46 protein-coding genes and 3 pseudogenes (2 of these 49 cut by a window edge) are annotated in these 57,671 nt (G+C 42.5%); 19 read left to right on the top strand and 30 right to left on the bottom strand.

Annotation, left to right across the window (positions count from 1 at the left end; all coding sequences use genetic code 11):
* The 5 genes from MORIYA_RS02345 to MORIYA_RS20960 form a co-directional block, all read right to left on the bottom strand.
* Nucleotides 1–190 carry the start of an AMP-binding protein gene (locus tag MORIYA_RS02345; RefSeq protein WP_112712377.1) on the bottom strand. It extends 1,463 nt beyond the left edge of the window, so only the first 190 of its 1,653 coding nucleotides appear in the window; it begins with the start codon at nucleotides 188–190; its stop codon lies beyond the left edge, outside the window.
* A gap of 58 nt (nucleotides 191–248) precedes the next feature.
* Nucleotides 249–1,235 (bottom strand): acyltransferase family protein, encoded by a 987-nt coding sequence (locus tag MORIYA_RS02340; RefSeq protein ID WP_112712375.1) that lies wholly within the window; start codon nucleotides 1,233–1,235, stop codon nucleotides 249–251.
* A 258-nt stretch (nucleotides 1,236–1,493) separates the two neighbouring features.
* Nucleotides 1,494–3,011, bottom strand: a complete 1,518-nt coding sequence (locus MORIYA_RS02335; protein WP_197713344.1) for a TonB-dependent receptor domain-containing protein — start codon at nucleotides 3,009–3,011, stop codon at nucleotides 1,494–1,496.
* A gap of 18 nt (nucleotides 3,012–3,029) precedes the next feature.
* Entirely contained in the window at nucleotides 3,030–3,692 is a 663-nt protein-coding gene (locus MORIYA_RS20965) for a TonB-dependent receptor plug domain-containing protein (RefSeq protein ID WP_197713343.1), read from the bottom strand.
* 209 nt (nucleotides 3,693–3,901) lie between these two features.
* Nucleotides 3,902–4,204: a hypothetical protein gene (locus tag MORIYA_RS20960; RefSeq protein ID WP_232011477.1), complete on the bottom strand. Its 303-nt coding sequence runs from the start codon at nucleotides 4,202–4,204 to the stop codon at nucleotides 3,902–3,904.
* Nucleotides 4,205–4,353: 149 nt separating this feature from the next.
* Here MORIYA_RS20960 and MORIYA_RS02325 point away from each other — a divergent pair, with 149 nt between their 5' ends.
* The 4 genes from MORIYA_RS02325 (at nucleotide 4,354) to ugpC (ending at nucleotide 8,672) form a co-directional block, all read left to right on the top strand.
* On the top strand, nucleotides 4,354–5,646 hold the full coding sequence (locus tag MORIYA_RS02325; protein ID WP_112712373.1) for an extracellular solute-binding protein: 1,293 nt from the start codon (nucleotides 4,354–4,356) through the stop codon (nucleotides 5,644–5,646).
* Nucleotides 5,647–5,719: 73 nt separating this feature from the next.
* A complete protein-coding gene (locus tag MORIYA_RS02320; RefSeq protein WP_112712371.1) occupies nucleotides 5,720–6,601 on the top strand; it encodes an ABC transporter permease subunit in 882 nt (293 codons plus the stop codon).
* 57 nt (nucleotides 6,602–6,658) lie between these two features.
* The gene (ugpE, locus tag MORIYA_RS02315; protein WP_197713342.1) at nucleotides 6,659–7,504 is read left to right on the top strand and encodes a sn-glycerol-3-phosphate ABC transporter permease UgpE; all 846 of its coding nucleotides are present in this window, start codon (nucleotides 6,659–6,661) and stop codon (nucleotides 7,502–7,504) included.
* A 76-nt stretch (nucleotides 7,505–7,580) separates the two neighbouring features.
* On the top strand, nucleotides 7,581–8,672 hold the full coding sequence (gene ugpC / locus MORIYA_RS02310) for a sn-glycerol-3-phosphate ABC transporter ATP-binding protein UgpC (protein WP_112712369.1): 1,092 nt from the start codon (nucleotides 7,581–7,583) through the stop codon (nucleotides 8,670–8,672).
* Nucleotides 8,673–8,810: 138 nt separating this feature from the next.
* Here the strand turns inward: ugpC and MORIYA_RS02305 are convergent, their stop codons facing one another.
* Nucleotides 8,811–10,865: a methyl-accepting chemotaxis protein gene (locus MORIYA_RS02305; protein WP_162629216.1), complete on the bottom strand. Its 2,055-nt coding sequence runs from the start codon at nucleotides 10,863–10,865 to the stop codon at nucleotides 8,811–8,813.
* A 420-nt stretch (nucleotides 10,866–11,285) separates the two neighbouring features.
* Here MORIYA_RS02305 and MORIYA_RS02300 point away from each other — a divergent pair, with 420 nt between their 5' ends.
* The 6 genes from MORIYA_RS02300 (at nucleotide 11,286) to MORIYA_RS02275 (ending at nucleotide 20,308) form a co-directional block, all read left to right on the top strand.
* Complete coding sequence (locus MORIYA_RS02300; RefSeq protein ID WP_112712365.1) at nucleotides 11,286–12,458, top strand: isovaleryl-CoA dehydrogenase; 1,173 nt, start codon at nucleotides 11,286–11,288, stop codon at nucleotides 12,456–12,458.
* Between the two features lie 5 nt (nucleotides 12,459–12,463).
* Complete coding sequence (locus MORIYA_RS02295; RefSeq protein ID WP_112712363.1) at nucleotides 12,464–14,071, top strand: carboxyl transferase domain-containing protein; 1,608 nt, start codon at nucleotides 12,464–12,466, stop codon at nucleotides 14,069–14,071.
* Between the two features lie 103 nt (nucleotides 14,072–14,174).
* On the top strand, nucleotides 14,175–14,990 hold the full coding sequence (locus tag MORIYA_RS02290; protein ID WP_112712361.1) for an enoyl-CoA hydratase-related protein: 816 nt from the start codon (nucleotides 14,175–14,177) through the stop codon (nucleotides 14,988–14,990).
* Between the two features lie 5 nt (nucleotides 14,991–14,995).
* Entirely contained in the window at nucleotides 14,996–17,137 is a 2,142-nt protein-coding gene (locus MORIYA_RS02285; protein WP_112712359.1) for an acetyl/propionyl/methylcrotonyl-CoA carboxylase subunit alpha, read from the top strand.
* Nucleotides 17,137–18,105: a hydroxymethylglutaryl-CoA lyase gene (locus MORIYA_RS02280; RefSeq protein WP_112712357.1), complete on the top strand. Its 969-nt coding sequence runs from the start codon at nucleotides 17,137–17,139 to the stop codon at nucleotides 18,103–18,105. The genes MORIYA_RS02285 and MORIYA_RS02280 overlap by 1 nt, the downstream gene beginning before the upstream one ends.
* Before the next feature lie 7 nt (nucleotides 18,106–18,112).
* Complete coding sequence (locus tag MORIYA_RS02275; protein WP_112712355.1) at nucleotides 18,113–20,308, top strand: acetoacetate--CoA ligase; 2,196 nt, start codon at nucleotides 18,113–18,115, stop codon at nucleotides 20,306–20,308.
* A 228-nt stretch (nucleotides 20,309–20,536) separates the two neighbouring features.
* Here MORIYA_RS02275 and MORIYA_RS02270 read toward each other — a convergent pair.
* A pseudogene (locus MORIYA_RS02270) lies at nucleotides 20,537–20,682 on the bottom strand (catalase); the annotation flags it as partial.
* A 296-nt stretch (nucleotides 20,683–20,978) separates the two neighbouring features.
* On the opposite strand from MORIYA_RS02270, the gene glgC reads away from it, so the two are divergent.
* Complete coding sequence (gene glgC, locus MORIYA_RS02265; protein ID WP_112712353.1) at nucleotides 20,979–22,196, top strand: glucose-1-phosphate adenylyltransferase; 1,218 nt, start codon at nucleotides 20,979–20,981, stop codon at nucleotides 22,194–22,196.
* 109 nt (nucleotides 22,197–22,305) lie between these two features.
* Here glgC and MORIYA_RS02260 read toward each other — a convergent pair whose 3' ends face one another.
* Together MORIYA_RS02260 and MORIYA_RS02255 are read right to left on the bottom strand one after the other, a co-directional pair.
* Nucleotides 22,306–23,349: an electron transfer flavoprotein subunit alpha/FixB family protein gene (locus tag MORIYA_RS02260; protein ID WP_112712351.1), complete on the bottom strand. Its 1,044-nt coding sequence runs from the start codon at nucleotides 23,347–23,349 to the stop codon at nucleotides 22,306–22,308.
* A complete protein-coding gene (locus MORIYA_RS02255; RefSeq protein WP_112712349.1) occupies nucleotides 23,350–24,102 on the bottom strand; it encodes an electron transfer flavoprotein subunit beta/FixA family protein in 753 nt (250 codons plus the stop codon).
* Between the two features lie 219 nt (nucleotides 24,103–24,321).
* Here MORIYA_RS02255 and MORIYA_RS02250 point away from each other — a divergent pair, with 219 nt between their 5' ends.
* Nucleotides 24,322–24,570: a hypothetical protein gene (locus MORIYA_RS02250; RefSeq protein ID WP_112712347.1), complete on the top strand. Its 249-nt coding sequence runs from the start codon at nucleotides 24,322–24,324 to the stop codon at nucleotides 24,568–24,570.
* Nucleotides 24,571–24,670: 100 nt separating this feature from the next.
* On the opposite strand, the gene MORIYA_RS02245 is transcribed toward MORIYA_RS02250, so the two are convergent.
* Nucleotides 24,671–25,111: a pseudoazurin gene (locus MORIYA_RS02245; RefSeq protein ID WP_112712345.1), complete on the bottom strand. Its 441-nt coding sequence runs from the start codon at nucleotides 25,109–25,111 to the stop codon at nucleotides 24,671–24,673.
* Between the two features lie 198 nt (nucleotides 25,112–25,309).
* Here MORIYA_RS02245 and MORIYA_RS02240 point away from each other — a divergent pair, with 198 nt between their 5' ends.
* A complete protein-coding gene (locus MORIYA_RS02240) occupies nucleotides 25,310–25,720 on the top strand; it encodes a methylated-DNA--[protein]-cysteine S-methyltransferase (RefSeq protein ID WP_232011476.1) in 411 nt (136 codons plus the stop codon).
* Between the two features lie 8 nt (nucleotides 25,721–25,728).
* Here the strand turns inward: MORIYA_RS02240 and MORIYA_RS21185 are convergent.
* Nucleotides 25,729–25,833: pseudogene (locus tag MORIYA_RS21185) on the bottom strand (uracil-DNA glycosylase family protein); the annotation flags it as partial.
* A 217-nt stretch (nucleotides 25,834–26,050) separates the two neighbouring features.
* On the opposite strand from MORIYA_RS21185, the gene MORIYA_RS02230 reads away from it, so the two are divergent.
* Nucleotides 26,051–26,383 carry a YnfA family protein gene (locus tag MORIYA_RS02230; RefSeq protein WP_112712341.1) on the top strand — a complete coding sequence of 111 codons (333 nt, stop codon included), beginning with the start codon at nucleotides 26,051–26,053 and terminating at the stop codon, nucleotides 26,381–26,383.
* Here the strand turns inward: MORIYA_RS02230 and MORIYA_RS02225 are convergent.
* From MORIYA_RS02225 to MORIYA_RS02190, 8 genes and pseudogenes are all read right to left on the bottom strand, one after another.
* Nucleotides 26,358–27,089: a glutamine amidotransferase-related protein gene (locus MORIYA_RS02225; RefSeq protein ID WP_112712339.1), complete on the bottom strand. Its 732-nt coding sequence runs from the start codon at nucleotides 27,087–27,089 to the stop codon at nucleotides 26,358–26,360. The two genes, MORIYA_RS02230 and MORIYA_RS02225, sit on opposite strands and share 26 nt — an antisense overlap.
* A gap of 95 nt (nucleotides 27,090–27,184) precedes the next feature.
* A complete protein-coding gene (locus MORIYA_RS02220; protein WP_112712337.1) occupies nucleotides 27,185–28,354 on the bottom strand; it encodes an iron-containing alcohol dehydrogenase in 1,170 nt (389 codons plus the stop codon).
* 57 nt (nucleotides 28,355–28,411) lie between these two features.
* A complete protein-coding gene (locus MORIYA_RS02215; protein ID WP_112712335.1) occupies nucleotides 28,412–29,812 on the bottom strand; it encodes an aldehyde dehydrogenase family protein in 1,401 nt (466 codons plus the stop codon).
* A 13-nt stretch (nucleotides 29,813–29,825) separates the two neighbouring features.
* The gene (locus MORIYA_RS02210; protein ID WP_112712333.1) at nucleotides 29,826–31,196 is read right to left on the bottom strand and encodes a glutamine synthetase family protein; all 1,371 of its coding nucleotides are present in this window, start codon (nucleotides 31,194–31,196) and stop codon (nucleotides 29,826–29,828) included.
* Between the two features lie 339 nt (nucleotides 31,197–31,535).
* Complete coding sequence (locus MORIYA_RS02205; protein WP_006033491.1) at nucleotides 31,536–31,742, bottom strand: cold-shock protein; 207 nt, start codon at nucleotides 31,740–31,742, stop codon at nucleotides 31,536–31,538.
* A gap of 293 nt (nucleotides 31,743–32,035) precedes the next feature.
* Nucleotides 32,036–32,479, bottom strand: a pseudogene (locus tag MORIYA_RS02200) (helix-turn-helix domain-containing protein); the annotation flags it as partial.
* Between the two features lie 302 nt (nucleotides 32,480–32,781).
* A complete protein-coding gene (locus tag MORIYA_RS02195; protein ID WP_112712331.1) occupies nucleotides 32,782–33,816 on the bottom strand; it encodes an IS110 family RNA-guided transposase in 1,035 nt (344 codons plus the stop codon).
* A 52-nt stretch (nucleotides 33,817–33,868) separates the two neighbouring features.
* Entirely contained in the window at nucleotides 33,869–34,348 is a 480-nt protein-coding gene (locus MORIYA_RS02190; protein ID WP_232011475.1) for an AraC family transcriptional regulator, read from the bottom strand.
* Between the two features lie 151 nt (nucleotides 34,349–34,499).
* Here MORIYA_RS02190 and MORIYA_RS02185 point away from each other — a divergent pair, with 151 nt between their 5' ends.
* Nucleotides 34,500–35,648 carry an iron-containing alcohol dehydrogenase gene (locus MORIYA_RS02185; RefSeq protein ID WP_112712329.1) on the top strand — a complete coding sequence of 383 codons (1,149 nt, stop codon included), beginning with the start codon at nucleotides 34,500–34,502 and terminating at the stop codon, nucleotides 35,646–35,648.
* Nucleotides 35,649–36,107: 459 nt separating this feature from the next.
* On the top strand, nucleotides 36,108–39,206 hold the full coding sequence (locus tag MORIYA_RS02180) for an ABC transporter transmembrane domain-containing protein (protein ID WP_112712328.1): 3,099 nt from the start codon (nucleotides 36,108–36,110) through the stop codon (nucleotides 39,204–39,206).
* A gap of 148 nt (nucleotides 39,207–39,354) precedes the next feature.
* On the opposite strand, the gene MORIYA_RS02175 is transcribed toward MORIYA_RS02180, so the two are convergent.
* On the bottom strand, nucleotides 39,355–39,945 hold the full coding sequence (locus tag MORIYA_RS02175) for a glutathione S-transferase family protein (protein ID WP_112712326.1): 591 nt from the start codon (nucleotides 39,943–39,945) through the stop codon (nucleotides 39,355–39,357).
* 595 nt (nucleotides 39,946–40,540) lie between these two features.
* Here MORIYA_RS02175 and MORIYA_RS02170 point away from each other — a divergent pair.
* Complete coding sequence (locus MORIYA_RS02170) at nucleotides 40,541–40,885, top strand: SRPBCC family protein (protein WP_112712324.1); 345 nt, start codon at nucleotides 40,541–40,543, stop codon at nucleotides 40,883–40,885.
* A gap of 156 nt (nucleotides 40,886–41,041) precedes the next feature.
* On the opposite strand, the gene MORIYA_RS02165 is transcribed toward MORIYA_RS02170, so the two are convergent.
* Entirely contained in the window at nucleotides 41,042–41,251 is a 210-nt protein-coding gene (locus tag MORIYA_RS02165) for a type 2 periplasmic-binding domain-containing protein (RefSeq protein WP_232011474.1), read from the bottom strand.
* A 101-nt stretch (nucleotides 41,252–41,352) separates the two neighbouring features.
* Here MORIYA_RS02165 and MORIYA_RS02160 point away from each other — a divergent pair, with 101 nt between their 5' ends.
* The gene (locus MORIYA_RS02160; RefSeq protein ID WP_112718378.1) at nucleotides 41,353–43,071 is read left to right on the top strand and encodes an electron transfer flavoprotein-ubiquinone oxidoreductase; all 1,719 of its coding nucleotides are present in this window, start codon (nucleotides 41,353–41,355) and stop codon (nucleotides 43,069–43,071) included.
* A gap of 120 nt (nucleotides 43,072–43,191) precedes the next feature.
* Here the strand turns inward: MORIYA_RS02160 and glpD are convergent, their stop codons facing one another.
* The 6 genes from glpD to MORIYA_RS02130 all read right to left on the bottom strand — a co-directional run bounded on the left by glpD (nucleotide 43,192) and on the right by MORIYA_RS02130 (nucleotide 51,681).
* On the bottom strand, nucleotides 43,192–44,751 hold the full coding sequence (gene glpD, locus MORIYA_RS02155; protein WP_232011473.1) for a glycerol-3-phosphate dehydrogenase: 1,560 nt from the start codon (nucleotides 44,749–44,751) through the stop codon (nucleotides 43,192–43,194).
* Between the two features lie 346 nt (nucleotides 44,752–45,097).
* Nucleotides 45,098–46,630, bottom strand: a complete 1,533-nt coding sequence (gene glpK / locus MORIYA_RS02150) for a glycerol kinase GlpK (RefSeq protein WP_112712320.1) — start codon at nucleotides 46,628–46,630, stop codon at nucleotides 45,098–45,100.
* A gap of 208 nt (nucleotides 46,631–46,838) precedes the next feature.
* Nucleotides 46,839–47,696, bottom strand: a complete 858-nt coding sequence (locus MORIYA_RS02145) for an MIP/aquaporin family protein (RefSeq protein ID WP_112712318.1) — start codon at nucleotides 47,694–47,696, stop codon at nucleotides 46,839–46,841.
* Between the two features lie 346 nt (nucleotides 47,697–48,042).
* Nucleotides 48,043–49,518 (bottom strand): sensor domain-containing diguanylate cyclase, encoded by a 1,476-nt coding sequence (locus tag MORIYA_RS02140; RefSeq protein WP_112712316.1) that lies wholly within the window; start codon nucleotides 49,516–49,518, stop codon nucleotides 48,043–48,045.
* A 793-nt stretch (nucleotides 49,519–50,311) separates the two neighbouring features.
* A complete protein-coding gene (gene efpL / locus MORIYA_RS02135) occupies nucleotides 50,312–50,884 on the bottom strand; it encodes an elongation factor P-like protein EfpL (protein WP_006032209.1) in 573 nt (190 codons plus the stop codon).
* Nucleotides 50,885–51,084: 200 nt separating this feature from the next.
* Entirely contained in the window at nucleotides 51,085–51,681 is a 597-nt protein-coding gene (locus MORIYA_RS02130) for a GNAT family N-acetyltransferase (protein ID WP_112712314.1), read from the bottom strand.
* Nucleotides 51,682–51,977: 296 nt separating this feature from the next.
* On the opposite strand from MORIYA_RS02130, the gene MORIYA_RS20695 reads away from it, so the two are divergent.
* Nucleotides 51,978–52,133: a hypothetical protein gene (locus MORIYA_RS20695; RefSeq protein WP_162629215.1), complete on the top strand. Its 156-nt coding sequence runs from the start codon at nucleotides 51,978–51,980 to the stop codon at nucleotides 52,131–52,133.
* Here the strand turns inward: MORIYA_RS20695 and MORIYA_RS02125 are convergent.
* From MORIYA_RS02125 to MORIYA_RS02115, 3 genes are all read right to left on the bottom strand, one after another.
* Entirely contained in the window at nucleotides 52,130–52,330 is a 201-nt protein-coding gene (locus MORIYA_RS02125; RefSeq protein WP_232011472.1) for a hypothetical protein, read from the bottom strand. The genes MORIYA_RS20695 and MORIYA_RS02125 overlap by 4 nt on opposite strands.
* A 150-nt stretch (nucleotides 52,331–52,480) precedes the next feature.
* Entirely contained in the window at nucleotides 52,481–57,172 is a 4,692-nt protein-coding gene (locus MORIYA_RS02120; RefSeq protein WP_112712312.1) for a hemagglutinin repeat-containing protein, read from the bottom strand.
* Nucleotides 57,173–57,190: 18 nt separating this feature from the next.
* Nucleotides 57,191–57,671: the 3' portion of a ShlB/FhaC/HecB family hemolysin secretion/activation protein gene (locus tag MORIYA_RS02115; protein WP_197713341.1), read on the bottom strand. 1,193 nt of this gene lie beyond the right edge of the window; only the last 481 of its 1,674 coding nucleotides appear in the window; the start codon falls outside the window, past its right edge; it ends in the stop codon at nucleotides 57,191–57,193.

Genomic DNA, 57,671 nt, shown 5'->3' with positions numbered 1-57,671 from the left:
AAGCTAAGTAACAGACCACCGACATAATGGTATTTTTTGATTCAATAAATACCAATTCTTTATTATTACCAAGTTGCAGGGATAATATCTCTACTTGATGATTAAGATTAGTATAAGTGATCGTATCTCCACTAATTGCGTCAATTACCGCAATGTTATCTTTAAACCGGCTTAAATCATCAAAAAACATACACGCCCTCGACTTCTAAACAATATTATAAAATACTGGACTGGTAAAAATAATGAGCTCATAGTCCGATAAATATTTTTGATTTCTCCTTTAAAATTAATTTAATTATCACAAACGACGATAACGATAGGATCAGCGTTAGCGCAAAGCTTGCACAGGCTGCAAATAATCCTGTCACTTCAACACTCAGGTATTGGTTATACACTATTCGGATCGTTGAAATAAAATAGCCATGCACAAAATATAAATAAAAACTTAAACGGGCGAACATATTTAAACATTTGTTTTTCTTTGCTAAATAACGTTTTGTAACCGCAATTAAGATCACCGCCAACACCATTTTCCACAATAGATCTACCGATGAACTAAATGCTGAATCCCATGATAACCAAAGATAAACAACGATATAACCCACTAACAGTACGCCACTATACTTTGTCAGCGCTTCATAAATACGTGGCTGTTGCCAAAGTAACATCCCTAATACATAAGTAGGTAAAAAATACACAGTCCAAATTACGTTATTTATACTAAATTCAGGACGTCCAAACCACAATGCGGGTATTAAAGACAGTATAAAAAAAACACCTAACAACTGCTTATTTTTAATATAAAGAAAACTCGGACTGAAAAGATAAATTGGAATGATCATGGGAATAAACCACAGTGTCAAAAGATGTGCCCCTGATAGCATGAAATACACATATTGATAAACCAGACCTAAACTATTAAACCAATTCATATCAATCCAGAAATGGGTAGTTTTAAGCCCCGACAGATAAATAAAGATAGCCGGAAGTGACACGAAAAAATAAGGGATAATAATAATTTTAAATTTATGTTTTAAATACTTAAGATAATTAAAATTAGTCGATAATGATGAAAATAAATAACCTGCCACAACGACAAATAAAATAGTTGTATTATCAAGTAGCAAGCCAATACCATACAAGATCATCGAGTCATCATTATTAATCGTGCCGATTGCATGGATCAACATGATTAATAAAATTGCAATGCCTCTAAAATTATTTATAAATTGCATTGTATTCTTACCTTTAACCAACCAGTTATTAACCAGTTGTACCTCATCAATATCAGTCTAAAATCTATGTAACCTACACAAAATTAAATAGGTTTATCAAGGTTAATGACGAAATAATACTCAGTTGCTCCCTAGGGTATAATTATATGCCAATATCGAGTAAACGCCCAAAAGAGGCGATATTAATCCAATATAGATGCTCATTTTAGATTAATATCGCAGACACAAAATCTCTACAGATACTGTGTCACCCAACAACTAAAATTGATACGCCACATTAGCGCGGATCTCACGCCCAGCCGCGGCGACCCCGTTTGATAGGTAGGGTTTATAATAACGGTCAGTCAGATTCTTAACTGTTAATCTCATGGTCAGTTGTTCTTTATCAGCCAACGGTTGCCATTTCACATAGATATCTTGCAATGTATACGACTCGCTTGCATTGTTAACCACATAACTAGTCGTTGGTACATCATCTTGTTTATCATACCAACGTAAGTCCCAGCCTGTTGTTAATCCTCTAACCCATTCATAACCAAGTCCAAAGTTAATATTTAGCGGCGGAATTCCGGGTATATAATCATTTTCTCCAGTTGAATCCTTCCATGAACCATTATGCTTACCTTCCATTTTAACCAATGAGCTATTGGCATAGAAACCATTAATGCGATATTGCCCCATAAGTTCAATACCATAGGTTTTAAACCCATCAAGATTGACACGCCAACCTTGCTGGGTACCATCAATCCTTTTGGCCTTCATGCGCTGACCAATGTCGTTTTCGACTTCATTGTAAAAACCGGTAATTTGTCCTGCAAATTGATCGTTATGCGTAAAAACACCCACAGTATGATTGGTTAAACTGGTGCTAAAGGCGTGTACACGCTCAGCATCAATGTCTCGGCTTGTCGCTTTCGCACCACCTGCTTTTGCATATTGAACAGAATAAATATCATCAATCGTTGGCGCTTGAAACGCATAGGCATAAGCCATATTTAGACTGGTGTTATCGGTAATATAATAATCTAATTCAAGACGAGGGCTCCAGCCATCATGCGATACTGCGCTATAGTCATGTCCTACTGTTGGATCAGTATAATCGCTTGCTAAGTTACCTTTACCTTCGCTACGCACATAGTCATAACGAATTGATGGAGTGATTAATAAATAATCCGTGATTTGATAAGCATCGGCAATATAAGCTGAATAGGTTGATTGTGTACCCGATGGCTCATAATAAGGGGTATAAATCCCAAAATTTTTCGATGCCTTAGTCGCATAAGTGCGGTTATTGACCAATGAATCACGATCTTGGTACTGATATTGTAAGCCTGTCGTGATCGTATGATCGCCCAATTGCGCGGTATTATTCAAATCCGCAAAGTGACGCTTATAGTTTAAGTCCGAGGCATGCCCGTATGCACCAACACTCACATACATGTAACTTTTATTCTTGCTACCATCAGGATTGTACTTGTTCCAAGTAAAATCGGGGCGTTCCCAATGGCGTTTATTTTCCGAAACTGACAATGTTAAATCCACATCAACCAGCGCATTGATTGGGTTATAACGATAATTTGCCGTGGTGACATTATTGGAATATTTGTTATAAACAGTATAAGCCAGCTGCGCTCTTTCTACCGAGCCGTATTTATCGATATGACGATCCGTTATTTCTGGCATAGTACCGCGACGTGTCGCCCAGGGTTTACGCCCTTCATCAGAAAATTCACTGTGACTGAGTGCAAAACGATGTGCACCAACATCATAGCTCATTTTCGCTAACCAGTTTTTTTACTCTGAACCCGAAAATTTAACCGTATTCCCATTACCGTCGGCCATATCTCCGGTATTACGGGTGATGCCATTAACCAAGTATTGCAAACCACCTGTTTTACCATAAGCAGTGACACTGTAACGTTGATTATGATCACCACTGTTAAAACCAGCTTGTACGCGAACGCCAAAGCTTTCACCTTCCCGAAGTAGATCTTCAGCATCTTTAGTTTTAACGCGGATCGAACCGCCAGCACCACCGTTTCCGGTTTTATAATCATGTGCTCCTTTAGTCACTTCAACTTCCCCAATCATACTCGGGTCAAAGAAGAAACTGCCATAACGGTATTGCTGGAACCCAATTGGCGCACCATCAACATAAAAAGCAAGATCTTCAGTCGCAGAGAAACCACGAATATTGATACGTTCCCCACCTTGACGTGCACCGCCATCGATAGTGATCCCTGGAATAGTATCCAAGATTTCAGCAACGTTATTGGCTTGTTGCTCTTCAATCTCTTCCCTTGTAATTAACGATTTACCCGGCTGATCAACCGTAATTGCGCGTTCAGTGTTATTGGCAACTACCGTTGTGATATTTTGCTCTGATGCAGAAACGCTTAAGCTGGAAAAAATTGCCAAAACTAAAGTATTAAGTTTGAATATAGTGTTAATTCGCATTTTCATTTATCTGTAAGGTTGTAAATGCGCATTTTAAACAAATTCAAATGCAATTGATAATCATTATCAATTGATTTTTGTAAGCGTTTGTAAGTTTTTAGTCGGTTACAATGAGAGTGGCAATATTAATAGTGTTTAAATTCGGGGAAATCGTGGTTATTAGCGTTTAAAATGGAGGGCTGAAACACCCCCCATAATTGATGATGAGTCTAACTTTGTTTACTTAACGCTAATTTGATACCAAAAAATAGGAATAAAGCACCCGTGAACTTGGTCAGATAAGTAGTCAAACGTTGATTATGTTTAAGCTTGCCGCCAATGGATGAAGATAAATGACATCGCTTTATGTGGGTAATCCATCGCAATGAATTGTGGTACAACAGATAGATACAACCAATCACCTTAACCACTGTAAACGCCATAGCGGATAAACCAAACGCGGCGGCAAATACATGCACTAAAGTGCCTGCACCAATACCAAAGGCGCCTACAGAGCCCGCACAAATAACCACAGTTCTGTTACTCCAAACATATTACAACTCCATATTGATGACTTAACTTTAACTTTACCACAACAAAAGTGAAACATTACTGTCATCATCCGGCCCTATTATAAGCAGCACATTTACTGTGAATAACAACCAAATCATTAAGGATTGAGATGAAAAAGCAATTGATAACAGGTGTTCTTGCTTCACTACTATCAAGTACAACGATGGCTGCAACAGACATTACTTGGTGGCACGCGATGAGTGGCCAACTGGGTGAAACAGTCAATACTATTGCTCGTGATTTTAATGCTTCACAAGATGAATACAAAATTACACCGGTATTTAAAGGTTCATACGTTGAAACGCTGACAGCAGGTATTGCTGCCTACCGAGCCGATCAAGCACCAAACATACTACAAGTTGCCGACGTCGGTGCAGCAACGATAATTAATGCTCCCGGTGTCGCTAAACCGGTGCAAGATATCCTCGTTGAATCAGGTTATGCATTTAACAATCAAGACTATATTGCTGGCGTACGTGATTTTTATGCTGACAGTAACGGGAAAATGATTGGCATGCCTTTCAACAGTTCCACACCGGTTCTGTATTACAACAAAAACATTCTCGATAAAGTTGGTGTTGACGCACCTAAGACTTATGAAGACATGGAACAAGTCGCGAAGAAGCTAAAAGCACAAGGCTATGCAACTTTCTCACAATCGCTGACACCTTGGATCATGTTCGAAAACTTCAAGTCACGTCATAACTTACCGGTTGCCGATAAGAATAATGGCTTTGATGCACCAGCCACCAAGATCATGATCAATACGCCCGATATGAAGATGCACTTTAACAAGCTAAAAGACTGGTCTGACAAAGGTTATTACAAGTATTACGGTTCGGATTGGAACGCCAACCAAACACCATTTGAAAAAGAACAAGTAGCCATGTGGATGGGTTCATCAGGCTCATTTGGTGGTTTACGAAATCGCGTTGATTTTAATTTAGGCACAACCTACCTGCCGTACTGGAAATCAATAAATGAGAAAGCCGGTCGTACCTTTATTGGTGGTGCCGCCTTATTCGCCATTGATGGTAAACCGAAAAAAGAGCAGCAGGCTGTTGCCGCATTCTTTAGTTTCTTAACCAGTCCTGAAACACAAATGTTCTGGCATAAATCAACGGGTTACGTAACAGTAACCAAAGCCGCTTACCAGCTAACTAAGCAATCTGGTTACTACAAAGAACAACCTGATGCAGAAGTAGGTATCAAACAATTAAGCTTACCGGGTGGCGAATGGACGCGAGGTTATCGTTTAGGTTTCTACTCACAAATCCAAGAAGTCATGCATCGTGAGTTTGATAACATTTTTGCTAACCGCACGTCGGTAGAGGATGCGCTTAACAACATCGATAAGGAAAGTCAGGTTATCTTAAATCGTTACGCTCGAACTGTGCGATAGCCTATTACTGACTGTGGTTCACATGACGTGCGCCACAGCTAATTTATTACTTCAATTCATTAGGTTTTTTATTGTGGAACAACGCCAACAATTTACCCATTCAGCATTGCCTTATATTCTTTTAGTACCACAAATTGCAATTATCGCGGTGTTTTTTTTCTATCCAGCAGCGGAAGCCGTTTACCTCTCGTTTATGTTAGAAGACCCTTGGGGGCTGTCATCTACGTTTGTCGGATTAGAAAACTACAGCATCATTTTTAATTCCGCTGAATACTTAAAATCAGTGTTTTTCACTCTCGGTTTTGCAATAGTAGTATCGTTTTTATCTTTAGCCCTTGCCCTGCTGCTCGCCGTTAAAGCCAACAATATCTTACATGGTAAAAGTGCATATAAAATCACCTTAACTTGGGTTTATGCAATAGCACCCGCCGTGGCAGGCATTATGGGTGGTTTTATCTTTAATCCACATATCGGCGTATTCACCGAAATTTTCGCCAGCCTCGGTTGGGATTTTAGCTTATATACCAATCCTTTTGACGCGACGTTAGTGTTAGTTTTAGTCTCGGTATGGAAACAAATTTCAGTCAACTTCATCTACTTCTTAGCGGGTTTACAGTCAATTTCATTTGCGGTGAATGAAGCTGCAATGTTGGATTGCGAAAGTGATCACCGCCGATTCTGGACGATCACCTTCCCACTGCTTGCGCCAACGGGCTTTTTCTTATTAGTCATCAACTTGACCTATGCCTTTTTTGATACCTTCGGGGTTATCGATACCTTGACGTCTGGTGGACCTGGCGGCGGAACAACATCACTGGTGTATAAAATTTACCGTGATGGTTTTATTGGTACAGACTTGGGTGGCAGTGCGGCGCAATCAGTGGTGTTACTGGTTTTAGTATTGGCATTAACTTGGATGCAATTTAAGTTTATCGAAAAACGGGTGCACTATTAATCGCAGTCTGTGGTTACAACGTTAATCGCAGCCAATCATTACAACTTTGAGAATTTTATGATGAAAAAAAATCAATGGTTAGATCATGCGGTCCTGATTATCGGCGCACTCTTTATGATCATACCTATCTGGCTAATATTTGCCAGTTCGACACACAATCCAAATACCATCATCAGTGATGGATTACAGTGGTTACCGGGTGGTAACTTCACCACTGTTTACAGTGAAGTATGGAACAAGAGTCTCGGCTTTAGCAGCGATGTTAACGCAAAATCTATGATCATCAACTCGATGATCATGGGCCTTGGTTTTGCTATCGGCAAGATCATCATTTCAATGATGGCCGCTTACGCACTCGTTTACTTCCGCATGCCGTTTGCATCATTTTGGTTCTGGCTTATTTTTGTCACCCTACTACTGCCGCTTGAGGTTCGGATCATCCCCTCTTATGAAGTTGTCGCTAAATTGGGCATGTTAAACAGCTTTTCTGGATTAATCTTGCCATTAATTGCATCGGCAACGGCAACCTTCTTCTTCCGTCAGTTTTTCCGCACCATTCCGAATGAACTATTGGAAGCGGCACAACTCGATAATGCTGGCCCGGTCCGCTTCTTTATTGATATTTTATTACCGTTATCAAAAACCATGATCGCCGCTATTTTCATCATTATGTTTGTGGTCGGTTGGAATCAATATTTATGGCCAATGATGATGACCACAGATGAAAGCTATAACACCATCGTCATGGGTATTAAGCAACTACTGAGCGACATTAGCCAAAGCAGTCAACCACGTTATGATCAAGCGTTTGCGTTAGTTATCTTCGCCATGCTGCCACCTATTTTAGTCATCATCATTTTCCAACGTTGGTTTGTTCAAGGCCTTGTTGAAACAGAAAAGTAGTCATAGTTGTATATTGTGCTCATAAAAAATGCACAGTCAACAGTATCGCCACAGCAAATTTGTAAAGAGATAGAATATGTTAGTACTTAAAAATTTAGTTAAAACTTATGACAACGGCCACCAAGCAATAAAAGGGATTTCAGTCGATATTAAACAAGGTGAATTCATTGTATTAGTGGGCCCATCAGGGTGTGGTAAATCATCTATATTACGCTCTATCGCCGGTTTAGAATCAATCACAAGTGGCAAGATAGAGCTGAATAATCGTCGTATTGATACTGAAACACCAGCAAGCCGCGATATTGCCATGGTATTTCAAAACTACGCGCTATATCCGCACATGACGGTATATGAAAACTTAGCCTATGGTTTGAAGAACCGCGGTGTTGATAGAAATACCATCGAGTCAAAAATTGAAAAAGTCGCAGAAACACTGAAAATAACCGATTATTTAGATCGTAAACCCGCTCAATTATCTGGTGGTCAACGCCAGCGTGTGGCGATGGGTCGAGCGATTGTCCGCGAACCACAATTGTTCTTATTTGATGAGCCACTGTCGAACCTCGATGCGTCATTGCGTGCGCACATGCGTTTAGAAATCAAGAAACTACAACGTGAATTAGCGGTGACGAGTGTTTATGTTACCCACGACCAAGTTGAGGCCATGACATTAGCAGACCGTATTATTGTATTGAATCAAGGCGAAATTGAACAAGTAGGTACACCTGCAGAAGTCTATCACCAGCCTGCAAGTACCTTTGTCGCCAGTTTTATTGGCAGTCCCGCGATGAATTTTCATCCAGCTGAAATTGCTGATGGCGTGATAAATTTTGAACATCAACGCTTATTCCTCGCTGAGTATGCGCATTTACCTGCGCAGAAGATCCAGTTAGGTATTAGACCTGAACATGCGCTACTCGAGGTTTCAAATTCAGGCTTAAGTTTTTCATTAACGGTACAAGCGGTTGAGCCTTTAGGGCCTAATCAACTGGTGCATGGCTTAGTGAATGAAAAAATATTTACTGCGTTAACACCCGAGCGGCACTTCCCAACTAAGGAAGTCTTAACGCTAAATGTCGCAAAACAACATTTACACCTGTTTGATAAAGACGGTAAACGCCTGCTTACCAATAACAACGCTACCGACTCGCTAGCACAAGCAAGTTAAGCACTCACTTTATAAACCTGTAATGCTAAAACAGCAATCATAAAAAAGGCTCACTCCAACCAAAATGTTAAAGTGTGCCTTTTTGTGTTCAAATCCGATGTGCGCTGTTATTGCAACAACACAATCCATAACCAAAAATTATGTTTTCAATAACGCTAACTGATTTGCTACTGCGTTCATTTCAACTTGCAGTTTATCGCTTAACTCCGCACTGTTTTCAGCCATTGTTGCCAGTGCTGAAGACTCATCACCAATCGAAGTCAAATTGCGATTAATATCTTCATTGACCACTTTCTGTTCCCTCGCGGCGGTCGCGACATGGGTAATGCCGTCACTGATCAGATCAACATCCAGTAACGCGGTATGTAATGAATCATAAGACGATTGCGTTTTTAGCATGGTTTGTTTGGCTTTATCCGCGCCTTGCTCAATAATCGTCACCGATGAGTTAACCCCAAGCTGCAAGGCATTAATCATATTATTGATTTCTTCCGTTGATGCATAAGTTTTAGACGCCAAGCTACGTACTTCATCCGCGACAACCGCAAATCCACGGCCTTGCTCACCGGCGCGAGCCGCTTCAATTGCAGCATTCAGTGCCAATAGATTAGTTTGCTGTGCAATCGCGCGGATCACATCAATGATCTTATTGATATCGTCACTGCGAGAAGCCACCTCTGAAATAGAAACCTTCGCGGCTTGCATGTCTTCGGTCAATGATTTAACCATAGTAACCGAGTCAGCTAATAACAGGCTTGAGCCTCTAATTTCATCACGTACTTTAGCGGTATTATCCGCAGCGTCAGAGGCAAATCGAGATACCTCGTGCGCAGCCGTCGACATTTCATTAGTCGCGGTAACAACACTGATTATCTCTGCCTGCTGCGATACCGTTGCTTGACGAGTATTATCGCTGATAACCATCGCGTCTTTCGACAAACTCTGCGCCTTGCTGTTGACCGACTTTAACGAATCAATCATTACCCGCAATTTATACATAAATTGATTAACGCTATCGCTTAACTCAATCAGCTCTTGGTGCGTATCGATGTTGATTTCCTGAGTTAAATCACCATCAGCACTGGCCAAACGTTTAATCGCAGTATTTAACATATAGATAGGTTTAACAATTGATGCAACTAGCGCATACATAACCAATAACGCGAACACAGATGAGACTAAGGCAATTACGATCTGCTGAGTAACGATAGATGCCACAATGGTATCAATTAACTCTGTCAACTCATCACGAGCTGACAAGGCCACACTTTTAGGCACTTCAATTAATATTGACCAAGTGGTGTTAACTGCTGCAATCGAGATCGGTAAACTGACGTAATAAATGCCATTTTTTTCTAAAAAACCACCCGATTTATACAGGGTTAATAATCGACCATCAAAATCACTGTGGGCTTCTTTTAAGGGGCGGCCTAATTTGTTTTGATAATGACTCGAACTCACTATCAGTCCTAACGAACTCAATAGCGTGACTTTGCTTTTACCATCATACAATTTTCGGCTCAGATCTGTCGTCATCTTACTAAAGACAGGTAAATTCAGATCGACCCCAACAAGGCCTTTAAACTGACCATTATTGATCACAGGCACCGTCAAACTGGTCATCATTTCTGAATTTCCCTTGGTGATTTCAGCAAGGTAAGGTTCCATCACACAAGGTTGTAAAGACTCCTTCGAGCAAAGAAACCACTCTGCTTCACGAATACCAAATTCATTTTTAGTATCGATATATTTCTCGTTCGGATCTTCAACTTGTTCTTGGCTTAAGGTATTTGCAGACTCCCTGAACCAATAGATTTCTAGGCTACCCGTTTTCGGTACACTGTGTAAGGCCTCAGAGTTCAAGTATAAGTGGTCATTTTGATCGTAACCATTTTTTTCAAACTGCACATACATCGAACTTAAATTATTATTTTCAGCCAGGCCAGAACCAACTAATTGACTCATTAGTTGGCGATTAAAGGCTTGATTGCCATCCAGCATACTCTGTTGAATTATGTTGCTGACGATGAGTGGTGTTTTGTAAGATTCATTCATAAAACCACTGACTTCTTGCGCAAAGCTATCTGCTTCCGATTTAAGTCTGGCAATCACTTGCTCATCCATCGCCATCGAAGTTCTATCAACAATATCCTTATTCATTCTTGCTAACGAATTACCCAGATTAATAGTCATAAATAGCACCATTAACACAATAATTGCAAAGCTAGTGATAAGTAGCTTACTTCTTAAGGAGATTTGTTTATAAACGCTCAACGGATTACCTTTCTATTACATTAAAATAAATTTGATTAAATCAATTTTTGTTAGGTTTAATTAAAGGCGGGAGGATACAGGAAATAGCATAAAATAAACACAATCTAGAACATTAAAACAGTAATACGCGGATCGCAAAAATAAATCCTCCCGTCGCTAAATCACCAAATAAGAATTGGATCCCTACATCAGCAAACCGAAAGGAAAGGATATTCAAATTGGCAACCCAGTCGTTAACTACCATACTCAAATGAATGAAAGCCAAGATTAATTTACCGAATCACTTAACAAAAACTAGCTGACATGACGGTTCACTTAACAACCAGAATAGGAACGCCAATGCCAAACGCCTACTCGTCATTAAACTTCGCCCTTGGTGAAACCATCGATCTACTACGCGACAGTGTTACCGCCTTTGCCTGTGACGAAATAGCACCACGCGCGGCGCAAATAGACCGTGACAATTTGTTTCCTGCGGATATGTGGAAAAAATTCGGTGACATGGGATTATTAGGCATCACCATCAGCGAAGAATATGGCGGAGTTAATATGAGTTACCTCGCTCATGTCATTGCGATGCAAGAAATAAGTCGTGCTTCGGCCTCGGTTGGACTCAGTTATGGCGCACATTCAAATCTGTGTGTTAATCAAATTTATCGACATGGTAACGCACAACAAAAACAGCAATACCTGCCCAAGCTCATTAGTGGCGAACACGTAGGAGCACTCGCCATGACTGAACCCAACGCTGGTTCTGACGTGGTTTCAATGAAATTAAGTGCGGTATTAGACGGTGACGACTATGTACTCAACGGCAATAAAATGTGGATCACCAATGGTCCCGAAGCCAGCACCTATATTGTTTATGCCAAAACCGCACCGGAATTAAACAGCCACGGTATTACCGCTTTTATCGTTGAACGTGGTTTTTCTGGATTTAGCCAAGCGCAAAAGCTCGATAAGCTAGGTATGCGCGGTTCCAATACTTGCGAGTTAGTATTTCAACACTGCCGAGTACCAAAAACCAACATCCTTGGCACGCTCAATCACGGCGTGCAAGTACTCATGAGCGGGCTTGATTACGAACGCCTTGTGCTAACCGGCGGACCACTGGGGATCATGGATGCCTGCATGGATCTGGTCGTCCCTTATATCCACCAGCGTAAGCAGTTCGGTAAAGCCATTGGTGAATTTCAACTTGTGCAAGCCAAAATCGCCGATATGTATAGTCAGATGAACGCTGCTAAATGTTATACCTATACGGTTGCGCGCGCTTGTGACAACAGTGACGCCAGCCGTAAGGATTGTGCCGGAGTGATCTTATACAGCGCCGAACTGGCGACAAAAATGGCACTGGATACGATCCAATTATTGGGCGGCAATGGGTACAGTAACGAATACCCAGCAGGTCGCTTGCTCCGAGATGCCAAACTCTATGAGATTGGCGCCGGCACATCAGAAATGCGCCGTATATTGATAGGACGAGAACTGTTTAATGAGTCCGGAGCGTAGCAAGCATGGCGCAAATAGGCACGACACTCAACATCACCCACCCTACTTTTGTGGCAAAACAACAAGCGATGCAGGATCTTGTTCAGCAACTAGAACGTAATATTGAACAAGTAAAACAAGGGGGTGGCGAAATAGCACAACAACGCCATTTAGCCCGTGGCAAAATGCTGGCCCGTGACCGTATTGATGCCTTATTAGATCCCGGTTCGCCCTTCTTAGAGCTCGGACAATTTGCGGCTTGGCAATACTATCCCGATTCCGTGCCCGCTGCAGGTATCGTTGCGGGTATCGGTCGTGTTAATGGCATCGAATGTATGATCATAGCCAATGATGCGACTGTAAAAGGCGGTACTTATTACCCGTTAACGGTGAAGAAACACCTACGCGCGCAAGAGATCGCAGAGCGTTGTTGCCTACCCTGTATTTATTTAGTCGACTCTGGTGGGGCATTTTTACCGCGACAAGATGAAGTCTTTCCCGACCGTGAACACTTTGGTCGCATCTTCTTTAATCAAGCCAATATGTCTGCCAAAGGCATTCCACAAATCGCCTCAGTCATGGGCTTATGTACCGCAGGTGGTGCCTATGTTCCGGCCATGGCAGATGAATCAATTATTGTAAAACAACAAGGTACCATCTTCTTAGCGGGCCCACCATTGGTCAAAGCAGCGACCGGTGAAGAAGTCAGTGCAGAAGAACTCGGTGGCGCAGATGTACATTGTAAAATATCTGGGGTTGCCGACCATTACGCCCAAGATGACGCCCATGCATTGCAGCTTGTACGCCAAGCCATTGCTAATATTAATCACCTTAAACGACCTAATCTAACTGTGGTTCCCAGTGTCCCACCATTATTCGACAGCCTAGAGTTATACGGGATTGTCGGCACTGATTTGAAAAAACAGTTCGATGTGAAAGAAGTCATCGCCCGTATTGTTGATAACTCTGAATTGGATGAGTTTAAACAGTACTACGGCGCAACTCTAGTTTGCGGTTTTGCCCGTATTCACGGTTACCCTGTCGGCATCATCGCCAATAATGGGATCTTATTCTCGGAATCGGCGCAAAAAGGCGCGCATTTTATTCAGCTGTGCTGCAAACGTAAGATCCCCCTGGTATTTCTGCAAAATATTACCGGCTTTATGGTGGGTAAAAAATACGAAGCAGAAGGGATCGCGAAACACGGCGCTAAAATGGTTGCAGCTGTCGCTTGCGCCCAAGTGCCTAAGTTTACCGTCATTATTGGCGGCAGTTACGGGGCGGGTAATTATGGCATGTGTGGCCGCGCGTACGATCCCACCTTGTTATGGATATGGCCAAATTCCAGAATTTCAGTGATGGGCGGCGAACAAGCAGCCAGTGTACTTAGCCAAGTCAAAAAAGACGGTTTAGCCCGTAATAATAAAACCATGACCGCAGCAGAAGAAGCAGAATTCAAAGCGCCTATTATTAAGCAATATGAAACCCAAAGTGATCCTTACTATGCCAGTGCGCGATTATGGGATGACGGTATTATCGACCCATTACAAACAAGGCAAGTACTTGGGTTAGCCATTTCAGCCGCCCTTAATGCGCCGATTGCAGATACCCAATTTGGTATTTTTAGAATGTAGCTATTTTTTAGAATGTAGCTATAAGTACTGACAATTGCGTGCAGCTGCTTTTGTACAATGCTAACCCTAATTACACATCAAAAACCACCGTTAGGATCGTTGAATGACAATGAATTCAGACCAACTAAATATCATCAATGCAGAGCACTTACATACGGCGGTTGATAATCAGGGTGTGGCCACTATTACCCTCACTCGGACCAAAGTACGCAATGCATTTAGTGCCGAAACAATCAGTCACTTGCTGACGAGCTTAGCAGTATTAAAGCATGATCCTGCGGTACGAATATTGCTCCTCCGCGCCGAAGGTGAGCACTTTTCAGCGGGCGCTGACATTAACTGGATGAAAGATATTGCCAAACTTGGCTATCAAGAAAATCTGACCGATGCCGCACAATTAGCCAAATTGATGGACAATCTCAATCAATTTCCCAAACCAACCATAGCACTCGTCCAAGGGGCCTGCTTTGGCGGGGCGATCGGACTTGTCGCCTGTTGCGATATAGCCCTGGCGACAACCACGGCTAAATTTTGTTTAAGTGAAGTGAAAATTGGCCTTATTCCTGCGGTAATAAGCCCTTATGTGATAACGGCCATCGGACCACGGCAAGCACGGCGTTACTGTTTAACCGGCGAAATGTTTACCGCAGAACAAGCGCTAGACTATGGCTTGATCCACCAGCTGGGTGATAACTTAGATACGCTAGCCGCCCCCTTTACTGACGCATTACTGGCGAATAGTCCTGCTGCTATGCAGGCCACTAAATCATTAATTCATGGCGTCACTAATCACGTCATCAATGACTCATTAATCGCAGATACAAGCCAACGGATAGCAGCAATTCGGGTATCAAACGAAGCTCAAGAAGGGCTAGATGCATTCCTGAATAAGCGCAAGCCCAGCTGGACTAAGGAATAACATCTATGTCGCATCAGGTCTTCATTAATCAGCCAACACTGTTTAGTAAACTACTTATCGCTAATCGCGGCGAAATAGCTTGCCGCATAATCGCAACAGCGCAACGACTTGGTATAAAGTGTGTCGCGGTTTATTCTGCAGCAGACACTAACGCCCGTCATGTAAAGATGGCTGATGAAGCATTTTATTTAGGACCTGCACCCGCGCCAGAATCTTACCTTAATAGCCAACGAATACTCACCATTGCCCAGCAAGCCAATGTACAAGCCATTCATCCCGGTTATGGGTTTCTATCCGAAAACGCACCATTTGCCCTAGCCTGTGCTCAGCAAGGGCTAATCTTCATCGGCCCAAGTGCTGACGTTATCACCACAATGGGCAGTAAAAGTGCGGCAAAAACGATGATGGCGACCGCCGATGTACCCCTTATTCCTGGTTATCATGGTAACGCCCAAGATGAACAAACACTAAAGCATCACTCACAACAAGTTGGCTATCCTCAACTACTCAAAGCTGTCTACGGCGGCGGTGGTAAAGGCATGCGAGTGATCTATCACGCCGATGAATTTTGCCAAGCACTCGCCGCAACTAAGCGTGAAGCAATGGCTAGCTTTGGCAATGACGACATGCTTATTGAACGTTACTTAACCAATACTCGTCACGTCGAAATTCAAATATTTAGCGACAATCATGGCAACTGTATTTACTTATCTCAGCGAGATTGTTCGATTCAACGTCGCCATCAAAAAATATTGGAAGAAGCCCCAGCGCCGGCATTACCTCGGGCAACACAAATCGCGATGGGTGAAGCCGCAGTGGCTGCAGCCAAAACCATCAATTATCAGGGCGCTGGGACGGTGGAGTTTTTGTATGATGAACAAGGTCAGTTCTATTTCATGGAGATGAATACCCGTTTACAAGTCGAACACCCCGTCACCGAGATGATCACAGGATTAGACTTAGTCGAATGGCAACTGCATATTGCCAACGGCGCGCCATTACCACTGACTCAAACGCAAGTTAAAATCAACGGCCATGCGATTGAAGTACGTATTTATGCCGAAGACACAGAGAATGACTTTATGCCTGCCAGTGGTCATATTGCGTACTTAAGTCAACCACCCGCATCTCGACATGTACGTATTGATACAGGCGTGGTTCAAGGGGATGAGATTAGCCCCTATTACGACCCTATGATTGCCAAGTTAATTGTCTGGGATCATACCCGCGACCTAGCAATCGCTCGTCTACAAAGCGCCTTAGCAAAGTATAAGATAGCGGGCATTAAAACTAACATTGGTTTTTTAACGCTACTGTTACAAGTGCCCGCATTACAACGTGCAAACTTGAACACTGATTTTTTACTGACTCACGCTGCAGTACTAGCACCAACACACGTCAACCTTGACTACGAGTTGCTCTTAGCAGGACTGGCATTACAGCTGAAAAATGAGCAATCACGACCGCTTAACGTCGCCAATAATAGCGAAAATCATGATCCATACTCCCCTTGGTCGCAAACAACAGGCTGGCGTTTAAATCAGCCTTCAACCAACACCGTAAAACTAGCAACAACGAATAATGACCATCACGACAGCCAGCACTACACGCTTACGTTGACCACACTTATCCAAGGTTACCAAGTACACATTGATGGCCAGCATTTACAGCAAGCAGCTCTCAGTACAGGTTATCTAATTAGTGGTGAACTTAATGGTGATGAACTCACGGCATTTATCGATGATCATAGAGTCAAGGCCACCGTCGTTATATCGCCATTACACATCACGGTATTTTATGCCGGTAACAGTACCGTATTATTTCGCCAATCAATCATGCAATCAACAGTACAATCCACAGTGCAAAACCAGGCCTTACCATCTAATATTGATAATGAATTCGAAACAAGAATAACCGCACCAATGAATGGCGTGATCGTCAGCATACTTTGCCAAGTAGACCAGATAGTCGACGCTGGCGAACCGTTAGTCGTGATGGAAGCGATGAAGATGGAATGCAATATAAATGCGCCTATCGCGGGCACAATTACCACCGTGCTTTATCAAGCAGGTGACATGGTCGAAGATGGTGCTGAATTAATACAGTTAACCCCGTCCCTGATTCTTGATAACAAGGAACAAGCCTAATGGCGTCTCTACTCTCTGACAAAATTAACCAGGTATTAGCCAAACTTAACCAATTACCCGAAAAGGTTAAAATTATCGAAGTCGGTCCGCGCGACGGCCTGCAAAATGAAGTAGAAATAAGCCTAAGTGATAAAATATCCTTGGTGAATATACTGAGTCATACTGGATTAACCCTCATCGAATCCGGCAGTTTTGTCTCGCCTAAATGGGTACCACAGATGGCAAATAGCGGTGAGTTATTTAACCGCATCAAGCGCACCACGGGCGTCACCTACTCTGCTTTGACACCTAATTTAATTGGTTTAAATGCCGCCATTGCTGCAAATGTCGATGAAGTGGCCATATTTGGTTCTGCATCCGAAAGCTTTAGTCGTAACAATATCAACTGTTCTATCGCCGACTCGCTACGTCAATTTGAACCTGTGATCAAACAAGCTCGCACAGCAGGCCTCGCTGTCCGTGGTTATGTCTCTTGTACGCTTGGCTGCCCGTACGAAGGTTATATCAGTATTAACAAAGTCGCCAAAGTCGCTCAGCAATTACACGACATGGGCTGCTATCAAATAAGCCTCGGCGATACCGTCGGAGTCGGCACACCGGAAGCGGCCAAAGCCATGATTAACGCGGTCAGCCAGCATGTACCTATCGACAATTTAGCCGTGCATTTTCATGATACTTATGGTCAAGCACTGGCGAATATCTATGCCGCATTACAATTGGGGATTAGCGTTATAGACAGTGCAGTAGCTGGTTTGGGGGGCTGTCCTTATGCGCAAGGTGCGTCAGGTAATGTGGCTACAGAAGACGTAGTGTATATGCTAAATGGCTTAGGTATTGAATCCGGTGTTGATTTAAGTGAATTAATTGCCGCGGGTAATTTCATTTGCCAACGTTTAAAGCGGCCGAATGGCTCTAAGGTTGCGTTAGCCTACCCTGCCGCACAAGCGCGGTTTCAATCATTAATATGAGGTGGTAATGGCAGCACAGTCCACAGGTCCAATTTGGACGCCAAGCCAAGCGCGCATTAATGGTAGTAACATCGCGCGTTATTTACAGTTTTTACGCGATGAATACAGCCTTAAATTTGCCCATTATCAGCAATTACATCAATGGAGTATCAATCACACGGCTATTTTCTGGGGCTCGTTAGTGCGTTTTTTCAAACTCAAAGGCAGCTTCAACCTTAATCGTATTTTTGTCGAAAATGACTGTTTTTATCATTGCCAATGGTTTCCAGATTCAACATTAAATTTTGCCGAGAATCTGCTCTATCCCGACAATATTTCGGCTGATGAAAACCATATCTCGACTAATAACAACAATAATGCCCATCCAGACAAGCTTGCCATCATCAGCTGTGGCGAAGATGGTCGGCGCACGCAGCTTAGCTATTTACAACTACGTGAGGAAGTCACCCGTATTGCTGCGGCTATGCGTGAATTAGGCATTGTAAAAGGCGATCGTGTGGCGGGTTTATTACCCAACTGCAACGAGGCAATAGTGGCCATGTTAGCGACCACCAGCATTGGCGCAATCTGGTCATCCTGCTCGCCCGACTTTGGTCATCAAGGCGTGCTCGACAGGTTTATCCAGATCCAGCCTAAATTATTATTCGCCTGTAACGGTTACCACTACGCCGGTAAGCAAATTGATATTAACGAAAAAGTAAATTCGATTGCGAATGCCCTGCCAGACTTATCAACGCTCGTCATCATCCCCTATTTAAAATTAGACACAGAATTAGACACAAGATTAAATACACAACTACCAGCAAACACGACACCCTCTTCATTAAACAAAGCCACAGTCTGTCACTGGCGACATTTTTGTGCGGCGATCCCGCGCTCTTTAACCTTCGAGCCTGTGGCCTTTTCGGATCCGCTGTATATTCTTTATTCCTCTGGCACAACAGGCATGCCTAAATGTATTGTGCACAGTGTTGGCGGTACCTTATTACAGCACGTAAAAGAATTGGCATTACATACCGATGTGCAAGTTGATGATCGTATTTTTTATTACACGACTTGCGGCTGGATGATGTGGAATTGGTTAATAAGCAGTTTATCTCAGGGCGCGACCTTAGTACTATTCGACGGTTCTCCTTTTTATCCTCACAAGCAAATACTTTTTGAACTGGCTGACACAGAAAAAGTGTCTATTTTTGGCGCCAGTGCCAAGTATTATTCAGCCTGTGATAAAGCTCAATTACGCCCAGCGCAGGCCTATGAACTCAGTAATTTAAAAACCATGTTATCCACCGGGTCTGTCTTATCCCATGAAAGCTATGATTATATTTATCAATATATTAAACAAGATATTTGTCTATCTAGCATCTGTGGCGGTACCGACATTATTTCCTGTTTCATGCTGGGCATGCCAACCTTACCTGTGTACCGTGGTGAACTGCAATGCATCGGTTTAGGCATGGACGTTGCGTTTATGAATAGCGAGGATGTAGCATCAACAAGCACACAATCGCTAACCCCACTTGTCCATGGCAAAGGCGACCTTGTATGCCGACAACCCTTCCCCTCTATGCCAACGGGTTTTTGGCAAGACCCAGGAGATCGGAAATACCACAATGCGTACTTTACGCGCTTCCACAATATCTGGGCGCACGGTGATTATGGCGAACTGACTTACCATTATATTAATACGCCAGATACCCAGCCCAACGCTGTCGATACCCAAAGTAAACCAACAGCAGATATCGCGATTAATAACATAACAAACATCTGTATCAATCAAGTAGGGGTGATTATCCACGGTCGCTCTGATGCGGTATTAAACCCCGGCGGAGTACGCATTGGTACCGCCGAAATATACCGACAAGTAGAAAAAATAACCGCTATTCAAGAGTCTATCGCCATTGGTCAAAAGTGGCATGATGATGTACGGGTGATCTTGTTTGTCCGTTTATCAGAGGGTGTAGAGTTAGATACCCAGTTGATCCGCCAAATAAAACAGGTCATTCGCAGCAACACCACACCCAGACACGTGCCAGCTAAAATCATCGCTGTGACAGATATCCCCAAAACCATCAGCGGTAAGATTGTCGAATTAGCCGTGCGTAACGTGGTGCATGGCATTCCTGTCACCAATCAAGATGCACTCGCCAATCCTGAAGCATTAACCTTGTTTGCTAACTTAGCTGAACTACAATGGAAATAATTAGAGTCCAACACACACCAACTGAATCGGGTGCAAATACATGCACCCGATATTTACTCAGCTCTATACCCAAAAGTTTGGTGATCCCAATCGGAACTCCAAGGTGTAATGAAAAATATAATTTGCACGTTCTTAATTTTGATCTACATTAAAGTACATGGTGATTTGATGTAATGCTTCTGGTCATGGGTCCAAAATCCTAGTTGTTTTTCGCACGGCGCATGTTAGTTCTAGGATCACTTCTCGATCAAAGTGGGCGAGCTGTTCCAAAAACCACACGTTTTGAAGAAGTTGAGGACCTTTTTACCTGCTGTTTGGACATTTTTATTATGTGCGACAGGGTAGCCTGCCGCTGTCATTAGTTTTTTACTCATCACAAATTCCTTCTCTAATATTATTTATTATTTTAGAAATGAACTTCTATACTTTTATTACATCTATTACTTCAGTGTGTTGTCTTAGTAGTAAAGCAATAAGTCCCGATAAACAAACATCGGTATCAATTTGGTGTAACTTAAATTAACAGTGCATTAATCTGGTGAAATACTATTCTACCCCTTTGTAAATAATTTTATAAATCAAATATTTAACTTTTGGCTTGTTTTGATATAAAGACAACATACCTATCTCGTAACTATTTGAATAAAAACAATTAGGGAATGATTGACATATGCAAGATACAATAACGGTAATCCTCGCAGGTGGCATGGGCGCCCGCCTTGCCCCGCTCACTGATAACAGAGCCAAACCTGCGGTGCCTTTCGGTGGCAAATATCGAATCATCGACTTTACCTTAACCAATTGCCTTCACTCCGGTCTAAGACGTATTCTGGTACTTACCCAGTATAAATCGCATTCATTGCAAAAACATTTACGCGATGGTTGGTCTATCTTCAACCCTGAACTCGGTGAATACATTACCGTTGTTCCACCACAAATGCGTAAAGGAGATAAATGGTATAGTGGTACTGCAGATGCTATTTATCAAAACCTGTGGCTATTATCCCGTAGTGATGCCAAATATGTCGTGGTACTCTCAGGCGATCATATCTATCGAATGGATTACGCGCCCATGCTACAACGCCATAAGGAAACAGGCGCAGACTTAAGCATAGCTTGTATGGAAGTACCTGTTGCAGAAGCGCCAAATTTCGGGGTCATGGCCATCGACGAAAACCAACGCATTGTCGAATTTACTGAAAAACCGACACAGCCCTCGCCATTACCCAATGATCCAGAAAAGAGTTTAGCGTCAATGGGCATCTATATTTTCACCACTGATGCGCTAGTCGATGCGTTAGAACAAGACGCTGACAACCCAGATTCTAACCATGATTTCGGTCAAGATATTATACCAAAACTGATTGATAAACAGAAAGTCTACGCGCATCAATTTGGCGGTTCGACAGGACGGGTGTCGGTGGATGATTACTGGCGTGATGTGAGTACTATCGACTCGTTATATCAAGCCAATATGGACTTGCTACAACCGGTTTCACCTATCGATTTATATCAACGCGACTGGGGCATTAGAACCTACGAGCCACAACTACCACCAGCAAGAACAACGTCATCAGATACCGGTAATGAAGGGATATTTATCAATTCACTTATTTCTAACGGGGTACTTATTGCAGGTGGTTCTGTGCAGAACTCGGTCTTATCTTCGAATGTAAAAATCAACGACGGCGCAACGGTTTCGGCCAGTATCCTGTTTGATGATGTTGAAGTCGGTGAGTACTGCCAGCTGCTGAATTGCATTATCGATAAACATGTGAAGATCCCACCAAGAACCAAAATAGGGGTGAACAGAGCAGAAGACGCAGCGCGATTCACCATTTCAGAACGCGGTATTGTTGTCGTACCAGAATCTTATAAATTCGAGTGATCATATGACATAAGTAACAAGTGTTATTCCTGTTGACCACAACACTTGTTCATATGTAACCACCATTATTGTTCATCAAAATATTAGCTATCGTTTATAAAAATGATAGCTATTTTTTCACCTCCAAGGCAGCAGTTAACTCTGGCAGCACATCAAATAAGTCAGCAACTAAACCATAGTCAGCAACATCAAAAATGGGCGCATCGGCATCATTATTGATGGCGACAATTACCTTGCTACCTGTGATACCCGCGATATGTTGGATCGCACCCGATATACCCACGGCAATATACAGATCGGGGGCAATTATTTTACCTGTTTGCCCTATTTGTAAATCATTCGCCACAAACCCGGCATCGACCGCCGCACGACTCGCGCCTACTGCCGCATTTAGCTGATCTGCGAGTGTGTAAAGCAACTCAAAGTTATCGGCATTTTGCATCCCTCGTCCACCCGAAATAACAACCTTAGCCGTGGTTAATTCTGGCCGAGTTGATTGCGTCAGTTCCGCTTTAATAAACGCTGATTTGCCACTGTCCGCTTGCGCAGCTAACTCAACAACAGGCACTTGCCATTCTATTGCTAACGCCTCTGTTGTTAACGACTCTTTTTTAAACGAATCGGCAGTTAATGACACTGCGGTAAACGCACTACTGCGCACAGTTAAAACCTTGATCACATCACTCGATTGTACCGTGGCAATGGCATTGCCCGCATAGATAGGCCGTTTAAAGGTATCTGCAGATTCAACACTGATGATACCCGAGATCTGCGCCACATCTAACAAGGCCGCTACTCTAGGCTGATAGTCTTTACCTGTAGTACCTGCTGAGGTAATTATATGGCTATATTGCTTCTTATCATACGTTTGGTTTTCGTCTTGGCTTTGATCTTGGACTAACGAAACAATTAACGCGGCCATGTTCTCAGCTAAGGGAAATTGGTAAATTTGATGATCGGCTACCAATATTTTACTCAAACCCGCTATGCCCTGTGTGATTGCAACCACAGACTCACATTCATGGCCAATAATAAGCAAGTGCAACTCCCCATCGCGAGTATGCGCCGCTATCTCTGATGCCGCAGTCAATACACTTAACGTCGCAGGTTGAATGGCATGATTATCATGCTCTGCTACTATCAGTATCGCCATTTAGATCACCTTTGCTTGCAACTGTAATTTATCTACTAGGTCAGCGACATCAGCCACTTTAACCCCAGCTTGCCGTACTGGTGGCGATTCGACTTTAAGCGTGGTCAGCCGCGGGGATAAACTAACCCCCAAAGAGTCAGGGGATATCATGGTGATAATTTTGCGTTTTGCTTTCATAATATTAGGCAGTGAGGCATATCGTGGGGTGTTTAAGCGTAAATCTACAGTAATTACGGCAGGTAAATGCAAGGCTAACGTGACTAAACCACCGTCCACTTCACGGGTCACTTTGACTTTATTCGGGACAGTAAAGACGATATCAGAAGCAAACGTACCTTGTGGCATATCGGTGAGTGCAGCTAACATTTGTCCGGTTTGGTTGTTGTCGGTATCAATGGCTTGCTTACCCAGTAGCACGAGATCGGGTAGTTGTTGTTGCACGACTTTGTGCAGTAATTTAGCGACATCAAGGGATTGAACTTCTTCCTCGGTTCTAATCAGAATGGCGCGATCTGCACCGAGGGCTAATCCCGCCCGTAATTGCGCTTCCGCCTCTTTGGGACCTATACAAACCAAGACAACTTCGTCAGCCGAGCCCTGCTCTTTAAAACGCACAGCTTGTTCAATCGCGATCTCACAAAATGGATTAATCACCATTTTCACATTCGCGGTTTCAATGCCCGTTTCATCCGGTTTAACCCTGATGTTGACCTTATGATCGACAACCCGCTTCACTGCGACCAATATCTTCATAACTTCCCCACGACGTACTTATGTTTATTGCATCAACCCGTTATGCAATAAGAATAGTGGTGTTATGAAGTATGGCAAATTAGGACGCATGATAATTAAACACCTAAGATTAAACCACGGCAAGGGTTTAAATCATCGGTTATAATCTGTAAAATATGCAGCATATTATAACGAGTGACTTTGCTCCCTGTGAGCAGCTAGAAATAAGAGTATTAAATCATGCATAACGAACTTGATATCATTGATAATTTAGCAGAACTAAAACGCTTTTTATTAAGCGTTGAACTTGGTAGTTTAGGCCTGCAAGATGTTGCTGGCATAGGCATGGCAACAAGTAACAAAGATGGTCGCCACTTTATCGCCGTATTTGATGATAACCAAAAACTACTGTTATCGCGTTATGTGACTGACGACGTTTATGAAAACGGTAAAGACATGGTTCGTCACGGTGTGCAAACGAAACACTAAGATGTTGCCATTCAAAGCATAGCTATTTATTACCGTACAGATCCAGCGAGGTCGAAGTAACGTTACCTCTCCCCCATTAACGCCTGATTGAATACCTTGGTTATTTGATCTGTGCAATATAGCCAGCTAAGCGCTCTTTATTCATCATAATTTTTGTTGATAGCTGAGCTACTGCAGTATTCGTTTGTTCGATATTCACAGCTGAACCAACTTGAATAACCCCAACCATCCCAAGCGCCAAATGAGGAGTACAATTATAAATATAGATACCTTCATTTTTAAAACTAACGGTTTCTGTTTTACCCATTGGCGTATTAAATTTTGCAGCACCTGTTGGTATTGAATAAGCACTCGCATTATGGCTTGCATCCGAAGGCACAAATTTAACGCTGTCACCTGAAGCTATTTTAAGATAGCCAGGTTCCATTACCATCATGCCATTAGCAGATGACGTTAGCAGTTTGACAGTATGCTCAGCGGCTTGCAATGCGGTACTACATGTCATTAATGCTACTACAGCAATAATTTTTCGGTTAATCATATTAAATAAACTCCGGTAACTTAGTGTGGTAAAAGGCTAGATTCTAAATATAAGACGCTCAAACATAATAAAGGCGAATACAAATAATATATTACGAATAATAATCATTATCAACAAGTGATTTACAAGTGTCACATCGAATTTATACTTGGCTCGTATGAAGGGCCACTTTGTTTGTGTGATTTTCGCTATCGGAAAATGAGAGAATCAGTTGATAACCGTATTAAACGGGGCCTTAATGCTACCTTTGTCGAACAAAATGACGACGTTTTGGAGCAAACAAAAAACCAACTAGAGGAGTATTTCCTTGGTGAACGCAGTGTGTTTGATATTCCGCTGATATTGGTCGGCACAGATTTCCAGAAGTCGATATGGCATACACTCGAGGGTATAAAGTACGGTAAAACGGCGACGTATTTAGATTTAGCATTATCCATTGGCAATGAAAATGCTGTCAGAGCGGTTGGCAATGCCAATGGCGCGAATGGATTGGTGATAATCATTCCTTGCCATCGTATTATAGGTAGCCAAGGAGAGCTAGTCGGTTACGGCGGAGGCTTGTCATTAAAGAAACGTCTATTAGAGTTAGAGCAAAACCTATTTATCTAATACGTTTGCTATTCACTAATTAATTGCGCCACTCGTGCTTGTAAATGCGGGATCACCTCTTGTTCAAACCAAGAGTTTTTCTTTAGCCAAATATTGTTACGTGGGCTAGGATGCGAAGGTCAGGTTCACACAAGGTACATTTTCGTACATCAGAAACGATTGTATCGAGAATATCATTTTTCACACTGTCCTTTCCTCATACATTTAATTTAGTATGGCTATTTAAAATTATCCGTTTGTAATTAATAGTAAATTTGGTACTGTGCATGATAATAAAATTGAACTGGGATTCGCTATACAGGGAATTCCGTATAATAAGCTATAAATATCATGTTTGAATTAAAAACTATCGCACTTTTTTTCGTCACAGCTATTGCTGAAATCATTGGTTGTTATTTACCTTATCTTTGGCTTAAACAAGATAAGAGTATATTACTGCTGATCCCTGCGGCAGCAAGTCTTGCGCTATTTGCATGGTTGCTATCACTACACCCTGATGCGGCCGGTCGTGTGTATGCTGCATATGGTGGTGTCTACATTTTCGTGGCCATACTATGGCTCTGGGGAGTTGATGGTATTAAACCAACGATGTGGGATATGATTGGCGCTTCAATAGCGCTTGTGGGTATGGCCATTATTATGTTCGCACCAAGGGCCTCGTAACCAGAGTTTGCCTTAAAAATGCCAGGATCCACTTGGTGATGAGCTTATCATCGGCTTGATAGTTGAGAGAGTCCATCGCTGAGTTGATGGTATCGGCAGGAATAATATCGCGACGCTGTTCCATCAGTACTGCAGAATATTGCGCGGTAAACTCTGGGTGTCCTTGCAAGCCAAGAAAATGAGAGTCCACTTGGAACATACTATACGGGCAGAAATCATTGCTCATCAATACTGTTGCACTACGGGGTAACTTGCAGACTTGGTCTTGATGACAAACCACCAACGCGATATTATCTTGCTGCGGCTGCATCCAACTTGGCTCTGTTAACACATTAGCATGAGCAATACCGACTCCCCAACCAAGTGGGCTTGTTTCGACTTCCCCGCCCAGTGCTTTCGCGATGAGTTGATGACCAAAGCAAATACCGACCAGGCCTTTACTCGCAGCATAAAGCGCACGAATAAAATCTTCCAGTTCGCGGATCCAAGGCTCGTCATCATTAACCCCCCATTGACTACCACTGCAAATGTAAGTATCACATTCATCAATATGTAATGGAAACTGACCATCTATCACCAGATAAAAACGAAGTTCTAATGAATCACCGCTTTGCTGAAATAGCGTTTCAAACATAGACGCATAATTACCAAAATCAGGCTGCAAACTACTTCGTACATCATCACATTGCAGAATACCGAGCTTCATCAACTTGCCTCCACATTACCGTTAATAGTACGGTTAATAGTTTCGGTTAATGCTGCGGTTATTGGGACGCACATTAATACTATTACAGCCGTCATTTACAGATCGCCATGTATCGCAGACAAGCAAATATCGGCGTATTGCTGCGCATCAAATGCAATGGGATTACCGCCTGCTGATGGATCTTGCTCTGCCATCATTCCGATTTCAGTTACACGCTCAGCATCAATACCAATCTCACCCAGAGAATGGGGAATTCCGAGTTGCAACCGCAGGGTTAAAACCCAATCGAGAAAGCTGTCAAAGTTAGGTTCTTCCAACTCTAAGTAACGGCTTAAACGCGTTAGCTTGGCCTCAATGGCACTGCGATTGGCCTTTAATACATATGGCATTAAGATGGCGTTCAATAAACCATGATGACTATCGTAAAGCGCGCCGATAGGATGAGCCAGCGCGTGCATGCCGCCAAGGCCGCGTTGGAAAGCAGTTGAGCCCATCGTCGACGCAGTCATCATTTGCGCTCTCGCTTCAAGATCGCGTCCATCTTCTACTGCACGCGGTAGATAGTCTTTAATCAGACGAATAGCCTCTAGTGCAATGCCCTCCGCCATTGGATGATAACCATTCGTACAATACGCTTCTAAGGCGTGGGATAATGCGTCCATACCCGTTGCCGCTGTTAAATTAGCAGGTAAGCCAACGCTCAATTGAGGGTCTAATATCACGATAGCAGGCAACATATTCGGATGAAAAATAATGCGTTTAATGTGATGTTCACTATCCGTGATCACCGACGCTCGGCCTACTTCAGAACCTGTGCCTGATGTGGTTGGTACTGCGACAACAGGAGCCATACTTTGAGTACGCACGTTTAACCAATTATCACCCACATCTTCAAAATCCCAGAGAGGACGATCCTGCCCGACCATCAAGGCCACGGCTTTACCTGCATCCAATGCAGATCCTCCACCAAATGCGATGACACCATCATGCTCGCCACGACAGTATGCACTCACCCCATCGGTGACATTTTCGCCTGTTGGATTGCCTTTAATTTGTGAAAAAACACCACATTTTAAGCCTGCTTGCTGGCAGTTGGCTAACGCGTCTTGCACCATTGCTAAGTCAGCGAGACCTGGATCGGTAATGAATAATGGCGATGCCATGCCTAACTCTTGGCAAGTCGTGGGGAGCTCTTGAATGCGACCAATACCAACCCGAATAGCAGTGGGATAATGCCAATTAGCCGTAAATTGATTAAGTTTCATGACTTCTCCTTTACAGTGAAACCTTGCCAAAAGCTATTTTTAAAGCGAGTGTGAACACTATTGTAAAATTTTAATGTGGAATGATTTGGGACGCGTTAACGACTCATAACCTAACGCAGATAGCGTACAGCCTCGTCCCGAATTTTTAACCCCCGTCCACGCCAATGCGGGATCGAGGTAGTCACAACGATTAACAAAGAAAGTTCCTGTTTCTAATTGCTCACCAATCGCGACAGCGATGTCGATATCTTGGGTAAATACCGATGCAGTGAGGCCAAACTCAGAATCATTCATGAGCGCGATTGCTTCTTCATCACTGTCGACTTTCATGATGCCAACAACAGGACCAAAACTTTCTTCGGTCATCACCCGCATTTGGTGATTCACATTGGTTAATAGTTGCGGGGCCAGATAAGGCGTTCCGACTTTATCCAGCGGAAAATCATTCGCATCTATATGCGCAATAGCCCCTTTAGAAATGGCATCTTGTATTTGTGAACGCACAAACCCAGCCGCTGACGCTTTTACCATCGGACCTAATGTGGTGTAGATATCATCAGGTCTCCCAAGCTGATAACCTTTAACGAGATCGACAGACTTGCAGACAAATTCGTCAAACACGCGGCTATCTACGTAGATACGCTCGATACCACAGCAAGACTGTCCGGAATTGAAAAATGCTCCATCAATACAAGTTGCGACCGCATGTTCGATATCGGCATCTGCACGGACATAAGCCGGATCTTTACCGCCGAGCTCTAAACCAACACCAATAAAACGCCCGCAACTGGCGCTTTCAACCATAACGCCACCCGCCACCGAACCAGTGAAAGCCACATAATCAATGCGACGATCCTTGATCACTGCTTCGGTATCCGCATGACTGAGATGCAAATATTGGAATACGCCAGCCGGTAAACCGGCTTTTTGAAAGGCATTGAATAATTGTTCCGCACATAATGGCGTCTGTGCGGAATGCTTTAATACCACGCAGTTTCCCGCCATGATTGCAGGTATAATGACATTGATCGCGGTGAGATAAGGATAATTCCACGGGGCAATAACAAAGGCAGTTCCTAACGCTTCACGTTTAATATATCGTAGGAAACCTGTATTCTCAGGCAATCGGATAGTCGCTAAGGCTTCATCTGCTACATCAATCATGTAACGAGCGCGTTCTGCTAAACCTGCGACTTCACCGCGTGCATACTGAATCGGACGCCCCATCATCCAACATAATTGATTGGCAATTTCATCTTCATTAGCAATGAAAGCATCGACCATTTTATAGCAGATCGCAGCGCGTTCTTGCAGCGTAACATGGAGCCAATTAGCTTGAGCCTCAACCGCCTTTTGCAAGGTATCATTAACGTCTTCACTACTGGCGAGAGCACGCTCAACGTAAACAGAATTATCGATGGGTGAATAGGTTTGCTGTAGTTGCCTTTTGCTCGTCATTATCGATGTGTCCCTAGATGATCTCAAAATAACGTTCTAATTCCCAATCAGTCACCTGTTTTCTAAATTGACGTTCTTCCCACTCACGAGTAGCGGCATAATGCGCAACAAACGCTTGGCCGAATAACTCTTTAGCGGCTTCAGAGCGTTTTAGTTTACGCGCGGCATCGAATAATGTTCGAGGTAGAGATAATGCGTCAGGATGGTCTTGCTCATAGGCATTACCTTTCACTTGCGCGTGTGGTTCTAATTTCTGCTCTATGCCCATAAGGCCAGACGCTAATGCGGCTGCGAGTGCAAGATAAGGGTTGGCATCGGCAGAACCTAGACGATACTCAATACGCTGAGATTTTGCCGAACCCGGAATAACCCGCAGTGCAGTGGTCCGATTTTCGACCCCCCAAGTAGCATCAAGCGGTGCCCATAATCCAGGCACCATACGGCTATAGCTGTTCACCGTCGGAGCGATCATCGCTAAAAATTCCGGCATGTATTTTTGTTGACCAGCCAGAAAATGACGTTGAGTATCACTCATGTTGTAATCATTATTCGGATCGTGAAACACCGCTTTGCCATTTTTATCTTTTAACGATATATGCATATGACCACTTTGTCCCGGCCAATCACTTGACCATTTCGCCATGAAGGTAGCCATTAGATTATTACGTTGTGCCCAAACTTTAATGAAGGTTTTGAATAATGCTGCTTTATCTGCAGCATCTTGCGCCCCATCATAAGCAATAGCCGCTTCTAATACCCCTGGGCCAGTTTCGGTATGCAGACTCTCTAATGGAAAGTCCATCTCTTCACCTAGCGCCATGATTTGATGATGTAGATCTGCATGCACTGAATTACGGATCATGGAGTAGCCAAAATAATCTGGGGTCAGTGGCGTTAGATTTTTATAGCCTTTTTCTCGTACTGATTCTGGTGTCTCTTTAAACATGAAAAATTCATATTCAAAAGCAGCGGTGACATCAAAGCCCATACGGTCGGCACGCTCTAATACACGGCGTAGCGTACCACGAGGACAAATCGCTTCGGCTTGGTCGCTGAATTCGGCAATGAATAACAACATATCGCCTTCGGCAGGCACATTGCGACAAGTCTCAGGTAAAATACGCACGGGAGCATCAGGATAGCCAGTATGCCATCCTGTGTATTCAACATTATCGTAGAGCTGATCTTTTGCATCCCAGCCTAAAACCACATCACAGAATGAAAAACCACTATCAAGAGAAGAGAAAAATTTCTTTTTACTCATATACTTACCACGCATAATACCGTCAGTATCAAACAAACCTACTTTGATATGGCTTAAACCACGTTGTTCAATAATATGTTTGGCATCGACAACTGTCTTCACTTCTCTTGGATTGAACATAATACATCCTTATATTACAGCGCCGATTCCAGCTACGCTTAATAATGTGTAAAAGCATCATTCTTAGTATAGGGAGTGTAAGTGTGTTGTGATGAATAAAGTCTACTGCAGCGATAAAATAAAACAAAAAAAGTGAGTATAATCAGATTAGGATAGGTTGATGACCGTATTCAACGCGGTTTAAATACCATATTTGTTGAACATAATTTGTTTATTTAACAAGCATTAAACAAATGGTGATTAAGTACTTTAAAACCGGCAAAAAAAATGGTGAACCGACAAAGGTTCACCATTCTTTAATATTTTTTCAGCTCATATCAGAACTGAATACACAGCAAACTAGATAGCTACGATGTTTTCTGCATTCGGGCCTTTTTGACCTTCGCCTACAGTGAATTCTACTTTTTGGCCTTCAACTAAAGTTTTGAAACCTTCGCTAGCGATAGCGCTGAAGTGAGCGAATACATCTGGGCCATTTTCTTGCTCGATGAAACCAAAACCTTTAGCTTCGTTAAACCACTTAACCGTACCTTGAACTTTAGACATAATAATACCTGTATTTTAATTTGATTTGCCTTAATAGGCTTGAATAGCGTACAAAAAACTGGAACTTAAAAACTACAGAGCGAGGTATTATGAATAAAACAACGAAATGAAGAATGTAAACAAAAGGCTTTCTTGCTGAGGACATTCTATAGCATCTAAAATAAAAGTCAAAGATATTTATGAAAAAAAATTCTAACAACTGTAAAGATACGCTTGCAGTTAAGCGTTTTATTTTAAATTTTAAATTGGCCAAGCCATTACTTGGTGTCTATTTAAGACAAGTAATGGCAATATTAATGAGTGCTGCCTTTTGGCGTCATATTAAAATGACGCTTAAATTCACGACTGAACTGTGAAGAACTGGAATACCCCACTAATCTTGCGGCATCATTCACTCTTAAACCATCTCGTTGGATCAGCTCTTTGGCTTTATTTAAACGTACTTTCTTTAAATATTGTAGTGGTGATTCTAAAGTCACTTTGCGAAATGCTAAATGGAATGCAGAAACACTCATGTTGGCTTCTTCTGCCAGATGTTGAACCGTGAGTCCTTCTGAATAATCTTGGTGCATTTTAGTCAGGACTTTCGCCACCCTTGCGTATTGCCCATCGTGATGGGCTAAATCAAAAAGTACATGCCCTTCTGATCCTACAAGTGCTCGATACACGATTTCCATTACCAATGACTCACCCAATATTTTGCTATCTAGGTCAGAATGTAATGCCATCATTAAACGTGTATGGACACAACCTCTATTGCAAGTAAAATTTCAATGAAAATGAAGGTATGACTGCTCACGTGTATTCGGTTTCTTAAATAATGCTTTTATTTAGCATCGAACCTCAATGGCTTCATTCGCACACTAGATCCCAATCGCTTACACGAGTTATTAACTCTTCGCTCAGTTAGGGTTTTTCTAGTGATGGTTTAACCTATTTTCCATCTCTCTTTTACTTTTGCAATTTTTAAATAATGTGCTTACTATTTGTAACCTAAGTATTACCTACAACTTCGAATATGAAAATTATTTTAATACAATCAACCAGCGGCCAATGTTTCTGTGTATTCGGTGTCGTTAGCAACTAACGCCCATGAAATTCGTGCTAATTTGTTAGCAAGTGCAACGATAACAACATTAGGGTGTTTTTTTTCACTCAAGTGTTTTATCCATAAACTTAAAGGGTCTGTCTTATCTTTGACATGACGAAAAGCTGCTCTAGCGCCATGAACTAATAATTTTCTTAAATAACCATCACCTCGCTTACTAATGCCGAGTAAATTAGCACGCCCACCTGTGCTGTATTGCCTAGGAACCAAGCCTAAAGATGCTGCAAAATCTCTGCCTTTCTTAAAGTGCTTACCATCACCAAGTGCCATTAACAATGCACTACAGACCAAAGGACCAATCCCGATAATTTTCATCAACTTTTTTCCTATGGGATTAGTTGCAACATTATTTTTAATTTGTGCTGTCAGTAAATCAATTCTTTCATCTACAAGAATTAAATCTTCCTGGAGCGTGAGCAACAAAGCCCTAAAATCAAATGTTAAACCGTTGTCGGATTCTTCTAACCACATTGGTATCGCTTTTCGTAAATAAGCGATACCAATAGGCGCTACAATGCCGTATTCACTGACGAGCCCTCTGATTTGGTTTGATTTTGCAGTTCTGTGGCAAATTAATTCTTCACGAACACGATGCTTAGATTGAATATCTTGTTGCTCAACTGTTTTTATATTAACAAAGCGCATATTAGGTCGGCTGATTGCTTCACAAATGGCTTCAGCGTCAACTTTGTCATTTTTGTTTGTTTTAACATAAGGTTTAACAAATTGAGCGGCTATTAATTTAACACTGTAACCAAGTGCTGTGAGCTCTCTTGCCCAATAATTAGCTGAACCACAAGCTTCCATGCCGATTACCGCGGTTGTTGGTACTCGTTTCACAATCGCCTTCAACCAAGTGGTGCGATTGTATTTTCCTTGCCAAACTATTGTTTCATTCTCATCAATAGCATGAATATGAAACACGTTTTTTGCCAAATCAACACCAACTCTAATTATATTTTTCATAATATGTCACCTATGATAAATAAAATTCACCTGCTTACAGCCTACACCATAATCAACAGCGCGAAAGGGTGAGGCGGTGTCCATTCCATTGCTTACAACTGGCTAGCATAGGAGTGCCCATTTTGACTGAGCTTAATCCGCATGTTTCTTGCTTACTTCTCGGTGCGTGCTCAAAAGATGCAACTTCCAATTCATTCACCAAACGGTGTAACAACGTTGGATCCACATTAATGGTTAAGCCTAACAATGGCTCGCCATTCTCAGGTAACGCTTCGCACTCCAATGGCATTGGCACACCAACCACCAAGTAGTCTTCTGGTCCATAATGCACCGGCTGATTACCTATATGTATATGCTTGCGACCTTGTCCCATAACGATTATTCCCGATTGGTACACAAAAGGCTGACGCTGATTGCCTTGGCTACTGCGATAAAACCACACCCCAGGAATAGCGGTTTCTTTAATGCCTTCCAAATCATTAAGATCATACTTATCCGCATATATTTGCATCAAATCGCCAAGAGAATTCATAGTAGCCCTTAAAATATCAAGTCATCACCTATTTATTAAAATACGCAACATTAGAGTAATAGGCAATAAAAATGGAGGAAACTGCCTTTTTTAATACACTTTTAAATAGTAATATGCACTTATTGAACAAATCAAAATAAAAGGACATACAATGAAATTCTCTTATGTTAACCCAACTCAAATCCATTTTGGCCAAGGTCAAATTGAGACTATTGCAACGTCTATCCCAAAAGATAAAAAAGTACTGGTGATTTACGGTGGTGGGTCTATTAAGAAAAATGGTGTTTATGACCAAGTTTGTGACGCACTGAAAGAGCACACATGGACAGAATTTTCCGGTGTTGAAGCAAACCCGACAGTAGAAACCTTAGACAAGGCAGTTGTTATCGCCAAGGAACAAGCAATTGATTATATTCTTGCTGTGGGTGGTGGTTCTGTCATTGATGGTGCAAAATACGTAGCCGCAGCAGCTAAGTACGACGGTGATGGTTGGGATATCTTGATTGGCAAACACCAAGTAACGGATGCGATCCCACTTGGCGCAATTCTAACATTGCCAGCAACCGGTTCTGAATCCAATTCAGGTTCTGTTATTACCCAAAAATCAACGCAAACTAAACTGCCATTTATGTCTCCGGCTGTACAACCTAAGTTTGCTGTACTTGATCCAGATTCAATGAAAACATTGCCAGAGCGTCAATTAGTGAATGGTATTGTCGATGCATGGGTACACGTTTGTGAACAATATCTAACCCTACCAACGGGTGCGATGGTTCAAGACGGTTATGCTGAAGCATTACTTAAAAATTTACTAAAATTAGCAGAGCAATACGGTGAACGTGATAACAACGAATGGCGTTCGAACCTGATGTGGACAGCAAACCAAGCACTCAATGGCTTAATTGGTTCTGGCGTAACGCATGACTGGGCAACGCACATGATTGGTCATGAATTAACAGCCTTATACAATGTTGATCATGCGCGTTCATTATCTATCATCCAACCCTCTTTACTGCGTAACCAAATTGCAACAAAACGCGCTAAACTAGAACAATTAGGGTCCAATGTATTTGGCTTAGCAGCGTCTTCGGATCTCGCTGAGCGTACCATTGTAGAAATAGAAAATTTCTACCGCAGCGTACAACTACCTACCGAATTAACTGAACACGGCGATGATAAAGCTGCCGCGATTGATACCATCATCAAACAGCTTGAAACTCACGGCATGGTTGCGCTAGGTGAAAACCAAGCGATTACCCTAGAAGTTTCTCGTCAAATATTAGAAGACGCAGTGAAGTAATAACACCCTCGATAAAAACGCGTTCTAATAGCAAAAACCAATACTGTTAATCTGGTATTGGCTTTTGGGGTTGTAGATTGCTAACGCGCCATTGAAGGCCTTAGCCCAGTAAGTGCTATAGGTACTACTGGCATCTACATATTCAACCAGCCCTTCTGTTCCAGTACTGGCTCCGTTTCTTCGCTATTGAACATAACGTTAGGCGCTATATTGGTGTATACACCTTGTTAGCTAACGTTAATACTCGTCTTAATATCTTGTTTAATAAGCCACGCTGTCATTTCCACTCGCGTACAAGTGCCTATACTTGGGCTAACATTGGTTATTCGACCAACTATACATCGCATTCATTAACCGTGTGCGTTGATATTAAACAGTGTGCAAATTTTATTGAATTGGTAAACGTAAACCATTAAAATTACGACTTTTTATAACTCAACCAGCAAGGGAATACTCAAAATGGAAAAGAGCATTTTTCAGTTTATCTGGAAATATTCTAAAAAAAATCAGTTGCTTCTCACCGCTATCACGCTCCTGACCTTCCCCATTCTGTACGTTTCGCTAGAGTTACCTAAACGCATTATCAACGATGCTATTGGGGGAACGGGTGAAGATGTGTCTTTGCTGGGCATGACATTAAGTCAGATCGAGTTTTTGATGGTGCTTTGTATTGCTTTTCTATTAGCAGTATTAGCCAATGGGTTATTGAAGATGCGCCTAAACACCATGAAAGGTGTGTTGTCCGAACGATTATTACGTCGATTTCGTTTTCAACTGGTCACTCGAATATTAAGATTTCCGCGTTCCTATTTCCACACCACAAGCCAAGGAGAATTGGTTTCGATGGTGACATCAGAAGCGGAACCTATGGGCTCATTTATGGGCGATATGCTGTCACAGCCAGTGTTTCAGGCTGGGCAGATGCTGACAATTCTGACGTTTCTATTTGCCCAAAGCTTCTGGTTTGGGCTTGCGTCCATCGCGCTTATTCCGTTGCAGGCATGGATCATCCCCAAATTACAGCGCCAGATCAATGTGTTGAATAAATCCAGAATACAAGAAATTCGCAAATTGGCCGCTGATATTGGCGAAACAGCGGCAGGTGTCAGCGATATTCGTCTGAACGGCGGGATGCGTCACAGACTGTCATTGTTTTCTAATCGTTTGGGTAACCTGTTCGGCATTCGTTTTCAGATTTATCAAAAGAAATTTTTTATGAAGTTCCTGAACAACTTCATCAATCAATTAACACCGTTCTTTTTCTATTCTGTTGGTGGCTATTTAGCGATCAAAGGAGAGATCACAGTTGGTGCCTTGGTTGCCGCGCTCGCAGCCTACAAAGACCTGTCTTCGCCTTGGAAAGAGCTGTTGACTTATTACAACCAAACCCAAGATATGGCGCTTCGCTGGGAGGTGGTGACCGAACGTTTCGCGCCAAATACACTGGTAAGAGACGAGTTGTTTGATGGTGAGCCTGATACGGTGACAAGCCTTAATGGTGATATCGAACTGAAACGTGTGACGGTATTCGATGAAGACGGACATTCGGTACTAGAAGATATTAGCTTAACCATTCCAAAAGGCGCACGCGTTGCAATCAAGACAAATAGTGAGGCTGCGGCACTTGCGTTTGCTGATTTATTAACACGTGAGGTGATTCCACAAAGAGGAACCGTGAAGATAGCAGGATATGAGATGAATGACTTACATCAAACAGTCATCGCCAACCGCATAGGATATGCTAGTTCCAAACCGCATATTTTTCAAGGGACACTCGGTGAAAACCTGTTAATGCCATTTAATTATGCGCCTATCTTAGGCGATGATATTTCGGCTGATGTGGCCGATTGGCAACAAGAGTCTGCGCGCGCAGGTAACAGTGTTGATCCGTTTGAGTCTGACTGGCTTGCCCCTCAAATAGCTGGATTTAAATCCTATGATGAAATCAAAGACTGGTGGTTCCAGTTGGTTGAAGCCATGGGTACCGACGATATGATGGTGCGTAGGGGGTTACGATCACGCCTTGATCCAGACACTCAGCAAGAACTGATAAAAGCCATTGTACAATTGCGACCCGAAATAGCTAAGCGCTTAACGAAGGCGGGGGTGGATGATATTGTGCATGCCTTTCACCCAGAAAAATTCAACCCTGTATCCCCCTTGGGTAGCAACCTGCTTTATGCTGTACCCACAAAAATGCTGACACAAGTAACCCTATCACAAGAAAATAATTTCGTACAGATGTTGGAAGATGAAGGGATTGCCGATTACCTTGCACACATGTCTGCCAATCTAATCGAAGGGCTGACCGAAACATTTGGCACCGATGGTACTGATCATCCGTTGTTTCGTCGTTTGAATATGAACGAAGATCTTTATCATCAGCTTAGAGTGATCGTAGCAAAAAGACGCTTAGTTGGTCAAAGTGGTTTGTCACACGAAGATTTTGCATTGATGTTGACGGTACCCTTTGCGTTTTCTGCCGAACAGATTGGACCCTCTTTCACTGATGAGTTTAAAGCGCGGATTGTGCAAATTAGGATAAAGAGTGCCGCAGAAATGGTTGTAAAGTTAGATGGCTTGTTTAAGCCAATTGACCCACAGCAATATTTCCCGGTTATGTCGGTGCTTGGCAATGCTATTTTCGGCCGTATTTCAAGTTTGGCTGGTGCCCGTGAGAAGTTGATTGAAGATACGATTGTTGACGTCCTGACGGAGCATGGTCTAAGGCGACTGGTCGCGCAATCCCTATATGATGTTGCGACTACCCAAGGGGGAGAAAATCTTCCCGCAGTGTTCAGGGAACGCCTGGCGTTCAGCCGGGCCGGGATTAAGAAGCCTGATATTCTGATCCTTCGAAATGCATTGGCTAGCCACGACGGTGAAGCTCGTGCCTTGACGCGCGAACGTATTAGTGAATTGATGCCTGACACCACCCAGATTTTCATAGAAAACCACTTCCCCAATCCAGACAGTTACGATTTGTTTGTCGACATTGTGGATGGGCGCATTGATGGTATTGCACGTCAAGATGAACTTCAAGATGAAGATGCGCGTCAGGATCTAAACCGTAAATTACGCATCGTAGCGCAGACAGAATTATTTGCAGGGCTTGATCGCAAACAACAACGTCTGCTCGCATTTAGTGCGCAATGGTACAAAGTAAAATCGGGACACGTTATTTTTAGTGCTGGTGAAGAAGCAGATGCCTCCTATCTGTGTGTTAAGGGTTCATCTGGATTATATTGGCCAAAAAGTGAAGGTGAAAAACACTTAGTATCAGAAATTTTACCTGGACGATTGATCGGCGATTTGGCCCTCATCAATAACGAAGCACGTCTATTAGACTTAATTGCGATAGAAGACAGTGTATTTCTACGAATTGGTGCCAGTGAGTTACTGGCTGTGATCGAAAATGACGCGATGGTGGCGGCAAGCTTGTTACGCTCAGTTGCTGGACACTTGTCAGAGACGGCGACAAGTCTACGGGCAATGCGGGCATTTGCTGCTGAACGAGGGATCGATTTCACTGAATTCGACGAAAGGGATAAGGGTTAAGTGTTGGGTGTTGAATGTTGAATGTTGAGTAAAATAGTAGTCGGCGTTACAACCGACTAACTTAAAAAGCCGGCTTTAGAATCTAAAGAAGCTAAGGCAGGCTCTAACTCGCTATCACCGCTTTAGTTGCATCGAGCCCAAGACTTACCTATGCGCCAATCGGTGGTGCTGTTTGGGCAAAAAGATCAAAGCTTCGAGCCGCTTTTAACAGCGCTTGAAGGTTATCTAAACCGTCGATATTGATGCGATTACGGTACAACCCCCAGTCTAAGAAACAGGCTAAGCGTAATTCACCATCGGTGAACGGTGCTTGGCTGCTATAAGTACTATCATTCAAGTGAAGCAAGGCACTTTCAACTCGATCTTTATGACGGGTCAAATAGCTGCTTTGCTCAGGTGTGATCTGATCAAACTTTTCAAGAAAAAATAAGTTTACCGCAGCATCCAATACCGTATTTACATTACAAAATAAATTAAAGTCTTGAGCATCAGTTAAAAACTCTTTTCCTGACTGCTCACGTAAATACATTAAAATACTAGCAGAATCTGTTAAACCAATATCTTTACCAGCTTGCTGGTCTTGTAGAAAAGGCACTTTTTTCATCGGCGAAAGTTTTGCGCTACTATCAGCATCCGTTTCGATAAATTCACATTCTAAACCGCCGTTTAGTTGACCTTCCAATAATGCAATGCGGCAATGACGAACAAATGGCGACGTGTAGCTTCCGTATAATTTCATATTAATTCCTTGAATCACCTTTGGCCAAAACCGTTATTGGCTATTTGGCCGTTGCTTAAATCCTTTATCGTATTGGTAATGAGTGTGCCATTAAAGGTCTTTAAAGCACAAGGATGATTTCTTCTAATCGATGTGAATACTATGTCGATATAGAACACGATGGATTCTAGGGTGTTGAACTAATGGCAACAGGTTATCACCCGCCAGTCATGTTGAGCCGTGAGTTCAAGGTTAATTCACGGCTAATTTACGGCTAATTTACGGCTAATTTACGGCTAATTTTAGTGGGTACACTTGCAGCTTAGAGGAATAATGTTAAGTCATTTCTGCCCCTTTTCAGCTTAGAGTTTTTACTCACTCATTGTGAACACCAAGGGACTCTGTCGTACCATAACTACCAAGCGACTCTGTCGTTTTTATAATTACCAAGGGAAATTGACGGATCGAATTTTTAAGTAATCCTTTGAGTAGCACTGTGTACTTTTCAGAGGTTACTAAGGATGATCGTGATGAATTCCCGAATCCTCGCCTTGCTTGAGATACCCAAAAAACTAACTAAACTGAATGTGTACGCCCCACATGTAAGGAAAAGTTAATGGGTCATTGCTACAACACGATAAATATCAACGCACCTATCGACAAAGTTTGGGACACCATCAGTAACTTCCACGATTTATCATGGGCTGCAGGTGTGATCACTTCTTTGCGTATCGTCGGTGCGCAACATAGTTTTTCATACAGCATTGATGATGGTCCTGGCCCAATCGCTAAAGATGCGGTAGACAACTATATTGGCAGCGTTCAATTATCGCAGACACATAACGGCACGTTCGTTGAATGGCGTTCAAGTTTCGAGTCAACAAATAGCAAAGAAGTCGCTGAGTTCTGTGATCCTATTTACCAAGCGCTATTATCTGCATTGCAAGAAACATTCTCTTAGCGACATAAAATGTAACCTTTAACAAAAATAATCGTTAAAAAGGAAGCATTTCAGCTTCCTTTGGAAGCTCATGTCTCAACCATTACTACCCAGTGCATTACTAACCAATTCTATATTAAAAAACAAGTAGTTCCACATGGTAAGGCGTGTTAGCGATTATAAATCAGCTAACGCAATCTCAACCTTTTTAACCACGTTCTTCGGCACCCACTGACTCCACATCGCTTTGTTGTTCAATAAAAAGTTTTCTGCGGCATAATCACCAGCCACAACAATACGACCTTCTTCGCCACCTTTCGCTAATGTCGCTCGGATCTGGTTTGTCCAAAATTCGGGGGCCATATCCGGGGTGTTTTTTTCAATCATTGACGTCGCTGTAATTGTCGAATTACCCGGCACTTATTCAAACATACACAATACTTAATAAAAGTGAGTGGATAAGGATGCCAAGCGTGAAACGTGAATCAATGGAATTTGATGTTGTCATTGTCGGTGCTGGTCCAGCGGGGTTGTCTGCGGCCTGTCGCTTACATCAACTTGCACTTGAATCAGACACCGAACTGAGCGTTTGCGTACTCGAAAAAGCGGCCGATATCGGTGGCCATATCCTGGCGGGTACTATCTTTGAAACCCACGCATTAGACGAACTATTCCCCGACTGGAAAAATTTAAACACACCAGTGACTAACACAGTCAAACAAGATGATACCTGGTTACTCAAAAATGCAACCACAGCCCGCCGTGTCCCTAACATGTTAGTGCCATCAAGCTTAGACAACAAACATAACTATATCATCAGTCTTGGCGATTTATGTATTTGGTTAGCCAAGCAAGCTGAAGATTTGGGTGTCGAAATATTCACTGGTTTTGCCGCTAATGAATTAACATTTGATGACGATGGCAGCGTCAAAGGGGTGATCACGGGGGACATGGGTCGAGACAAACACGGTAATGAAAAAAACAATTTTATGCCGGGCATGGAACTCATTGGCAAATATACTTTAGTCACCGAAGGATCACGCGGTCATTTAGGCAAACAATTAATCGAAAAATACCAGTTAGATAAAGACGCCGATCCACAGCATTACGGACTGGGCATTAAAGAACTGTGGCAAATAGACCCAGCCCTGCATCATCCGGGATTAGTCATGCACAGCATCGGCTGGCCACTAGCTGAACACGGAGCCACAGGTGGTGGGTTTCTCTATCACGTTGGCAAAGATCAGGTTTACGTCGGTCTCATCACCGATTTAAACTACCAGAACCCCTACCTCAGTCCTTTCGAAGAATTTCAACGCCTTAAATTACACCCCACGTTCAGCCGCTATCTAAAAGGTGGAAAACGCCTTGCTTACGGCGCCAGAACCATCACCAAGGGTGGTTATAACAGCCTCCCTAAGATGGTGTTCCCCGGCGGCCTATTACTGGGTTGTGATGCGGGTACTTTGAATGTAGCTAAATTAAAGGGCACGCATACCGCAATGAAAACGGGCATGATAGGTGCTGAAGCTGTATTTGCAGCAATGGCGTTAGATCGCTATAAAGCCAACGAAAAACGAGAGCAAGGGCAAGAACAATACTTAAATAAAGCGTTAAACAAGGATGTAAAATTGAATAACGAGATCGATACAGGTAACAGCCTCGAACATTTCACCTTATTGTATAAAGCGTCATGGGTGTATCAAGAGTTATATCAATCCCGTAATTTTGCCCCCATCACCCACAGATGTAATGCCATGTTAGGCGTGGCTTGGTTTGAACAGAACATACTGCATAAAAGCTTACCCTTTACCCTGCACGATTCAAAACCAGACCATAGCCAATTACAAAAAGTCACTCAGTCGTTAGCAATCACTTACCCTAAACCAGATAACCTCTTAACCTTTGACCGCCTAAGTTCGGTGTTTTTAGCTCATATACAACATGATGCCAATCAGCCATGCCACCTTAAACTTACCGACCCCAGTATACCTATGAGTACTAACCTACCCCGCTTTGCAGAGCCTGCGCAACGTTATTGCCCAGCGGCAGTTTATGAAATAATAATCATCGACGAAGAAGTGAAATTCCAGATTAATGCTGAAAACTGTATTCACTGCAAGGCTTGCGATATTAAAGATCCATCACAAAACATCGTCTGGACACCAGCGGAAGGCGGTAGCGGGCCCAATTATTCCGGCATGTAATAAGCCCCTCCCTTATGATCTTACCCTACTATTCATAAACGTCAGGTATAAAAAAACGCCACCAATCAATGATTAGTAGCGCTTAATTAAGCTGTTTAATTAGCGCAGTGTGTTACGCAATTAACCAACTTTATCTAGCTTTACTGGGTTTTGCTTTACCACTTTTGCATTGATGTAGTCAGCAACCGCCGCTTGTTGTTCTTTGCTTAAGTACAAACCAAGCTTGGTACGACGCCATAATACGTCTTCTGCTTTCTTGGCAAATTCAGTTTCAATTAAGTAATCAATTTCACGACTGTAAACACCCTGGCCAAAGTGAATACCGAAATCAGCTTCAGATGTGCACCCCGCAAATAAGTCCCAAGAATCAGTGCCAAACTGATTAACATAACGCTTCGCTGTTTCAGGGTTTAACCATAAATGCTGTGAACAGATATTTTCAACTAATTGCGTACGTGGGTAATTAAAATCACCACCAGGAAGCGCTGTATCAGCTGTCCATGAATCACCCATTTTATCAAAGTACGGTGACATTAGTTTCATTGCCGACTCCGCTAGTTTACGGTAAGTCGTTAACTTGCCACCGAAGATAGATAGCAATGGCGCTTGTGTGCCTTCTTGCTCAATTTCCAGTGTGTAATCACGGGTGATTGCTTGTGGTGATGAAGATTCGTCATCACACAGTGGACGCACGCCGCTATAAGTCCAAACTACATCACTTGGTGCAAGTTGCTTAACAAAATGCTCGTTTACCACGTCAATCAGGTAATCAATCTCGTCATCAGAGATCGCGACTTTACGTGGGTCGCCAACATATTCAACATCTGTCGTACCGATAATAGAAAAGTCTTCCATGTAAGGAATAACAAAAACAATACGGTTATCTTTGTTTTGTAGAATGTAAGCTTGCTCTTCGTCATGAATACGCGGGACAACGATGTGTGAACCTTTCACCAAACGGATGTTACGTGGCGACTCTTCTTCCATGCTGTCATCGAAAAATTGTTTAACCCAAGGACCCGCTGCGTTCACTAATGCACGCGCAGTACGCTCAAAACGGACATTGGTTTGTTCGTTTAATATAGTGACTTGCCATAAACCATCTTTACGAACGGCTTTTTCTACACGGCAATAGTTTTCAACTTCGGCGCCGTTACGTTGTGCAGCCATGGCATTTAGGATCACTAAACGCGCATCATCAACCCAGCAATCTGAATATTCAAAACCTTTGGTAATTTCTTTTTTAAGTAAGCCTGATTTCGCTAAATTTATTTGTTTACTGCCTTCTAACGTTGTACGTTTACCCAAGTTGTCATACAAAAACAAGCCAGCACGAATGAGTAATGCAGGACGTAAAAAAGGACGATGTGGTAAACGGAAACGCATTGGTTTAACAATATGTGGCGCTTTCTTAAGTAATACTTCGCGTTCTGCTAATGCTTCAGATACCAGGCGAAACTCGTAATGTTCAAGGTAACGTAAACCACCATGAATTAATTTAGAGCTTGCTGATGACGTTGCTGAAGCAAAATCAGCTGCTTCATATAAACCAACAGTTAGGCCTCTGCCAGCAGCATCTGCTGCAATACCAGCACCATTAATACCGCCGCCTACCACGATCAGGTCTAACACTTTATTATTCATGTCATTGGTCATTACTTTCTGATTTCCATTATTCATACTAAACTCACTTTAATACATTCTTGTTTGAGCGAACGACCGCTATCGAACATCTGCAACTAATATAGAACACTTTGGTATTAAAATCACCACTTACTTTCGAGGTCGAGCATTTATTTTTACATTTCGAACATTATACGTTAACTTACCGATCATGAATGCTCGAATGGCTATTAAATATTAAAACCATGTCCACATGATGACAAAAATAGACCAAATAATGCGAAAACACATAAAAAATCCAAAAAAAAGAGCGCCACTCTATAAACACTTTCTATTTATATAACCGGCACTCTTTCTATCTAGACTCGGATGATGGCCTATTGGCAATCAAACTCAAACACGATTACAGTAAATCATCTTCTTCGTCATGACCTTCAGCCCATGACTGCGCCGCTTTAACCGCTCGTTTCCAACCACGGTAACGACGTTGACGCTTCACTTCATCATCGTGTGGTACAAATGATTTTTCGATAACTGCTTTATCAGAAAGTTCATCTAGACCATCCCAGAAACCAACAGCCAGACCAGCAAGGTATGCAGCACCTAGTGCAGTTACTTCTGTTACAGCCGGACGTAATACTGTTGTATTTAGTACATCCGCTTGGAATTGCATTAGGAAGTTATTTGCTACTGCACCGCCATCTACACGAAGTTCAGCCAATTTAATGCCTGAATCCGCTTGCATCGCATCCAGTACGTCGCGTGTTTGATAGGCAATACTTTCAAGTGTTGCACGGATAATATGGTTTGCACCCACACCACGTGTTAGACCAACAATCGTACCACGTGCATAAGCATCCCAGTACGGAGCGCCTAAACCAGTAAATGCAGGAACAACATAAACACCGTTTGATGAGTCTACTTTGGTGGCAAAATATTCTGAATCTTTTGCATCTGAAAGTAACTTCATTTCGTCACGTAACCATTGGATAGAAGCACCAGCCATAAATACAGCGCCTTCAAGTGCATAAGCAACTTCACCACGAGGACCACATGCTAAGGTAGTTAGTAGGCCATTTTTCGATGTTACTTTTTCTTTACCCGTGTTCATTAATAAGAAACAACCCGTACCATAAGTGTTTTTCGCTTGACCTTGCTCTACACACATTTGACCATAAAGTGCAGCTTGCTGATCACCGGCAATACCAGCGATAGGGATACGCGTACCGCCTTTACCACCAATATTCATTTGGCCGTACACTTCTGAAGAAGATTTTACTTCAGCCATCATAGATAGCGGTATATCTAGGATCTTAAGTAGTTTCTCATCCCACTGTAGTGTATTGATGTTAAACAACATAGTACGAGATGCGTTAGTGTGGTCTGTGACGTGAACTTTGCCTTGTGTCATTTTCCAAACTAGCCAAGTATCAACGGTACCGAACAGCAATTTACCAGCTTCAGCGTCGTCACGGGCCCCCTCTACATTATCAAGGATCCATTTTATTTTTGTACCAGAGAAGTACGGGTCAACAACCAGACCAGTATTTTCACGAACATACTCTTCAAAACCAGCGTCTTGTGCTTTTAATTTATCGCACATTTCTGCGGTACGACGACACTGCCATACGATTGCGTTATAAACTGGCTTGCCTGTTTCTTTATTCCAAACAATAGTCGTTTCACGTTGGTTGGTAATACCGATAGCGGCGATTTCATCGCTGGTGATACCTGTTTTCGCTAACACTTCAACTAACACTGAACTCTGAGTTGCATAAATTTCAAGTGGATCATGTTCAACCCAACCGGCTTGCGGATAGATTTGCGTAAATTCACGTTGAGAAACGCTGACAATATTTGCATCGTGGTCAAGAATAACGGCACGAGAACTAGTTGTACCTTGGTCTAAAGCAATAATGTATTTTTTATCAGTCATTATGAAGTCCTTTTAATTTCGTTTGGTAGAGTACTTTATACTTAATGTTTAAAGTAATAGGTCTTATTTAATTATATACCCAAGCATTTTTATGATGTTACGTATTGATTTACATGTTTATTTTATTTATTCGTTGTAAATAATATCGTATTCAAAGTTGGTTAGGTATTATTCAACATTTATTAAACAATGATTCATCGTTGTCAGATTATACTTTAGCAGCTTCACCTTCAGCGGATTCGTCATCACACTGGTTTGGGATAGTACAACCGTGACCTGCTGATGGTAGATATTGACCAATCACTTTTGGATATAACCAGCCACCGAAACATGCACCTACAATTGGGCCTAAGATTGGCACGATGAAGTAAGGAATATCTTTAGCACCTGTTAATGCATAGTCCCAACCTGCGAAGTAAGCGAATAGTTTAGGACCAAAGTCACGTGCAGGGTTCATTGCGAAACCAGTTAGTGGACCTAAAGACCCACCGATAACTGCAATTACTACACCGATAAGAATCGGGTTCATTGCACCGCGTCGATCGCCATTTTTTTCGTCACCTAACGCTAAGATAACGAACATTAATACGGCAGTAATTACAAATTCAACCGCAAATGCACCAATGAATGAGAGTGATGGGTGTGGGTAAGTTGAGAAGATACCCGCTGTCGATAATGCCGCTTCACTGCTACGTAGGAAACCGTTTGCGATTTCGTAGTCAGTAAATAAATTGCTATATAAGCCGTATACTAAAGCTGCTGAGCAGAAAGCACCGGATAGTTGCGCGAAAATATAAGGTAATACTTTGCTTTTATCAAATCCGTGGAAAGCTGCTAAAGCAATCGTCACGGCTGGGTTAATGTGAGCACCAGAAACACCAGCGGTACAGTAAATAGCAATGGCTACACCCATACCCCAGATAATACTGATTTCCCATTGACCAAAACTAGCGCCTGTTAATACTAATGCAGCTACACAGCCGACACCAAAAAAGATTAACAGTCCAGTACCAATAAACTCAGCTAGGCATTCGCCCATCAGAGTACGTTGTTTATTGTTAGCCATGATTCATTCCTTTGTTTTATTTTATTTTATTTTATGTAGGGTGTACACAATGTTCGTGTGGATTTGAATTTACACTTTAAATACATAATTAAAACAAATAAAGAATGAAAATGAGCGTTCGAGCACAAAAATACGCTAAAACGAGACATCCTGAATCAAATTACTTACAAAATACTCAGTATCGAGCTGGTTTGACCAGGTTATAGACTCTCACTAGTTAGACATAATACATTTTCTTAACATATCTATTACTTTAGTGATATTTATTGTTCGAGATGGAAGGCATTCTATTGAACCGAACCAACTTTTATGGGGGTATTACAGACGTTTTTTTAACGCTATTGAATTAGGGTTTCTGTGAGTTACTGCCATTAAAGTCGCCATACAACACCCGATTTTTACCCGCTACCTTAGCTTCATACAAGAGTGCATCAGCTTGCTTCATGATACTTTTGATTGATTTAATCTGATCAATTGATGACGTTGTCACGGCCCCACCAGACATGGTCACGTGAAACTCAATATCTTCACTGTAATGTGGTAAGTGCGCTACCGCTTCACAGATACGTTCAAATATATTAATTTGTTTATTATCTTTGTTATAAGCGATCAGCAAACCAAATTCTTCACCACCGAGACGTAATAATATGTCCTTTTCACGGATTTGTTGCTGAATAACGGTTGCAACTCGGAGCAATACGTCATCACCCACCGGGTGACCATACGTATCGTTAACGTGCTTAAAGTTATCTAGATCTATGATCATGAAAGAATAAAACTGATGACGTTCAATATTTTTCAGTTCAGCCATAAAACCACGGCGATTTAGCAGACCAGTCAAAGGGTCATGATGTGATTCAGTGGTTAATTTCTGCGATACCATACGTAAGTTCAAGGTATATAGCACCCACCCAGCCAGTACAATAGCAATAAAATAGAAAGCGATATCAACAATACTGTTTTTAATTAAATAGGTAAGTTGATCACTCATCGAGTTAGGCATAACTAAACGTAAATCGCTGGCCAAACCATCAAAACTGAGCGGTTCACTGAGTAGTGAATCACCAGGTATCGGTTTCGGATCATTAATAATGTGAAAGTCTGAGTCTATTCCGGCAACCAAATCTTCCCATAAAATATCCATATTAAGCACACCATAAAACTCTTTATTCATAAAAATAGCAATGGAAAAAGTAATCACGTCTTTATTTAAACTAAAATCTGCATACGGACCCGAAATGAAAATATGATTGCCCAGATTTTCAATACCCACACTGAATATTTTTTGCATATAAGGTCGTGTAAATAGTTTACTTTCAAATTCACTGGGCTTGATTACCAACGCATTATACTTTGGTGAGGTGATCACAAATTTATCCATAGAGATAAAATAAAGACTAATCACATCTTCTGCACGCCCGGCCAAAAATGTCATCATTGGTGCGATCTTTATGGTCTCAATGATCTTATCGTGTAATATCGAATTTGGCTCACAACCGGAACCATCACTCACCACTAAAAAATTGGTTTCAAAGTCGTACATTTGTTCCCGACTCCGATTTTTTGATATTTGACAGGTATTATCTTCGGTACGTTTGAAATTTAAGCTTGCCTCATTCGCTAATGGACTACTTAAGCTGTTCAGTTGTGACATGCCATATTGGATAGCTTGAAGTTGATAGAAAAGCTCACCTAAACGCCCCTCTACCACCTGAAATGATTGTTGAAATTTATCTAACTGTTTGCTCTCAGAACGGTTGATCTGATAAATAATAATGACACTGATAATAACAACTAAGTAAATAACAACTCTATTTTTCAAAACACACCCGTTCTTCGCATAATTTGGGCTAAAGATGATATACCGATTACATCGCAATGACTATATACAATATAGTATTAATAAGTAATTTAAACATTATGTTACGATAATACATAAATTTAAAGCGTAATCTAACGTCTGTTATCACATTACCAACACAAATGGAGAATAAAAACTAATCATAAAAGAATGATTTATTAGACAAAAAAGGCCACATCAAGCGACCTTCTCATTTATTGATGAGAATTGTATTCGTTCAGAGCTTGTCGACCTATGACCAGAACAACCACGCCACTATCGACAATACAAAGATACAAATTAAGTTGAGGTAGATACCTACACGCATCATTTCAGATTGGTTAACCTTGCAGGGGATCACAGTTGAGCAACGGCACATTTTATTTTTAGATGGTGCCAAACTTACTAATCTTAAGTATCGACAATAACCATTAATTGGTAGGTAATTTACTCCTATAATCAACGACTTTCAATAATCAAAACTAATAATTGGTGCAATTACTCTAAAAAATATATAAGAATGGTGCAGCGTGACAGCTATAGCCATATTTCTGATCTATTTTGAAATGATTTACACTGTAACGAACCATGCTACAGCTAACTTATCGTCAGTGACTCACCATAATAGAAATTGTAAATCACCAAAAGACACTTCCAGAAGTACATTCAAGAAGTCTTGCTGGATTCAAGTAATAAGTGCAGCACAATTGTGACTGACATAAAAAAACCCGTTATCTGCTTTAGATAACGGGTTTTTCGCTAATAGACTAAGCTATTATTTATCTGCACGACTCATGAACTTGTGGTCAGTCGTATTGATCTTGATTTTTTCGCCGCTAGCGATGTATTCAGGTACTTGTACCGTAAGGCCAGTAGAAAGGATCGCTGGTTTAGTACGCGCACTTGCCGACGCACCTTTAATTGACGGGTCAGTTTCTACAATCACCATTTCAACCGCAGAAGGTAGCTCGATAGAGACCGGCTTGCCGTCAACAATAAGTACTTGAAGGCCTTGCGTGTCTTCTGTGATGAATAGTAACTCATCAGCAATTGTTGCTTTATCTAGGCTGTAAGGTGTGTAGTCTTCTGTATCCATGAATACATATTCGTCACCGTCAGAGTAAGAGAATATAACTTGGCTACGTGTAAGATCAGCAAGGTTAAGGTTGTCGCTGTCTTTAAATACTACATCAATTTTTGACCCTGTAACGACATCGTACAAGCGCATGCGGTAGATGCTGCCACCGGCACGGCCTTGTGGTACTGAGCGCTCGATATCACGGATGATGTATACGCCGTTATTATATTCAACAGCGGTATTCTTTTTAACGTCACTTGCCTTTGGCATTTTAGGTATTCCCTATAATAAGTTGTGTATAGAAAATAGCATAAAGGCTAAATCAGACCAAGCACTGCAACAAGGAAGCGCCGACTTCTTCACCATTTTTAACGACTTTATTGTATTACTAAACAAATATCTATTTAAGCATACCTTGGCTCACCGCCTTCTCAATGTTTTCTAAACCAGCTCTTTGGTTAATTATGCACTTACCGATTCATCTTATAATTTAAACTGTGTTTCACCATCGGCCATTCGTGATCAATAATTGAAAACACCACCGTATCGCGGTAGTGGCCATCTTTGTCTTTTTTATGATTACGTAGTACCCCATCTTGTTTCGCGCCTAAACGCGCGATTGCAGCACGGGAAACATGGTTGTGCCAATGCGTTCTGAACTCAGTCGCAATCACATTTAACTGTTCAAAAGCATGCTGTAATAACAAATACTTACATTCTGTATTTACACCTGTTTGTTGATGACGTTTTGCATACCAAGTATAACCGATTTCAACACGGTCATTTTCAGGGCTTATTTCGCATAAACGTGTCGAACCGATAATATCGCCCGTTGCATTATCAACAACCACAAAAGGTAATGCGAGACCCAATGAATGATCGTTTAATGCTTTTTCAATATACATATCGATTGTTTCAGCCGTTGGTATACTGGTAAACCATAACTCCCACAAGTTGCCATCAGATGCCGCTTCGATCAATGCATCCGCATGCTTTCGCTGCAATGGCATTAACGTCACGATAGTACCAACAAGTTTGGTTTCTTCTAACCAAGTATGATTATCCATGTTTAACAGTTCCTCAGATTGACACAATGACAATCCACCCTATAAATGAGACAAAGTAATTTATAAAAATAGAAATAACAACCAAGTACCTATAAATGAGTATTTTATATACTTTAACATCACTCATATAATTAATATACTTACTATTTTCGACAGCATTAGAATATTTAAAGTTACGGTCACTTTATTTATATAGTTAATGTAACAACTTAAAGTGCGATGACCAGCTCGAATAATAGATAAAATCAACTCGATCTTCTAGGTTATACAATGAAAAGAAATGTAAAAAATAACAAATGGATAGAAGAGAAAGCTTGATTGAGCAACGTACCCTAGCGATTGACTTGTTACGTCGTCTTACGAATATGCTGGCAGCTTGTAATTCGATTGATGACGCGCAAATGATGACACCGAGTGATTCACCTCCGCTAGCAACACTCAAATCACCTTAGACAACGAGCTCAGCCAAAGGGATCAATTGAAAACCAGAACCAGCCCCTAAATCAACAGCAATACCAGAGGATGAGGGAGTAATATTCCTGCTTTTAAAGAACTCAACATTATTGCTTTTAGCTTCATCAAATCCACCCATTAGCCATGTATATACATCAGATAATAAGCTCTCGTAATGTTCTTCGACAGTAACCATAATACTACTCCTGTAAGTATTTTACCTTTAAGCACGCTACGACAAGCTGTTATTGTTCACGGGTATATATCCAATTCAAGTTAAAAAAAAGCCATCGCCGGAAAAACGTTCCGACGATGGTCTATGCAGCAGCGCTCTGCTTCCTAAACTCTAACTTTTGTCTTGATTGCGGCTAAAAAATCCGCGTATCATTCTGCCAATATCGCCGCCAAATTTGCCACTTTTCTGATTTTCTTTCAGCGACTGGGTGGTTTGATGACGGGTATTTAACGCCACGTTGCCCATTTCAGAACTGATATCGCTGCTGGTCAACTGGGTATCTCCAGCAACATTCAGGGTAACCCCCTGCTCACTGGATATTGAACTTGCTTCTGTCACCGTATCACTGTCAGCATATTCATACTCCCCCTTGAGTTGGATATCATTCGCAATGTTCTGAATTACACTGTTTTTATTCGGTGCTGCATCGGCCTTTTTCTCAATACCGGTTTGCAGACCGACTTTGTAACTGCTGTCATGTGTTAGCTGGCTATCAACCTGCAATCCACCAGCAACATTAGCGGTCACCTGCTGGCCGCTTACATTCGCACCGGTAAGTGTAAAATCTTTCGCACTGTCGAGGTTCACATCAGTCCCGCTGATGCGGCTATTATCATAATGGTGACTGTCCTGTTTTTCATAGCCCCCTTTAAGACCTATTGCACCGCCCAGTTTCGAACCTGAATCAGTAGCTTCCGTTTTGGCCGTTGTTGATGCCATGTCACCGCCGAGGTTTAACCCAAAGTTCCACCCGCTGCCGTGGTTTTCATCATCCGCACTGACGATAACGACACCGCCGTTTTCGGCATTAATATCAACATGCAGCCCGTCCATCTGGGTGCCTTTCAGTGATAATGCCTGATCATTCCCAGCCCCTGCAGTCACTGATACATCACCCTGACTCGCGATCACTGCGCCTGTTTCTTTCATTTGCGTATTCGCCGAGTGGTCTAAAACCACACCCATGCCTAAATTGCCTTTATTCACCGATGATTCATCCCCCTGATTCTGGCCACCACCGATATTAAGGTTACCGGCATAGCGTCCCTTCTCATGGCTTTCAGTTGCCGTTGCCGCACTGATATTCACCTGTCCGTTAGCCGCAATAGTGACCGAACCGGCTTGCTGATCTGTACTGCCAATCTGACTGCCCTGCAGAGTGAGATCACGACCGGCCTTTAATTCAACACCGCCCTGACCATTAAGCTCACTAACAACGCCCTCGGTAGTGCTGTCAACATTATTGGCATAACCGCCTTTGATGCTGCCACCCAGATCTTTCGCATTTGGAGTAACACCGACTTTGGCAGTGATCGCCAGATCAAAGTCACGGCCGGTATCTGATGATGAGTTTGTAGCCTGCTCAATAGTCAGATCATTGCCTGCACTGATCTGTGCTTTGCCCTGGCCGCCGTCAACATGCGTTCCCTGGTAACTGGCATCTTCTTCAACCTTAATGTTTACTCCGTTTTTAGCAGTAATATGACCAACCTGCGCCGTTTTACTCTGCTGCTGGTGTTGTTTATTACTGCCGTTACCCTGCACCCCGACCTTAATATCGTGGCCTGTTGAGGTCGCAACCTGCACAGATCCGCCGCCGCTGATCTCACTGCTGTTCATCTCAGTAGTATTAAAGGCCGATTCACTTTGATGTTCACGAGCACGGATCTCAATACTGCCGTCACTGGCTTGGTAATCGGTGCCTTGATCATGAAGTTTATTGGCCACATTGATCTCGATAATGCCGGCCTTGATCTGGGTTGCCTTAGCCTGAGTGCTGTGACTGTCAGACTGGTTATTGGTCACTTTCGTCGCGACATCAACGCCCGCCTGTGGCATGGCAAAGTCAGCCTTAGCGAGATCCTTGATAGCACCACCGATCTCTTTGATCGCATCGGTGGCTATCTCAATCTTCCCCGGAATATCCTGATCGAGTACGGTATTGACCGCATTACCGACTTTTGTTGCCTGTGACCAGCTTGGTTTACCTTTATTATCAATCAACTCTTTTCCGACACTCACGACATCCGTCACAGCACCTTTAATGGCCTCAGCACTGCCTTTGACATCCAACTGAATTAAGGTTTCGATCGCCCCTTCAATTGGTTTGGTCACACCGGCATAGTTGACTTCAACACCGACTTCAACGCCGACCTTAAGCGTCTTGTTATGTTCGGTCAGCGAATCTTCTGCCGCCAGATTTTCAAGTTCATTAGCACTGACCCGATAAGTACCCGCCACATCATGTTGAGTACCCTGTTGGGTCACTTTTTCTGTTGCGTGCACGTTCAAGTCACCGGCAATATCAGTATGGCTGACTTTAGCTGTGCTCTGGCTTGAATTTTCCTGCTCCTTTGTATAATCCACTTTAGCCGCCACACGTCCTTTCTCTATACCGCCCGAGAAATATAAACCGCCACCGACGGCGGTATGTTCATGATCGATCACAGTAGTATCTTCATCGGCCAGGAACGCGACGTTTTTTGCACTGATATTGGCATCGCCAACGGTTGTGTTCAGATCAGATCCTGTCACTGTTACCGTATCTGCCGCGTGCAGATTAACGTCACCGCCGGTAACGGTTGAACCAACCAACTGAGTACTGGTTTGATCAGTTTTATCTCTGTTATGGGTAATATCAAAGCCAACTTTGTACTGTTTGTTGCCGTCTTTTTCGGCATAGCCCTTAGCGGTGAGTGCGGTCTTTTCCTCAACAACATGCGTCCGATCTGCAGCGCCGTCAATATTGATATCACCGGCTGATGTGATATTCAGACTACCATGAGTGTTAACAGTGCTGGCCCGGACAGTGACATCCTTACCACTGACGATATCAAGAGAGGTTTCAGCTACGACTTCACTGCCGAAAACCTTATCAATCTGCTGATCACTTTTACCTGATCGGTTGGTAATATTAAAGATAGTGCCATTACGGGAGCTATTGCTGTCTGTGCTGGTATTGACGGTATTGTTAATCACGATCTCACCCTCATTGGCATGGATAATTCCACCCTGCTCAGATTTTATCTGGCTTCCAGTGATCTTAACCCCTGCATCCGCAGCGATTATGATCTCGCCACCAGCCTGAAAGACAGAAGCATGGCCGTTTTGTTCTCTGTGTTTATCACTGCTGTTTGATCCGCCGCCAATGCCGCCCCAGTATTTTTTATCATCCGAATGCAGCTGTTCGGAGACGGTTTGCTGCACACCGACAGTTAATGTCTGCTCGGTCAGAACGGTTAAATCGTCACCCGCATTGATCTGCGTCGCCTGCGCCGTGATATTGCCACCAGCGATAATTTGAACGGACCCCGCAGTTGATAGCTTACTCGCTGTAAGTGTCTGCTTACTTTCTTTGCTTTCCTGCGTACCTGTCAGCAGTTTTGCCGTATGATTTTTGTGGTAAATTTTCTCTTGATGACTATCATCCGCCACCAGTGCGTCTAACATAATATCTTTTTTCGCTGTTAAGCGAATACCGTCTTGCGCTATGAGCTGCGCACCACTGACACTCAGATCACCCTGCTCCGATGTCATTGTAATGCTCTTCGTCGCGTTTAAATGAGTACCATGCTGCTGTTCCTGAACATCTTTCTGAGATTTATTCTGTACCCAGGAATAAAACCAACGGTCATCCGTATGCTCTACCGTTTGCGTTGTTTTTTGACCGTCTAACACTAAGCTGCCACCCGTTAGATTGATGGTGTCACCGCTGATATTTGTTGCTGAAATACGATTTTCCTGCGCTGCAATCAGGGTGATATTTTTACCCTCGATCTCAGTTTGGATCAGCTTTTCATGGGTTTCTTTCTGGTTTACATCGATAGCACCACGGTAGTTTTTATAGTTTTCATCACCGTCTTTATCGATCTGCTCACTGACGATCTTACCTTTGGTGCGCAGAGTATCTGCGGTAAGATTGATGTCGTCACCACGCAGTTTCGCCGCTTCAATGCTCAGTTCACCTGCGGCATCAACATCAATGCTAGCACTGGCTGTCAGGCTCCCGCCAAGATTGACACCACTACCTGCAGCGGTATTAACAATCTTGATCTTACCGGCCTGCATGCTGCCAAGGTAATAGCTGTCGAGTGCAGAGTCCGTAAATGTATCCGCTTTTACTAACTGCGCATCCTGATCCACAATATTTTGACCTGTGATTGCAGTGATGCTTTGCTGCGCAGTGATGACACCACGACTATTTATAGTGGGTGCTATCAGTTGCAGGACCTGATTAGCATGCAAACCTGCATTGCCGATATTCAGTGAGTTTGAATTATTGGTTGTGCTGTAACCGTCAATGGCACCCAGCTTTAATAATGGCGTGGCAACAGCCAGTGTGGCCGAATTAGTATTAATAAAACCACAGCCATCACAGGTGATCCCGTTAGGATTAGCGAGTACATAGTCAGCCGCCATGCCAAAGATTTCCTGTGCTCCCAGCAATAACGAGGGGTTTCGGCTAATAACTTCATTCAAAATAATGGAGGCTGCCTGACCATGTAAAAACCCATTAGCCTGCAGTTGCCCGGCTAACACGGACTGCCCGGCTGACGTTGAATTATTTAAAACTGCACCCGGTGTGTTCACATTAAAGCTTTTATACTGGTTATGGGATAAACCAGAAGCATTGGGCGCGACAATGTTAACAACTAATGCACCGTTCCTTGCTGTTGTTACGTCTGGCAAGTGCAGTGCGTCCCCTGCGGCCACAATGCCAGGTGCCGCGAATACTGTCGAAGACGTTAATGCAATCATTAGCGTGACGGTCATTTTACCTGAAGCGGAAAGTTTAAAATTCATAAATACTCCATGTTCACATTAAAATACCACTGAAATACGGCCCAAGAGCTGTACGTTTTCTTCCGGAAAATCATCTGCGGACAATACCAGCCCGCGACTGGCATCGAGTCCTATACTGAGCCATTGATAGCTATAATTAAGGCCCGTAGATAGACCTATAGCTGTTTGTTGTGCATATAAATGCCCAACATCTGCACTGATATGTGCAGTAAATATGCCTCCTAGTCCTAGAAATCGATGAGATATAGTGTTACGAAGATACCAACCGCCGTCACTTGACAACGATGTGTTGCTAAAACCACGCACTGCTGCAGAGTCAGATATACTTAACCACTCCACCCCAGGTAGATAATCTGGACTGTACTGGGTATACCAGAGCGCGTTATATAAATAGTTCCGGTCAAACAGGCTGAAATATTGATTGAAATTCACCCATAATTTGCCCTTAACAAACTCTGGCTCGGTATCAGAGGCACTGAACTTATCACGGCTATTGTCC

The organism is Moritella yayanosii (genome assembly GCF_900465055.1).
In the GTDB taxonomy this organism is placed as follows: Bacteria; Pseudomonadota; Gammaproteobacteria; order Enterobacterales; family Moritellaceae; genus Moritella; species Moritella yayanosii.
The sequence above is the reverse complement of the archived record's forward strand: the minus strand, read 5'-3'. Positions and strand labels throughout refer to the sequence as shown.

Coding starts and splice junctions, on each gene's coding strand:
- MORIYA_RS02340 (WP_112712375.1), bottom strand. CDS start 1,235: ATGCAATTTATAAATAATTTTAGAGGCATTGCAATTTTATTAATCATG.
- MORIYA_RS02335 (WP_197713344.1), bottom strand. CDS start 3,011: ATGAGCTATGATGTTGGTGCACATCGTTTTGCACTCAGTCACAGTGAA.
- MORIYA_RS20965 (WP_197713343.1), bottom strand. CDS start 3,692: ATGCGAATTAACACTATATTCAAACTTAATACTTTAGTTTTGGCAATT.
- MORIYA_RS02325 (WP_112712373.1), top strand. CDS start 4,354: ATGAAAAAGCAATTGATAACAGGTGTTCTTGCTTCACTACTATCAAGT.
- ugpE (WP_197713342.1), top strand. CDS start 6,659: ATGATGAAAAAAAATCAATGGTTAGATCATGCGGTCCTGATTATCGGC.
- ugpC (WP_112712369.1), top strand. CDS start 7,581: ATGTTAGTACTTAAAAATTTAGTTAAAACTTATGACAACGGCCACCAA.
- MORIYA_RS02305 (WP_162629216.1), bottom strand. CDS start 10,865: ATGACTATTAATCTGGGTAATTCGTTAGCAAGAATGAATAAGGATATT.
- MORIYA_RS02300 (WP_112712365.1), top strand. CDS start 11,286: ATGCCAAACGCCTACTCGTCATTAAACTTCGCCCTTGGTGAAACCATC.
- MORIYA_RS02295 (WP_112712363.1), top strand. CDS start 12,464: ATGGCGCAAATAGGCACGACACTCAACATCACCCACCCTACTTTTGTG.
- MORIYA_RS02290 (WP_112712361.1), top strand. CDS start 14,175: ATGACAATGAATTCAGACCAACTAAATATCATCAATGCAGAGCACTTA.
- MORIYA_RS02285 (WP_112712359.1), top strand. CDS start 14,996: ATGTCGCATCAGGTCTTCATTAATCAGCCAACACTGTTTAGTAAACTA.
- MORIYA_RS02280 (WP_112712357.1), top strand. CDS start 17,137: ATGGCGTCTCTACTCTCTGACAAAATTAACCAGGTATTAGCCAAACTT.
- MORIYA_RS02275 (WP_112712355.1), top strand. CDS start 18,113: ATGGCAGCACAGTCCACAGGTCCAATTTGGACGCCAAGCCAAGCGCGC.
- glgC (WP_112712353.1), top strand. CDS start 20,979: ATGCAAGATACAATAACGGTAATCCTCGCAGGTGGCATGGGCGCCCGC.
- MORIYA_RS02260 (WP_112712351.1), bottom strand. CDS start 23,349: ATGGCGATACTGATAGTAGCAGAGCATGATAATCATGCCATTCAACCT.
- MORIYA_RS02255 (WP_112712349.1), bottom strand. CDS start 24,102: ATGAAGATATTGGTCGCAGTGAAGCGGGTTGTCGATCATAAGGTCAAC.
- MORIYA_RS02250 (WP_112712347.1), top strand. CDS start 24,322: ATGCATAACGAACTTGATATCATTGATAATTTAGCAGAACTAAAACGC.
- MORIYA_RS02245 (WP_112712345.1), bottom strand. CDS start 25,111: ATGATTAACCGAAAAATTATTGCTGTAGTAGCATTAATGACATGTAGT.
- MORIYA_RS02240 (WP_232011476.1), top strand. CDS start 25,310: ATGAGAGAATCAGTTGATAACCGTATTAAACGGGGCCTTAATGCTACC.
- MORIYA_RS02230 (WP_112712341.1), top strand. CDS start 26,051: ATGTTTGAATTAAAAACTATCGCACTTTTTTTCGTCACAGCTATTGCT.
- MORIYA_RS02225 (WP_112712339.1), bottom strand. CDS start 27,089: ATGAAGCTCGGTATTCTGCAATGTGATGATGTACGAAGTAGTTTGCAG.
- MORIYA_RS02220 (WP_112712337.1), bottom strand. CDS start 28,354: ATGAAACTTAATCAATTTACGGCTAATTGGCATTATCCCACTGCTATT.
- MORIYA_RS02215 (WP_112712335.1), bottom strand. CDS start 29,812: ATGACGAGCAAAAGGCAACTACAGCAAACCTATTCACCCATCGATAAT.
- MORIYA_RS02210 (WP_112712333.1), bottom strand. CDS start 31,196: ATGTTCAATCCAAGAGAAGTGAAGACAGTTGTCGATGCCAAACATATT.
- MORIYA_RS02205 (WP_006033491.1), bottom strand. CDS start 31,742: ATGTCTAAAGTTCAAGGTACGGTTAAGTGGTTTAACGAAGCTAAAGGT.
- MORIYA_RS02195 (WP_112712331.1), bottom strand. CDS start 33,816: ATGAAAAATATAATTAGAGTTGGTGTTGATTTGGCAAAAAACGTGTTT.
- MORIYA_RS02190 (WP_232011475.1), bottom strand. CDS start 34,348: ATGAATTCTCTTGGCGATTTGATGCAAATATATGCGGATAAGTATGAT.
- MORIYA_RS02185 (WP_112712329.1), top strand. CDS start 34,500: ATGAAATTCTCTTATGTTAACCCAACTCAAATCCATTTTGGCCAAGGT.
- MORIYA_RS02180 (WP_112712328.1), top strand. CDS start 36,108: ATGGAAAAGAGCATTTTTCAGTTTATCTGGAAATATTCTAAAAAAAAT.
- MORIYA_RS02175 (WP_112712326.1), bottom strand. CDS start 39,945: ATGAAATTATACGGAAGCTACACGTCGCCATTTGTTCGTCATTGCCGC.
- MORIYA_RS02170 (WP_112712324.1), top strand. CDS start 40,541: ATGGGTCATTGCTACAACACGATAAATATCAACGCACCTATCGACAAA.
- MORIYA_RS02165 (WP_232011474.1), bottom strand. CDS start 41,251: ATGATTGAAAAAAACACCCCGGATATGGCCCCCGAATTTTGGACAAAC.
- MORIYA_RS02160 (WP_112718378.1), top strand. CDS start 41,353: ATGGAATTTGATGTTGTCATTGTCGGTGCTGGTCCAGCGGGGTTGTCT.
- glpD (WP_232011473.1), bottom strand. CDS start 44,751: ATGAATAATGGAAATCAGAAAGTAATGACCAATGACATGAATAATAAA.
- glpK (WP_112712320.1), bottom strand. CDS start 46,630: ATGACTGATAAAAAATACATTATTGCTTTAGACCAAGGTACAACTAGT.
- MORIYA_RS02145 (WP_112712318.1), bottom strand. CDS start 47,696: ATGGCTAACAATAAACAACGTACTCTGATGGGCGAATGCCTAGCTGAG.
- efpL (WP_006032209.1), bottom strand. CDS start 50,884: ATGCCAAAGGCAAGTGACGTTAAAAAGAATACCGCTGTTGAATATAAT.
- MORIYA_RS02130 (WP_112712314.1), bottom strand. CDS start 51,681: ATGGATAATCATACTTGGTTAGAAGAAACCAAACTTGTTGGTACTATC.
- MORIYA_RS20695 (WP_162629215.1), top strand. CDS start 51,978: ATGGATAGAAGAGAAAGCTTGATTGAGCAACGTACCCTAGCGATTGAC.
- MORIYA_RS02125 (WP_232011472.1), bottom strand. CDS start 52,330: ATGGTTACTGTCGAAGAACATTACGAGAGCTTATTATCTGATGTATAT.
- MORIYA_RS02120 (WP_112712312.1), bottom strand. CDS start 57,172: ATGAATTTTAAACTTTCCGCTTCAGGTAAAATGACCGTCACGCTAATG.